The following is a 57,553-nucleotide window of genomic DNA, read 5'->3' on the forward strand; positions in this document are numbered from 1 at the left end:
CACGGCCGCCTCGGCGGCCGGCATGCGCACCCAGGGGTCCTTGCGCAGCAGCCCGGCGATCACCGGGGCCAGCGGCCCCGCCAGCCGCGTGGGCTCAGGCTCGTCGCTCAGCACCGCCGCCATCGTGGGCACCGGCGCACCACGGTCGAAGGGCGGGCGGCCCTCCACGGCGGCGTACAGCGTCGCGCCGAGGGACCACAGATCGGACTCGGGCACGGCCGGGTGGCCCTGCAGCCGCTCTGGGGGGATGAACGCCGGCGTGCCCGACAGGTTGCCCGTGGTGGTCAGCGCGGTCTCTTCGGGCATCGTGGCGATGCCGAAGTCGGTCAGCACCACCCTGCCACCCTCGGTGAGCAGGACGTTCTCCGGCTTGACGTCCCGGTGGAGCACCCCTGCGGCGTGCGCGGCGCGCAGCGCGTCCAGGATCTGCCCGCCGATCTCGGCGACCGCCCGCGCCTCCAGCGGCCCTGCGGCCCTGACGACCTCGCCCAGCGACCGGGACCGCACCAGCTGCATGACGATCCAGGGCCGGCCGTCCTCCTCGATGACGTCGTGGACGACGACCACCGACGGATGGTCCAGGCGGCCGGCGGTGCGCGCCTCGCGGATCGTGCGCCGGTTGAACGCGGCGCGGTCGGCCTCGCTCATCGCGCGGTAGAGGACCTCCTTGACCGCGACCGTGCGGTCGAGGAGCTCGTCGTGGGCCCGCCAGACCACGCCCATGCCGCCGCGGCCGATCGCCTCGATCAGGCGGTATCGGCCGGCGACCCGGCGCTGCGTCTCAGCGGTCACCTCGGCTCCGCCCTCCTTCCCGCCCCGCATCGTCCCATAACCGGACGCCGGCGGGCACACGATCTCCGTCCGGGACGGCCGCCCCCCCGTCAGGCGGGGGCGGGCGGCCGCTACTTGGCGGGCTTGAAGGTCGCGGCGAAGGTCTCGAACAACTTCTTCTTGGCCTTCCAGTCCTTGTCCTCGGTCTTGAACAGCAGCGCGTAGCCGTTGTTCTTGCCGGTGACGAAGCCGCGGTCGATGACGCGCGACCGGAACCGGCTGTCGCCGAAGGTGAACTCCCAGTCGGCCGCGGTCTTCCAGTACCCCTTGACCTCCCTGATGGCGATCAGCTTGTAGCCGGGGAAGTTCCCGCTCATGCCCGGCACGTCGCGCCGCCAGACCTTCAGGGCGTCGGACTCGGGACTGGAGGTGTGGTGGACCTCCAGGTAGGAGTGCGAGTCGCCGCGGAAGCGGACCTCGCCGTTGCCCCTGCCGTCCACGTGCCAGCCCTTCGGCAGCGCGATGGAGAACCCGCTCGAGTGCTTGTACTTGTGCCACCCGTCGGGGACGCCGGCCGGGCTGGAGGAGCTCGGCTTGGGGGTGGGCGAGGGCTTCGCCGTCTCGCTCGGCGAGGCGGGGGGCGAGGACGGCGCGGCGGACGGCGCGCCCGAGTCGCCGGCGCCGGACGGGCCGGTCGCCGGGGCCGAGGAGTGCCCGCCGGACGCCGACGTGCCGCCGGCGGGGGTGTCCGAGGCCTCGCGGGCGCCGAGCCACAGGGCGATGCCCGCCACCAGGATCAGCGCGGGGACCGCGACCAGGGCGACGCGCAGGAGCGGAAGCGGGCGGCGAGGACCGCCGTCGTCGTCTCCGTCCGGTGACATCGGGATCATCGGCGGGGCGACCGAGGTGCGGAAGCCGCCGTCGTAGGAGTCCGGTGGGGGGCCTTCGTAGGAGGCGGCGGGGCTGTCGTGGTCGTCCCCGCGGTTCGCGGCGTACGAGCCGCCGCCCGGCGCGCCGCCGTAGGGGCGCTTGCGCGTCTCGGGCCGCGTCCGGCCCTCGGTGCCGCGCTCGGCCTGCTGCCGGGGGACGTGCGTCGGCCGCTGGGCCTCGCCCCGCCCGGCGGGGGCGGCCGGTCCGGCGGACCGCTCCACAGGATCGACGGGCCTGACCGGCTGGACCGGCGCCTTGATCGGCCGGCTCGCGGGCCTGGCGGGCGCGTCCGGCCCGGTGCCCGCGGAGACGTCCGCCTGCTCGCGGGCCGCCGCGCGCGCGTCCGTCCGGTGCCCGTCCGCCTGGGAGGTGCCGGCGGCCGGCGGGTCCGTCTCGGGCGCGGGCCGCTCACCCGCCGGTTCCCGGCGCCCGGCTTCCTCCTGCGCGGCCTCGTGGGGGGCCGCCTGCGCCTCGGCCTGGCGGACGGGCGGGGACGCCTCCGGCGCTCCGGGGCGGGCGGCCTCGGCCTGCGCGCCTTCCTGAGCCGCCGCGGGGGACGGCTCTTCCACGGGAGGGGCCTGGCCGGGCGTCTCGCCGGCCGGCCGCCTCGCGGCGGGGGCCTGCTTGAGCGACTGGACCTTGTCCATCGCCTCGGCCCGGCCGCGCGGCTGCGCCTCGGCGGCCTGCGGCGCCGCCCCGGGCTGCCGCCCGGCCTCCTCCGGCCGCCGTGCCGGCTTGGGCTGCTTGCGCGGCGGGCTGGTGGGAGGCGTGGGAAGCGGCGTCGCCGGAAGCGTCCGCTGGGCGGTCGTCGGGACGCTGCTGCGGTCCTCCGCGATGCTGCGCAGCATGCGCTCGGCCTGGTCGGGGCTGAGACGCTTGCCGGGGTCCTTCTCCAGCAGCCCGGACAGCACGGCCCCGAGCCGCCCCGCGCGCAGGGCGGGCTCGGGCTCGTCGTTCAGCACGGCGTGCATCGTGGCCATGGCCATGCCCTTGTCGTGCGGCGGGCGGCCCTCGACCGCGGCGTACAGCGTCGCGCCGAGCGACCAGAAGTCGGACTCGCGCTGGGCCGGATAGCCGCGCAGGCGCTCGGGGGCGATGAACGCGGGCGTGCCGACCAGACCCGTGCGGGTCATCGTCGTGTCGGTCTCCATGCGGGCGATGCCGAAGTCGGTCAGCACCACCCGGCCGTCGTCGGTGAGCAGCACGTTCTCGGGCTTGACGTCCCGGTGCAGCACCCCGGACGCGTGCGCGCTGCGCAGGGCCTCGAGGATCTGCAGCCCGATCTCGGCCACCATGCGCACCGGCATCGGCCCGTCGTCGCGCAGCACCTGGCCGAGCGAGCGCGCGTCGACGAGCTGCATGACGATCCAGGGGCGGCCGTTCTCCTCGATGACGTCGTGGACCACCACGACGTTGGGATGGGCCAGCCGGCCCGCGGCCCGCGCCTCCCTCAGCGTGCGCCGGTTGAGCTCGGCGACCTCGTCGTCCTCTGGATCGCCTGGATAGCGGACCTCCTTGACGGCGACGGCCCGGTCGAGCAGCTCGTCGTGCGCCCGCCATACGATGCCCATGCCGCCACGGCCGATCGGCTCCAGTAGCTGGTAGCGGTCGGCCACGCGGCGTCCCTGACGCCGTCCATCCGGCCGTGCTTCCGACATCACCCGCCGCTACCCCCTTCCAGGCGAATGAATCGTCCCATAGAGGTGCGCACGTGCAAACGCGGCGACGCTCGAACCGTCCGGAATGTGAGACGCGACGTCCAGCAGGTGGAGGATTTCTGTTATTCTCAGTGCCATGACTTGCTATTTCGTGGTCAGAGGCCAGGTTCCAGGAGAACCGGTCGCCGCCACGATCTAGCGCCAACCGGAGCCGGCAGAGGCGGAGACGACCTGTCTTCGCCTTTCGTCATGCAACGACCCCGCCGGCTCGCGGGTGACGCGGCCGGCGCCCACCGAGGGAGCCGACATGTCATCGACCGGGCGACCGGGCGCGCAGGCCGTACAGATCGGGAGCCTCGCCGTGGGCGCGGGCCCGGTAGTGGTGCTGGGCGGCGCCCCCGCGTGCAGGCAGGGCGCCGACGGACGGTGGCTGCGCCCGCGCGCCGGCCGCGCGGCCGAGGAACTGGCGGCGGCCAGATCCGGCTGGGACGGGCCGCTGCTCGCCGAACCGGCCTCCCCGGGCGACGCGCCGGCCGTCGCCGCGCACGCCGACGGGGTGGTGCTCGCCGCGTCGGCATGGTCAGGCGCCCCCGCGCTGGCCCGGGCGGCGTGCGCGCTCGCGCTGCCGGTCGTCGTGACCCGGGGCGCGGGAACCTCACTGGACGAGTGGCTCACGGCCGCCGCCCGCTGCGCGGACGAAGGCGCCCGCGGCGTGGTGCTGTGCGAGGACGGGGGCGCGCCGGGCGGCGGCCTCGCCGTGGACCTGGGCGCGGCGCGCGCCGCCAGAGCACTCTCCGGACGGCCGGTGCTCGCGGCGCCCGGCGACGGCGCGGAACTGGCGGCCGCCGTGGTGGCCGCCGGCGCGGACGGGCTGTGGCTCGGGGCCGAGGCCGGCGAGGAGGCGGTCGCGGCGGCCCGCGAGGCGGTGACCGTGGTCGGCGCCCTGGTCCGCGACGAGCACCCGGCGACGCTGACGGCGGCGCGGGAGGCCATCGACCGGGTCGACGCGGCGCTGGCCGTCCTGCTGGAACGCCGGGCCGGCCTCGCGGGCACCGTGCAGCGGCTCAAGCCGGTCGGCGGCTTCGCCGGCCGCGACATGGAGCGCGAGCGACGCCTGGTCGCCGCGATGGCCCGCCGCGCCCCGCTGCTGGGGGAGGAACGGCTCGCGCCGGTGATGAACGCGGTCATCGAGGCCGGCCTGCACCTGGCCGAGCAGACGCGGGCCGCCGCGCGGCGGGCCCACGAGAGCGGCCCGCGGGCGACGGACCCGGATGAGACACAGGGAACAGGCTCGGTCGGCACGCGGAAGGCGGGCCGTGACGACACGCGGGCGACGGGCGGGGGCGACACGCGGGAGGCGGGCGGGGGCGACACGCGGGAGAATGGGGCCGAGCGCTCGCCGGGCGGCACCGAGGGCGGCCCCCACCAGGGCGACCTGCGCCGTCGCGCGGCCGTGGACGCGTTCGCCGCCGACGGGCCGGATCACGATTGAGACCGGCGGGCCGCGTGTGCCGCGAGTGGCCTCCGGCACGGCGTAGGCTCTCATCCGCCGCACCGGATCGAGGGGAGAGGGACGGCCCGCATGGCTGAATCGTTTGTGCATCTGCACGTTCACACCGAGTACTCCATGCTCGACGGAGCGGCGCGGCTGAAGCAGATGTTCAAGCAGGTCGGAGACCTCGGGATGCCCGCCATCGCGATCACCGACCACGGCAACATGCACGGCGCCTACGACTTCTACAAGCAGGCGACCGGGGCCGGCATCAAGCCGATCATCGGCATCGAGGCCTACGTCGCCCCGGCCTCCCGCCACCAGAAGAAGCCCGTGCTGTGGGGCGAGCCGCACCAGAAGCGCGACGACGTCTCCGCCGGCGGCTACTACACCCACATGACCATCTGGGCGCGCAACGCCACAGGCCTGGGCAACCTGATGAAGCTCTCCTCGCGCGCCTACACCGAGGGTTTCGTGCGCAAGTGGGCGCGCATGGACGCCGAGCTGCTCGCCGAGCATTCCGAGGGCCTGATGGCCACGACCGGCTGCCCCTCGGGCGAGGTGCAGACCCGCCTGCGCCTCGGCCAGTACGACGAGGCGCTCGCGGCGGCGGCCAGGTCCCAGGAGCTCTTCGGCAAGGAGAACTACTACCTGGAGATCATGGATCACGGGCTCGACATCGAGCGCAGGGTCCGCGACGGCCTCACCAAGATCTCCGCCGAGCTGGGCATCCCGCCGCTGGTGACCAACGACTCCCACTACACCTACGAGTCCGACGCCACCTCCCACGACGCGCTGCTGTGCATCCAGACGGGCAAGCAGCTGTCCGACCCCGACCGGTTCCGCTTCGACGGCAGCGGCTACTACATCAAGACCGCCGACGAGATGCGCGCGGTCGACTCCTCCGACCTGTGGGCCGAGGGCTGCCGCAACACGCTGCTCGTCGCCGAGAAGGTCGACCCGTCCGGCATGTTCGGCTTCAAGAACCTCATGCCGACCTTCCCGATCCCCGAGGGCGAGACCGAAGAGAGCTGGTTCCGCCAGGAGATCGAGCGGGGCATGCGCCGCCGGTTCCCCGAGGGGGTGGACGAGGAGCACCAGCAGCAGATCGAGTTCGAGATGAACGTCATCCTGCAGATGGGGTTCCCCTCCTACTTCCTCGTGGTCGCCGACTTCATCATGTGGGCCAAGAACAACGGCATCCGGGTCGGTCCCGGCCGCGGCTCGGCCGCCGGCTCGCTGGCGGCGTACGCGCTCGGCATCACCGACCTCGACCCGCTGCCGCACGGCCTGATCTTCGAACGGTTCCTCAACCCCGACCGCGTCTCCATGCCCGACGTCGACATCGACTTCGACGAACGCCGGCGGGCCGACGTGATCCGGTACGTCACCGAGAAGTACGGCGCCGACAAGGTCGCGATGATCGCCACCTTCGGCACCATCAAGGCGAAAGCGGCCATCAAGGACGCCGCCCGCGTCCTCGGCTATCCCTACGCGCTCGGCGACAAGGTGTCCAAGGCCTTCCCGCCGGCGGTGATGGGCAAGGACATCCCGCTGTCGGGCATCTTCGAAAAGGACCACCCGCGCTACAACGAGGCCGGAGAACTGCGCAAGCTGTACGAGGAGGACGTCGACGTCAAGGCGGCGATGGACCTCGGCAAGGGCCTCGAAGGGCTGATCCGGCAGACCGGCGTGCACGCCGCGGGCGTCATCATGTCCCGCGAGGTCCTCACCGACTACATCCCGATCATGCGCCGCGACTCCGACGGCGCGATCATCACGCAGTTCGACTACCCGACCTGCGAGACGCTCGGCCTGCTCAAGATGGACTTCCTGGGCCTGCGCAACCTCACGATCATCGACGACTGCCTGAAGATGATCGAGGCCAACACCGGCAACATGATCGACCTGCTGAAGCTGCCGCTGGACGATCCGCGGACCTACGAGCTGCTCGGCCGGGGCGACACTCTCGGGGTGTTCCAGCTCGACGGCGGCGGCATGCGCTCGCTGCTGCGGCTGATGAAGCCCGACAACTTCGAGGACATCTCCGCCGTCGGCGCGCTCTACCGGCCCGGCCCGATGGGCGCCAACTCCCACACCAACTACGCGCTGCGCAAGAACGGCCAGCAGGAGATCACCCCCATCCACGAGGAGTTCCGCGAGTCGCTGGCGGAGATCCTCGGCACGACCCACGGCCTGATCGTCTATCAGGAGCAGGTCATGGCCATCGCGCAGAAGGTCGCCGGGTTCTCGCTCGGCAAGGCCGACCTGCTGCGCCGCGCGATGGGCAAGAAGAAGAAGTCCGAGCTGGACAAGCAGTTCGAGTCCTTCGAACAGGGCATGAAGGACAACGGCTACTCCGCCGCGGCCGTCAAGACCCTGTGGGACATCCTGCTCCCGTTCTCCGACTACGCCTTCAACAAGGCCCACAGCGCCGCCTACGGGCTGGTCTCCTACTGGACCGCCTACCTCAAGGCCAACTACCCGGCCGAGTACATGGCCGCGCTGCTCACCTCGGTGAAGGACGACAAGGACAAGTCGGCGCTCTACCTCAACGAGTGCCGCCGCATGGGCATCAAGGTGCTGCCGCCGGACGTCAACGACTCCGACTTCGACTTCACCCCGCGCGGCACCGACATCCGCTTCGGCCTGTCGGCCATCCGCAACGTCGGCGGGAACGTCGTCGACGGGATCATCTCCTCGCGTAAGGAGAAGGGCCGCTTCGCCGACTTCAAGGACTTCCTGCGCAAGGTGCCCGCCCTGGTCTGCAACAAGCGGGTCATCGAGTCGCTGATCAAGGCGGGCGCGTTCGACTCGCTCGGCCACGTGCGCAAGGGCCTGGTCATGGTGCACGAGCAGGCCGTCGACGGCATCATCGACATCAAGAAGAACGAGGCCATCGGCCAGGACTCCCTGTTCGGGGCGATCGACGGGGCCGAGGACCAGACCTTCGACGTGCAGGTCCCGCCGGGTGAGTGGGACAAGTCCACGCTGCTGGTCTTCGAGCGCGAGATGCTCGGCCTGTACGTCTCCGACCACCCGCTGTTCGGCGTCGAGCACATCCTGTCGGCGGGCGCCGACTGCTCGATCGCGGCGCTGCAGTCCGACGACCGTCCCGACGGGCAGGTAATCACGGTGGGCGGCATCCTGACCGGCCTGCAGCGCAAGGTCACCAAGAAGGGCGACACCTGGGTGCTCACCACCCTGGAGGACCTCGAAGGCGCCATCGAGGTGATGATCTTCCCGTCGGCCTACCAGCTGTGCGCCACCGTGCTCGCCGAGGACGCCATCGTCTTCGTCAAGGGCAGGCTGGACAAGCGCGAGGACGTCGCCAAGATCGTGGCGATGGAGGTCACCGCGCCCGACCTGTCCCAGGAGGCGGGCGGCCCGCTCGTGGTCAGCATGCCGCTCACGCGCTGCACGCCGCCGGTGATCGGCCGCCTCAAAGAGGTGCTGACCACCCATCGCGGCACGACCGAGGTCCACCTGCAACTGCACAACGGCTCCAAGACCACGATCGTGCAACTGGACGACCGCCTCAGGGTGGCTCCCTCGCCCGCGCTGATGGGTGACCTCAAACAGCTCCTCGGCCCCGCCTGCCTGGGAGTCTGACGCCCGCCGGCGGTCGTCCGCGCGTCAGGCCCTCAGGCCGCGTCCTGCGACTCGCCGGCGGACCCGGAGCCGGTGGAAGAACCGCGCGCCCTGATCGGCGCGCCCACGGCGTGCATGTGGCGCAAGGCCTGGGCGTAGGAGTCGACCAGGCCGGTCTCGTGGTAGGCGACGCCGAGCTCCGCGCAGTAGGCGCGCACCAGCGGCTGGGCCAGACGCAGGTTGGGCGTCGGCATGCTGGGGAACAGGTGGTGCTCGATCTGGTAGTTGAGGCCCCCCAGGGCGATGTCCACCACCAGGCCGCCGCGCACGTCGCGGGAGGTGAGCACCTGACGCCGCAGGAAGTCCAGGCGGTCCTCGGCCGTCAGCGTGGGCATGCCCTTGTGGTTGGGCGCGAACGTGCAGCCGAGGTACACCCCGAAGATCGCCTGGTGGACGGCGACGAACAACAGTCCCTTGCCCAGGGGCAGCACGGCGAAGACCACTCCGAGGTACGCCGCGACATGGGCGACCAGCAGCGCGGCCTCCACCCACCGGTGCTTGAGGTGGGGACGCCGCAGCGCCCGGAAGCTCGCCACGTGCAGGTTCCATCCCTCCAGCGTCAGCAGGGGGAAGAACAGGAACGCCTGCCACCGGCCGAGGAACCTCGGCAGGCCCCGGCTCGCCTCGGCCTGCCTGCGCGACCAGATCAGCACCTCGGGGGAGACGTCGGGGTCGTGCTCCTCGTGGTTGGGGTTGGCGTGGTGGCGGGTGTGCTTGTCCATCCACCAGCCGTAGCTCATGCCGACGAGCAGATTTCCCGCCAGCCATCCGGCCGCCTGGCTGAGCCGCCTTGACCGGAAGACCTGCCGGTGGGCCAGGTCGTGGGCGACGAGCGCCACCTGGGTGATGACCACCGCGAGGTAGACCGCCACCAGGAGCTGGGCCCAGGAATCGCCCAGCGCGAGGAACGCCGCCCAGCCGCCCGCGAGCAGGACGGCGACGAGGCCGAGGCGCAGAGTGTAGTAACCGGGGCGCCTGTCCAGCAGGCCGGCCTCGGCCACCCGCCGCGAGAGCCTGGCGAAGTCGCTGCCGCGCGCTTCGCGCTCGGTGGCTTCGATGGTCGAAGGGGTGATCACGCGTCTCCTGACGTGGTGGCGGATCGTCCGCCCGTCCCTGTGCCGAGAGGTCACCGCATGCGGCATCGGACGGATCGGACAGGACCCTTCAACACTGTCCGGATCACCATGTCTCGCGACATCCGGCTACCCGGCGGGTAAAAGGTAGGGCTAGCCCCACCATGGACCTGGCCGGGCCCCTGCCACGCCAGGGGCGACTGGGCGGCGTTCCCCGAGGTCAGGTGAACTCCGGGGTGGTGGCGCGGGAGCCTGTGGTCAGGTAGGTGGTGAGGCGGGCGCCTTCGGCGCGCTCGGCGGAGGGGTTCGTGGGGAGGGGCCAGCGGGCGGCTTCGTAGAGAAGGCGGCGGTGAAGGTCGAAGGAGGCTTCGAACAGGTCGCCGAGTGCGACCGCGGCCGGGAGGGCGCGGCGCAGGGAGGCGAACGCCACCACGAGTGAGATCGGAAGCGCCCACCATGTCCAGACTGTCCAGACGGCGAAGAGGGCGGCGGTGACGAGGGTCTGGACGGTCAGCATCAGGGTGGTGCGGGCGGCGGTGATCTCCTGGCGGGTGGTGTCCGGCAGGAGCAGCCACAGGCGGGGCCAGCAGACGATCGGGTCGAGCCCGTAGCGGGAGCGGATGCGGGACTCCGAGGCGCGCAGCACGTTGCCGAGGCGGGTCGGCATGCGCTGCGCGCGCGGGACGGGGACACGACGGTGACGTCTCTGCAGCCGGGCTCGCTCGGCGAGTTGCTCGGCGGTCAGCGACGCGGGCGGCAGGGCCGCGAGGTCGCGCAGGCGGGCGCTTCGGGCGTCGGCGCGGCCGGAGAGACGGCGGCGCATCAAGGACGCCAGCGGGGCGAACGGCCGCGGCCAGTAACCCTGGAGGAGCCGCAGGACCGGCGGGGCGAGCTGCTGGAGGGCCAGCCCGGACAGCGTGACCAGCACGAGCGGCGCGACCACGTACAGGCCCTGGACGATCGGCGACAGGCCCTGGACGTGGCGGCTCAGCTCGCGCAGCCGCTCTTGGGCGCCCGAGGGGCCCGGGCGCAGCAGCCACGCCGCCAGGCCGCCGCACCAGAACGCGAACGCCGGGGAGAACAGCGCCGCCGCCCACCGGTCGGAGAGCTTTCCGCCGACCCCCTTCCAGAAGTCGCCGAACACGTCACGCCCCGTCGAGGATGATCAGGGAGGTGCCGTCGTCCGGGCAGTGCCCAGGTGGCTGCTCCTCGTCGTCGGCGTCCAGCACCACCCAGACCCGGCCGCACAGCGGGCAGGCGTGCCGCTCGTAGACGATCAGGGCGTCGCCGCCGAGATGCCCGTAACGCTCCCTCGGGACGGCCGGGTCCAGCAGCACGTTCAGGCGGTCACGCGTCGGCGCGGCCGAGGCGATCAGCGCGAGGAGCTCGTCCAGGATCTCCTCGCCGTCCTCGCCGTCCTCGCCGTCCTCGCCGTCCTCGCGCGCCGGACGCCAACGAGCCGCCAGCGCCTCGATCCGCGCGCGCGGCGGCTCCCCGCCGGGCAGCAGCGAAGGCAGCTCGGAGATGACACGTTCGACGGCCGCCGCGAAAACGCCCTTGCCCGCCTGGGCGTCCAACTCGTGAGAGGGCACCTCCCCATTCTTCCGTCCGGACGGCCGAGAGGGTACAGAACATGAAGGATCAGCTCGAAGAGGCGAAGCGCGTCCTGTTCGACGCGTCGACCATGGCCGACCGCCTCGCCGTCTTCGACGCGCGTCCCTGGCTCTTGGACGAGCCGGCCGGCGCCGTCCTGGACGCCCTGATCGCCGAGGGCGGCGAAGACCTGGAACACCTGGCGGCCTTCCGCGGCCGGCTCCTCGCGTTGCGCGCCCATGGCGACGACGCCCCCTACCTGCCCGAAGAGGCCGCGTACACCCTCAAGTCCGAACCGCAGGACGTCTCGGACGCCGTGGAGGCCCTCATGCTCGGCCCCCGCGACCCCACGCGCCTGCTGGACGAACACCCCGCGCTCCTGGGCGAGGAGGCGGCGGCGCTCGCCGCCGACGTGGCCGAACAGGCCCGCTTCTTCGGCGACCACGACATGGCCGACGAACTGGACGGGCGGATGGAAGCGCTGCGGGAGATCGCCCGTTCCGGCGCCGTCCTGCCTCGCGCCGAGGTCGTCGACCTCTACAACGACCTGGCCCTTGCCCGCGGCGAGCACCGGGCGATGGACCGGTGGTTCGCCGAGCACCCGGAGGCGCTGTCGACGCACTTCCTGACGTTCGTGTGGTACCAGTTCGTCGTCATCCGCGATGACGACGACGCCGAGCGCATCCTCATGGGCGAACCGGGCCGCTATCTCCACCGGGTGGAGCAGCTGTGCCGGCGCGTCGGCGAGGAGGAGGCGCTCGCCCGTCTCGGCCGGGCGCCCGATCTGGAGGACGACTTCGCGGCGCTCGCCGCGGCCCTCGACGAGCTCGCGGAGCGCTCGGAGTCCGCAGGGGGCGGGAAGGGCGCGGAGCCCGCGAAGAGGCTGGAGCGCACGGAGAGCGGCGCCACGGGTCTGCGGAGCGTGGTGGCTGACGCGGATCCGGACCTCGCGGAGGAACTCTCCGCGAGGCTCCTCGATCACCCGTGCCTGCCCGGCCTCGCCGGTGACACGCACGCCCGCGTGCTCGGCCAGGCCGGCGTGACGCTGTCGCACGTCTACGACACGCGCCCGTCCCGCCGGCTCGCCGAACTGCGCGTCGCGCTCGCGGAGACCGCGACGACGCCCCCGGTGTTCGACGACGAGGTCCAGGCCGTCCTGCTCGATCAACTCGGCGACGCGCTGACGGCGCTCGGCACGCACACCGGATCTCCCGACGACTTCCGCGCCGCGCTCACCGCGTACGGCCAGGCGGGGTATCTCACCGACGCGGACGCCCCGGAGGCTGTCGGCCGGCTGGAGTCGTTCGGCTCCGCCTATTGGAACCTGTACCAGCACGTCAGGGAACCCGAGCTGCTCGACGGCGCCGTCGCCGCGTTCGAGGAGGCCGGGCTCCGGGGCGCGAACGTGGCCGACCGGCTCGCGCTCGTCCGCGCCGGGGCCGCCGGCGAGCCCCCCGCACCCCAGGCCGGGGCGGTCACCGCTCTCTTCGCGGTCCGGGGAGGGGCGGCCGCCGCGTCCTCCACGATTCAGTCCGGGGCGGCCGCCGAGTCTCTCGCGACCGATGCCGAGGCCCGGTGCGTGCGGTTCGCCGAGACCCTCGACCCCGGCGACCTCGCGGCCGCGCTCGACGCGATCGGGAACCTCGCGGACGCCGGGAGCGGGCGGCTGGACTGGACCGAGCTCGCCGAAGGGCTCGCGGGACTCGTCAGGCGCGGCCTGTTACTCACCGACGGCCGTGACATCGTCGATCTCGCGCTCTTCCGGCTGCGGGACGCGCCCGGCGCGACACGAGCGGCTCTGCTGAGCATGCTGCTCGCCGCGCGCCACACTCGCACCGGCGACGCCGGTGACATCGTCGCCGCCACCGACCTGCTGGAGGACCGGATCGCGGCCGCCCCGCCCGGGAGCCAGGATCACCGGAACCTGCTGTCGCTGGCCGGAGGCCTGTGGCGCGAGCGATACGCGGCGACCGGCGACCCCGCCGCCTTCGCCAAGGCCAAGGAGCGGCTGGACTCCGTGCTCGCGGACGCGGAACCCGATGACGCCCTGTTCCCCGTCGCGACCACGAACCTCGGGGCTCTGTGGCGTGCCCGCTACAACGCCACGGGTGACCTTACCTTCCTGGACGAGGCGATCGGCACCTACGAACGCGCGTTGAAGGGCTGGTCGGACGGGTCGGTGCTGTGGGCGAGGGCGGTCGGCAACCTCGCCAACGCGGTGCGCGCCTCCTATGAGCCGACCGGTGACCTGACCCGTCTCGACCGGGCCATCGCCCTGCAGGAGCGCAGCCTGCAGGCCTTTCCCGTCGACCATCCGGCCAGGCCCCAGCGCCTCATCAACCTGGCGAACGCCCTGCTGACCCGTCAGGCCGCGACCGTTCAGTCCCCGGCCGTTCAGTCCCCGGCCGTTCAGTCCCCGGCCGTTCAAGCTCCGGCCGTTCAAGCTCCGGCCGTTCAAGTGGTGACCGGGCAGGCCGCGATGGTGGAGGCTGCGACCGTCGAAGCCGCGACCGGCCGGTCCGCGGACGGCCGAGCCGCCGACCTGGCCCGCGCCCGGGCGCTGTACACCGAGGTGCTCGGCCGGCTGCCCGAGGGGGCGCCCTGGCGTGCCGACGTGCTGTCGGCGCTCGGCATGGCCGCCGGGAGGGCGTTCGACCTGACCGGTGACCCCGGCGAGCTCGAAACGGCGGTCCGGCTCTGCCGCGAGGCCGTCTCGACGGCGCCGCCGGGGACGCCTCAGGCGCGGGTGGCGCTGTGGCGGCTGGCCGAAGCCCTCGAACGCCGCCGGGTGTCCGCCACCGGCGCGCAGGACGACTCCGAGGGAGTGGAGATCTTCCGAGAACTGTGCGCCGGCGCGGACGGGGACGAACTGCGCCTGGTCGCGGCCGTCACCTGGTCGTCGTACGCGGCGCGCCGCGAGGCGTGGGAGGAGGCCGCGGAGGCGGCCAGGGCCGGGCTCGGCGCGATGGACGCGCTGGCGCACCTCCAGGTGCGCCGGGATCTGCGTGCCGGGATCACGGCCCGATATCCCGGCTTCCTCGCCACCGGGGTCTGCGCGCTCGCCCGTACCGGTGACGTCGAGGGCGCGGTCCTCGCGGTGGAGCGGGCACGGGCCGTGACGCTCAGCGAGACCCTCGACCTTGGTGCGCGCGAGACGCTGACGCTCTCCGACGAGGGGCACCCCGAACTGGCCGGCCGGTTCGGCGCGGCGGTGCGACGCTGGCGCGCCGTCTCCGGGCGAGACCTCGGGCGGGTGCTCGCGGGCGGATTCGCCGAGCCCGCGCCGCCCGCGGACAACGAGGCCGTGCGCGCCGCCCGCGCCGGCCTCGACGCGCTGATCGGCGAAATCAGGGCGCTCCCCGGCCGGGAAGGCTTCCTCCGGCCGCCGGCCTTCGCCGACCTTCCGCGCTCGCGCGACCCGCTGGTCTATCTCGTGGCGAGCCCGCACGGCGGCGTCGCCCTGGTCGTCCGGGACGGCCGGACGCACGCGCTCGACCTGCCCGGCCTGACCCCCGACCAGGCGCTGACCTGGCTGGACGGACTCGCCTCTGGGGTGCCGGACCTCGCCACCGCCTCCCTGTGGGAGACGGTCGTCGGCCCCCTTCTGGAGGTGATCGGAGACGGGCCGGTCACGCTGATCCCGGCCGGACTGCTCGACCTGCTGCCGTTCACCGCCGCCTGGACGCCCGACATCGGCCGTCCCACGGGCCGCCGCCACGCCGACGACCACCTGACGATCACCACCGCCCCGAACGCCCGCGTCCACGCCGCCGCCCGCGCCCGCGCCGAGGCGCACGGGTCCCTCGCCCGGCTCCTCGCGGTCCACGACCCCCGGCCCACGGCCCTCGCTCCGCTTCCTGCCGCCTCCGCTGAGGCGGAGGCGGCGATGACCCACTTCTCCGGCGGGCTCGTCGTGTCGGGGGAGGGGGCGACCCGCGACCTTGTGCTGTCCCACCTCGCCGAGGCCGACGCCGTCCACTTCGCCTGCCACGGCCGCGCCGACGTCCTCGATCCCCTGGGCAGTGCCCTCTTCCTCGCCCACGACGAGCCGGTGACCCTCGCCGACCTTCTGCGCGTACACGTCCCGGTCCGCCTCGCCGTCCTGTCGGCCTGCGAGACCGGACTGCCGGGCCTGCGCGCCCTCGACGAGATCATCAGTCTCCCGGCGGGTCTGCTGGAGGCCGGCAGCGCCGGGGTGATCGCCTCCCGCTGGCCCGTCCCCGACCTCTCCACGGCCTTGCTCATGATCCGCTTCTACGACGCGTGGCGTCGCGACGGCGTCCCGCCCGCCGAGGCCCTGCGGATCGCCCAGCGCTGGCTGCGCGACACCACCAACGCCGAGAAGACCGCCTACCTCGCTCCGGACGGTCCGAGCGGCCTCCCGCGCGACGTCGCCCGCCCGCTGTGGCGCTCACTCGTCCACCTCACCCCCGACGCCCGATCCTTCACCTCCCCTCTCCAGTGGGCCGCCTTCACCTACGTCGGCGCGTGACCGGCCCAGGGCCCGACCGCCCCGCGACGCCCCGCGGAGACGGGATCCAGTGGTGCGGAGAGGGTGGGAGACTCCGGTTATGGAGTCAGAGACGATCACGGCTGCGGCCGCGGGCACGTGGAGGCTCGGTGACCTGACGGTCAACCGTCTGGGGTTCGGCGCGATGCGGCTGACGGGCACCGCCGCGTTCGACCTGGGGACGACGCGCGACCGGGAGCGGTCGATCGGCGTACTGCGGCGGGCGGTGGAACTGGGCGTGAACCACATCGACACCGCCGCGTTCTACTTCTCGGCGCTGCGCTCCGCCAACGAGCTGATCAACAGCGCCCTGGCGCCGTACCCGGAGGATCTGGTCATCGTCACCAAGGTGGGGCCGGGGCGCGACCCGTCGGGCGAGTGGCTTCCCTGGGCCCGGCCCGAGCAGTTGCGCGGTCAGGTGGAGGAGAACCTGCGCCAGCTCGGCCGCGACCACCTCGACGTCGTGAACCTGCGCGTCAACGGGCCGGGGCCGGTCGCCGAGCACTTCGGCGCTCTGGCCGACCTGCGGAAGGCCGGCCTGATCCGCCATCTGGGAATCTCCAACGTCAGCCCCGCGCAGTTCTCCGAGGCCCAGGCGGTGGCGCCCGTGGTCTGCGTGCAGAACCGCTACGGCCTCGACGGCCGGCGTCCCAACTCCGAGGCACTCGTGCGGATCTGCGGCGAACAGGGCATCGCCTTCGTGCCGTTCTTCGCCATCGCCGGTGAGGGACGCGAGACCGGCGCCGGCGGAGGGGAGGACGGCGCGGTGACCGCCGTCGCCCGCGCGCGCGGTGCGACGCCCGCGCAGGTCCGGCTGGCCTGGACGCTGCACCAGGGCCCGCACATCCTGGCCATTCCGGGCACCGGCGATCCGGACCACCTCGCCGAGAACGTCGCCGCCGGCGCGCTGCGCCTCTCGGCCGACGATCTGGCTCTCCTGGAGACCTCATGACGCCGGCCCGCCCGTTCCCGCTGGAGGCGGCGCCGATCCACGTGCCCGACGAGGTGCTCGCCGACCTGCGGCGGCGCCTCGCGCTGACCCGCCTCCCCGATGACGTGGGCAACGACGACCGGTACTACGGCGTCGACCGCGGCTACCTGCAAGAGCTGGTCGGCTACTGGCGCACCGGCTACGACTGGCGCGCCGCCGAGGCCGCGATCAACGCCTACGAGCACTACCGCGTCGAGGTCGAGGGCGTGCCGGTGCACTTCATGCGCAAGGCCGGGGTCGGCCCGAACCCGACGCCGCTGATCCTCTCGCACGGCTGGCCGTGGACGTTCTGGCACTGGTCCAAGGTCATCGGCCCGCTGGCCGACCCGGGCGCGCACGGCGGCGACCCCGCCGAGGCGTTCGACGTGATCGTCCCGTCCCTCCCCGGCTTCGGGTTCTCCACGCCGCTGCCGGACAACCCGGACATGAACTTCTGGAAGATCGCCGACCTCTGGCACACCCTCATGACGCGGACCCTCGGCCACGCCAAGTACGCCGCCGCCGGCTGCGACGTCGGGGCGCTGATCACCGGCCAGCTCGGGCACAAGTACGCCGGCGAGCTGCACGCCGTCCACATCGGATCCGGGCTGAAGCTCACCTTGTTCAACGGCGACCGGGCCTGGGACCTCAGCGGCGGCCGGCCCATCCCCGAAGGCCTGCCCGCCGATGTTCACGCGCGGGTCGTCGAGCTGGACAGGCGGTTCGCCGTCCACCTCGCCGCGCACATGCTCGCCCCGAGCACGCTGGCCCACGGGCTGTCCGACTCGCCCGCGGGCATGCTCGCCTGGCTACTCGAACGCTGGATGAAATGGAGCGACAACGGCGGCGACATCGAGACCGTCTTCACCAAGGACGACCTGCTCACCCACGCCATGATCTTCTGGGTGACCAACTCGATCGGCACCTCGATACGCACCTACGCCAACAACAACCGCTACCCCTGGACGCCGTCCCACGACCGGTGGCCGGTCGTCGAGGCGCCGACCGGAATCACCTTCGTCGGCCACGAGAACCCGCCCGGCGTCACCACCGGACAGCGCGTCCAGAACTTCCTCGACGGCGACCGCGCCGCCTGGTACAACCACGTCAACCTCACCGCCCACGACCACGGCGGCCACTTCATCCCCTGGGAGATCCCCGGCGAATGGGTCGCCGACCTGCGCCGGACCTTCCACGGCCGCCGATAGCCGGGGTGGCCGGGCTCACTCCTGTTCGGACTCGTCCTCGAAGACGACGCCTTCGGTGGGGCCGGCCACCCCGCCGAGCGAGGTGGCCGGCCCGTTCCGCGTCAGGCCGGGATCTGCTTGTCGTTCCAGGTGTAGTAGATGTAGGTGCTGCCGGGTCCGGTCATCGTGCCGTAGACCTGCCAGAAGCTGTTGGGGCCGGGCGAGTAGCGGAAGACCTTGTCCCCGGGCCGATCGTCCACGAACACCCTGGTGGACCCGTCGGCGGACCGCATCTGCACCTCGATCGTGAACGTCGAGGTGTCGGGGATGTCGAGGCACACCTCTAACGTGTACGCCGGCGAACCGGCGATGTTGTAGATATGACCGTCTACCGCCCCCCGCTGCATGTTTGTGGGGATGTAGCTGGTCAGAACCCGGGTGTACCCGCCCGTGGAGCAGTCGACGGCGGCCGCGGCCGCGGGACTGACGCCGGTGAGCGTGGCGCCGAGGACACCGGCGGCGACGGCGAGAGCGGGGATGGTGCGCTTCATGCCTCTCCTCATCCGTGAAGTGACCCTCCAACCGAGTAGTTGAAGAATTAACTGATCCTGACTCGGTTGCCCTACGGGGATCAAGTCCGGAGCAAGAATCCGTGTACGTGCGCCGGCAAGCGGGTCACGTCCGGCCCTTCATCGATGAATCCGGCCCACCTGTGCGTCCACCAGACGACCCGCCGCCTCGCCCGGACCTGACCGTCAGGTCACGGCCGCGAGAACCCGGCGGTTCGGTCAGGCCAAGGCGGTGGTCGTCAGGACATGGGGAGCGGTCAGGGCGATCTTGCCCTGCCGTGGCCCTCGCGCGGCGAGCGCGTGAGCTCGGGCCGCCTCCGCCATGGGGAACACCTCCCGCAACGGAAGGCGGAAGCGTCCTTCCTCTGAGAGCGCGGCCGCGACGGCGAGACCGTGGCGTCCGTTCGGCTCGCCGCCGAAGTCGCCGAGCGAGAGCCGGACCCCGAGTCCCGGCCCGGTGAAGTCCGCGATCGTGACGACCGACGCCGCCGAGCCGGTGATCGCGATGAGTTCGGGAAGCGAGCCGGCGCCGGCGACGTCGAGCGCGAGGCCCACCCGGCCGTCGTGGAGCGCGCGGACCCGCTCGGGCAGCCCCGGGCCGTAGGGGACGGGGATCGCGGCGAGCCGGGAGATGAAGTCCTGGCTCTCCGGGCCGCCCGTCCCGATCACCCGGGCGCCGCGCGCGATCGCCAGCTGCACGGCGACGCCGCCGACGCCGCCCGCCGCGCCGTCGATCAGCAGCGTCGTCCCTTCGCGCACGCCGAGCAGGTCGAGCGCCCGGGTCGCCGTCTCGATGCTCGTACCGCCCGCGCCGGCCTCCTCCCACGACATCGACGACGGTTTCGCCGTCCAGAACGCCAGAACGGCGAACTCGGCGCTCGCTCCGCCCAGCCGCGCGACGTCGACCGCGCCGAACACCTCGTCCCCGACCGCGACACCGGTGACACCCGGCCCCACCTCGTCGACGACTCCCGCGGCGTCGACACCCGGAATGTGCGGCAGAGCGATTTTCTCGCTCGATGGAGACCCTCCCGCGCGAAGCGCGAGATCGACCGGCGAGATCCCGGCGGCTTCGACCCTGACCCGTACTTCTCCCGGTCCCGCGTGCGGCTCGGGGAACGGGCCGACGGAGAGCACTTCGGGAGGACCGAACCGGTCGAACTGGACTGCGAACACGAGCACCTCTTCGACCTGGGGCAACATGACGCGCACTACAGTAGGAGCGGAAATGGAGCGGCTGTTTCGGATAGCGGGAAAGTGAGAGGTGCGCGGAGCACATTGACTCGGAAACGCCGGACGGACGCCGAGCACAACCGGGCGCGCATCGTGGAGGTCGCGCGGGCCGCGTTCGCCGCGGACGGGCTTGACCTGCCGGTGCGTGAGATCGCCCGGCGCTCGGGCATGGGCGTCGCCACGGTCTACCGGCACTTTTTGTCGCGTCAGGATCTCATCTGCGCCGTGCTCGCCGAGCAGGTCGAACGTTGCGAAGAGGACATGCGGGCCGCTCTCGCCGACCCGGACTCCCGGCGTGCGCTGCGCGGCGTCATCGTCCGCTTCGGTGAACGGCAGATGCACGATCGAGGTCTCAACGAAGCACTGCTCGGTTCGCACCCCGCGGGAGCGGCGTTCGCCGAACAGCGGCGCGCCCACGCCGAGGCGTTCGCGCGGCTGGTGGAGCGTGCCAGAGACGACGGCGCCGTCCGCGGGCGGGTGTCGGTCGAGGACGCGCGCGTCGCCCTGATGGCGATCACCTCTTTCCGGGCCCTCCCGGCCGAGCGGGCGGCCTCGGCCATCCGGAGGCTGACGGACCTGCTGCTCATCGGTGTGCTGAACGAGGAACCCCCGGTTCCCCTCCACGCCGCCGAGCCGCCCACCCCGGCCCGCCAGGCCCGCGGTCCTCGAGTCGACGCCCGTTAGACCATCGGCCATTGCGGATCTCTTTCCCCTTGGGAGGATGCTCGCCGGTCACAGCATGATCGAGGGCTCGGCGTCCGCCCGCTGACGTGAAGAGCTCCGGGCGGGCGATCGACCTGATCGACGTCCGGCCTCTCGTTCTTGGCCGGGACGGACCTCGGCGGTCACCGAGCGCGGGCGTCGTGTGGTGGATGATCCGATTCCTTACGAGGTGCGAACGCCTCTTCTCCGGATGTGGTCGTCGGCTTTCCCGGTTGTTATGTTGCCGGAACAAGATCAATTCACGCCGGCCACGGGGAGACCACATGATGCGACTCAGGCGATGTTCACGGCTGGTCCAGACCGCAGTGATCACCGCACCTCTGGTCCTCGTCGGCGCCTTACCGGCAGCGGCCACGGCTCCTTCGATCACTCTGAAGCTCGGAAGCGTCTCACCGTCCACGATCACCGGAGGAGACGGAGGCGTCCAGACCATCGTGCTGTCGCGCCCGGCGCCTCTGGGCGGGACGTATGTCAGCCTTTACGGTGACCTCGTATACCAAGCGACCGCAGGAAACGACGTCCGCGTGCCGGAAGGCGCCAGGAGCGTCAGCTTCCCGTTCCGCATCGCGGCTCCCAGGGAGACGGTGACCTACGAGATGAAGGCTCAGGTCGCCGGTTCCGGCCTGACCACGGTCGCCAAGCTGACCATCCTGGCCGCGGACCCCGCCGTCCGGGCCGTGACCGAGTTCCGCTCGAGTGCCGACGTGGCACTCGACGGAACCGCGCTCACCGGGACCGTCGTGCTGAAGACCCCGGCCCCGGCCGGTGGGATCACCGTCAGCCTGTCGAACAATGCTCCCTACGCGGGGGCCGGGGTGAGCATTCCGCTCTACGTGACGATTCCGGGAGGAAGCACCAGCGCCTCCTTCCCCATGCGTGTCTTCGCGTCCTACCCCGATGTCGCCAGACCGTCGGCCGACATCGGCACGTCCATCGCCATCGGCGACATCGTGGTCGTTCCGAAGGAGTTCGCCCTGTCCGCCGGAGGCCTGAGGAGAGGGACGGCGAAGGGGGCGGTCGGCATCGGCGAAGCGCCCAACCCCTCCGGCGCCACTGTCACCCTCACCAGTGACACTCCCGGCTTCACCGTTCCCCCCACGGTCACCATTCCCCCCGGAAAGCCGGGCGCGTCCTTCCCGATCACGGTGAGCGACTCGATCCCGTACGGCAAACGCGTCGTGCTCACCGCCACGTGGAACGGAAGGACCATCACCTCCGACTACTGGGTCTAGTCCCGTCGGCTTCGGGCCTGCGGCTCACTCCGGTCCGGGATCGCCTTCGAAGACGAAGTAGATGCTCAGGGGGATCGGTTCCGGTTCGCCGCTGTCGTACTCCCACTGAAGGCGCACCCCGGCCCGGCCCCGCCGCCGGGTAGGATCTCCGAAGCCGCCATGATGTCGATCATGAAATTGGGTGCGTCATGCCCGAGCCATCCGCGGGCGCGCCGGACATGTCGCGTGTCATCCGTCTGGCCCGGCATGGCGTGGTCTCCAGCGCCCTGGCGCCGCTCGGCGACCGGCGGCTCGCCGAACTCGTGGAGGCCGCGCCGTGCCTCGGGTCCGGCGTCGGCGGCGCGACCGCGCTGCTGGAGGTCGAGGGCCGGCCGGTCTTCGTCAAGCGGGTCCCGCTCACCGACCTGGAGAGGCGACCGGAGAACATCCGATCAACGGCGAACCTGTTCGGGCTGCCCGCCTTCTGCCACTACGGGCTTGGGCTCGGGTCGGGCTTCGGTGCGTGGCGTGAGCTGGCCGCGCACGTCCTGACGACGGGCTGGGTGCTCGGCGGGCACTATGAGGGCTTCCCGCTGCTGCATCACTGGCGGGTGCTACCGGGCCCGGCGGCCGGAGAGGGGGCGGAGCTGGAGGAGGCCGTGGCGTACTGGGAGTCCTCTCCGGCGGTGCGCGCGCGGCTTGAGTCCGTCGCATCGGCGTCGGCCGCCGTCGTGCTGTTCCTGGAGTACATTCCCCACGACGTCAGCCGGTGGCTGGAGGCGCAGGCCGCCCTCGGCGACGACGCCGCCGGAGCGGCGTGTTCCCTGCTCGATCGGGAACTGGCCGCCGGGGTCCGCTTCATGAACGCGAACGGGCTGCTCCACTTCGACGCGCATTTCGGCAATATCCTCACCGACGGCCGCCGCCTGTACTTCACCGACTTCGGCCTGGCCGCCGCCCCGGGCTTCGAGTGCTCCGCCGCCGAGCGCGCCTTCCTCCGCCTGAACGCCGGCCACGACGAGTCCTACGCCGCCAGGGAGCTGGTCAACCGGGTGCTCGTCACCCTGAGCCGCCCGCCCGGCCGAGCGGAACTCCTCGAACTCGTACGACAGGGGGCCTGCGGCGGCGACCTCCCGGGTGTCCCGGAGCCGGTCGCGGAGGTCGTCAGGCGCCACGCCCCGGTCGCCGCCGTCATGAACGACTTCTACGGCAAACTGTTCGACGAGACCAGAACAGCCCCCTACCCCGCCGCCGCCATCCACCACGCTCGCTCTTTCTTGTCCCTCTAACAGGTGCGATCACGTGGTCCGCCCGCTCAGGGAAATGGTGCCTTCTGCGCGTTTTTCTGCGGCGGGCGCCGTCTCACTGGCTGCTCGCCGTCGCGCGGGCAGCGCGCCGTGCCAGGGGATGCCCCGCGTTGCGTCACCGGCCGTTTGGTCGGGATGCCCGACGATCACCGTCAGGGAGCGATCTGGAACCAACATTCAACTCGTGCCCGGGGAAGCTTGTTGCACGGCGGGTCTGTCGTCGGGATTCGTGCTCGCGCAGCTGCCGGACGGAGGCGTCGTCGTGTCGGTTGAGTCGGCAGGCCGAGGGGAGGTAAGCACCGAGCATGAACTTGTGACCCATATATGGGGGGCTTATGACCAGATACGTGCCGAGGCATATCCCACCGGCATCTCCGTCAAGATGATCAAGGATGCGCGAGATCAATGGAATCTCACCAGCTGACCCCGGACCTGTCGGCGGCCGAATGGCGCAAGGCGCGCCGCTCTGGTTCAGAGGGTGGAAACTGCGTCGAGGTGGCACGTAACTTGCCAGGTCTGGTGGCGGTCCGTGACAGCAAGCACCCCACGGCCCCGCTCTCATCTTCACCCCCGGAAGAATGGCGCCTCTTCGTTCTAGAAACGAAGGCCGGAAGGGTCTGACGGCCTGGCTTGATGTAGTACGTCCGCATCTTCAGGGGACACCGGCGGTTCGTTGCGGCGCGGTTAGAGTGCGGTGAAGTGAGGGTCGCCTGAAATAAGGCGTCCCGAAGGCACCATTTTGTGGTCGGTCGTTGCGTCTTGCGTCGGTGCACTGGTCGGTCGTTGCGTGCGTGGGTCAGCCGTGGTGGCGGTACCGGCGGGGGCCGTAGGGGTGCTGGGGGTGTTCCCAGGTGGGGCGGTAGCGGTGGGGGCGGGAGTGGTGCCAGTCGGGCCAGGGGATCCAGGCGTCCTCCTCGGGGCGGGTCCAGAAGCGGTGCCAGTGGCGCTGGTCGGCGGGGCGGTGCCAGTGGCGGCGCAGGCGCCGCTCTCCGGGCCGGGTCTCGTCGCGCTCGTCGTCCTGTTCGCCCCGTTCGCGGCCGTCGCGTTCGCCGGGTGCGAGGCGGGGGTCGGCGAGCTGGTCCTCGGGCGCGAGGCCCGGCGTCGAGCCGCCGCCGAAGCGGTTCAGGTCGGGATGGTGGAACGAGGTGGCGGGGCGGTGCGCGAGGGCCAGCTCCATCGAGCGCACCCAGATGGGGCCGGGGAGCGTGGCGCCCTGGACGCCGCCATAGTGCTGTCCGCCGATCTCCACATCGGTCAGCGGGTACTTGTAGGCGCCCCTGATGTCGCCGAGGCTGACCGCGGCCGCGAGGTCGGGGGTGTACCCGGCGAACCACGCCGAGGTGTACCCGTTGTTGGTGCCGGTCTTGCCCGCCGCGTCCCTGCCGATGCCCTGGCCCTTCATCGTGCCCCTGGTGAACACCCCGGTCAGGATGTGGTTGACGGCGTCGGCGACGTCCTTCTCGACGGCCTGGGTGCAGCTCGGCGCGATGCCGGTGCGGCGGCCGTGCCGTTCGGCGATCTCCAGGATGGCCATCGGCCGGCAGTACCGTCCTCGTGCGCCGAACGCCGCGACGCCGGCGGCGACGGTCAGCGGGTCCATCTCGTTGACGCCGAGGGTGAAGGTCGGCACCTCCTTGAGCGGTTGCCCGTCGGCTCGCGCGATGCCCACCGACCGGGCGGTGCGCACGACGTCGCACAGTCCCACATCGCGTTCGAGCATCATGTAGAAGATGTTGACCGACTGCCACGTGCCGGTGGCCAGGCTGTACGGGCCGCCCTTGCCCTCGCCGCCGGCGTTGTGCACGACGGTGCCCGGGGCGTTGACCTTCCTGCCCGAGCAGTCCTTGTACCCCGAGGACGGCGAGAAGCCGCCAGGAGTGTTGAAGCCCTGGTCGAACCGCCATCCCTTGGCCAGGGCGGTGGCCAGGGTGAAGATCTTGAACGTCGACCCGGCCTGGAAGCCCTGTCCGCCGCCGTGCGCCATGTCCGCGGGCAGGTTGTAGGTCGTCCGCGGCCCGTCCTTGCTCTCGTCCGGATTGGCCCCGTACCGCTTGCTGGCGGCCAGGGCGCGGATGCGGCCGGTGCCCGGCTCGACCATCGCCTCGGCGGCCACCTGGTCGTCCTTGGGGTGCACATGCGCGGCGATGGCCTTGTCGGCGGCCGCCTGCGCGGTGCGGTCCAGGGTCGTCCTGATGGTCAGCCCGTCGCGGAACAGGCGGCGCTCCCGCTCGGCCAGCGTCCGGCCGAACGCCGGGTTGCCGATGACCTCCTTCTGGACGTAGAGGCAGAAGAAGGGGTGGTCGCTCTCGCTGCACCCGCCGGGCTCGGGGCGCAGGTGCAGCGCCAGCGGGGTGGCCTTGGCGGCGTCGGCGCGCACCTGGGGGATCATCTTGAGCTGGGCCATGCGGTCGAGGACGAGATCGCGGCGTTCCATGAGCCGCTCCTTGTGCTCGGCGCCCAAGGTGGGGTCGGTGAAGTACGGCGTGCGCACGGCGCCGGCCAGGGTCGCGGCCTGCTCCAGGGTCAGCTTCGCCGCCGGGGTGCCGAAGAAGCGATGCGCGGCGGCCTGGACGCCGAACGCGCCCCCGCCGAAGTAGGCGATGTTCAGGTAGCGGACCAGGATCTGGTCCTTGGTGTACTTGCGTTCCAGGCTCATGGCGTACCGGAGCTCCTGGAGCTTCCTGCGGACGCTCGGCGCCCGCGCCTGGTCGCGCTCGTTCTCCGAGCGGGCGTTCTGCAGCAGCACGTTCTTCACCAGCTGCTGGGTCAGCGACGACCCGCCCTGCTGGATGCTGCCCGCCCGGGTGTTGGTGATGATCGCCCGGAGCGTGCCCTTGACGTCCAGGCCGCCGTGCTCGTAGAAGCGGGCGTCCTCGATGGCGACGATCGCCTTGAGCATGACGGGGGCGATCTTGCCGATGTCGACCGACTGCCGGTTCTGCACGTAGAACTGGGCGAACTGCCGGCCGTCCTTGTCCAGCAGCCGGCTGCGCTCGGGCAGCGGCGCCTCGCGCAGCATCGCCGGCACCTCGAACAGGTCGTGGGCGGCGCTGCGCGTCAGGATGCCCGCCCCGCCGACCGCCGGCAGGGCGAGCGCGGCGACCAGCAGCCCGCCGGCCACGCCCGCCCCGCACAGCACCGCGACGCCCACCAGCACCGGATGCTCCCGGCACGCTGAGGACTCGCCGCCGGGCACGCGGCGGCCGCCTGGTCGCAAGGTCACGCAATAGACGTGCGACCGAGAGAACCCCGGCAAACGCCTCCCCGCGGAGTCTTTACGCTTCCCGGTTGATCTTCAGGCCAAGTGAGGTGAACTGGTCGAAAACGCGGTGGTACCCGCGCTCGATGTGGTTGACGCCCCGCAGAGTCGAGGTGCCCTCGGCGACCGCCGCCGCGAGCACCGCCGAGAACCCGGCGCGGATGTCGGGCAGCGTGACGTCGGCCCCGCGCAGCTGGGACACGCCCCTGACCACGGCCGAGTGCTTGGCGTTGGTGTCGTGGTAGCGGCACGCGGGCCCGCCCAGGCACACGTCGAAGATCTCGATCTCGCAGCCCATCTTCTGCAGGGCGGGCACGTACACCAGACGGTTCTCGAAGACGGTCTCGTGCAGCACCGACATGCCCTCGGCCTGGGTGAACAGGACCATCAGCGGCGTCTGCCAGTCGGTCATGAACCCCGGGTGGGTGTCGGTCTGGACGGCGGCGGCGCGCAGGCCGTTCGGCGCCGAGGCGGTCAGCCAGTCGTCGGTGATGTCGAACTGCGCGCCCATGCGGGCCAGGGTGGTGATGGCGGTGACCAGGCGGTCCTGCGGGCAGCCGTGCACGCGCACCTCGCCGCCGGTGATGAGCCCGGCCACCAGGTAGGAGAACGCCTCGATGCGGTCGCCGGCGAGCCAGGTGGAGGCGCCGCGCAGCCGGTCGACGCCCTCGATGACGATGCGGCGGTCGGGGCTCAGCTCGATGCGCGCCCCCATGCGCTGCAGGAACAGCGCCAGCTCGACGACCTCGGGCTCGGTGGCCGCGCCCTTGATGACGGTCTTGCCCTCGGCGAGGACGGCCGACAGCAGGATCGTCTCGGTGGCGCCGACGCTCGGGTAGGGCAGCTCGATGCGGGCGCCGCGCAGCCGGGTGGCCTTCGCGGTGATGCCGTCGTCGCCGACCTCGACCTCCGCGCCCATCGCGCGCAGCGCCTCGACGTGGAAGTTGACCGGCCGGCGGCCGATCGGGTCTCCGCCCACCAGGGGCACGAACGCCTCGCCGGCCAGGTGGAGCAGCGGGCCCAGCATCAGGATCGGGATGCGGTTGAGCCCGGTGAAGGCGGCGGGGACCCGGGGGCGGATCTCAGGGCCGCGCTCCAGCGTGATCTCACGCTGGTTGATCGCCACCTCGATGCCCAGCGCTTCGAGCATGGCGGCGGTGATGCCGACCTCGCCCACCTCGGGGGCATTGTGCAGCGTGCTCGGGCCGCTGCCGAGCATCGCCGCGACCATGTGCTTGGACACCGCGTTCTTGGAACCGCGTACCTCGACGTCCCCCCGCAGAGGCCCGGAAGGTTCGATCAGCCATACCTCGTCGCTCACGGGGGACAGCCTAACCGGGCCGCCGCTCACGACCTAAGGCGCCGCCGGGCGGCTCGGCTCGGTACCATATGCGGCTCGGCTCGGTACCATATGGGGTCCGCACGCGGGTGCAGGAAGACGACAGGCGGGGTGATCGGGTGCGGCAGCTGCGAGATTTCGGGCTCACCGTCGTCGTGCTGGCGCTCCTCGGGGTCGCCGCCGGGTTCCTGTGGTCGGCTCTGGCCCCTCGCACCCCGTACGTCGTCACCAAGACGGGCCCCCAGCTCGCCGACCCCACGACGCAGTCGCTGATCGCCGCCGACGGCTGGTTCGCCCTGATCACGGGCGTGGCGGGGCTGGCGTGCGGCATCGTGGCCTACCTTCTCGGCCGCAAGGGACGCCCGCTCGCCCTGCTGGCCGGCCTCGCGGTCGGCGGCCTGGTGGCCGGGTGGCTCGCGCTCAGCGTCGGCACCTCGATCGGCGGCTCGATCATCCAGGCCGCGGCCCCGGGCGCCGGCTCGGCCGGCCTCGGCGCCACGGTGAACGTGCTCTCGATCACGGCGCACGGGGTGTTGCTGGCCTGGGCGGTGGTGGCCGTGGCGATCTTCGGCATCGTCGAGTCGGTCGACGGCTACCGCGAGTCGCCGCTGCGCCAGCCGTTCGCGGGAGAGCCGTTCGCGGGACAACCGTTCGCGGGGGAGCCGTTCGCGGGGCGACCGTACGCAGGGGGGTCCTACGAGGCCGCGTCGGACGAGGCCCGGGCACCACGGGGCGAGCGGCGTCCCGGCGAACCCGCTCCCGGCGGCGAGCTCGGCCAGAGGCGGCCAGGTCCCGATGCCGGTGAGCCGCCGGGTGCGCCGCAGGGCGGCGACTCCGGCAGGTGAGCGGCCGGCCGGGCCGCGGCCGTCAGGGGCCGAGCGGCGGCCGGCGGTTCCCGTGCCCGGTGGCCTGCTCGAACGCGTGGGCGGTGCGCAGCACCGTGAGGTCCTCCCACGGCCGCCCGACGATCTGCACGCCCACCGGCAGCCCGCCGGAGGTGAACCCGCATGGCACCGAGGCCGCGGGCGCGTGCAGCACGCTGATCCAGTACGCCGAGCGCATCCACGCCAGGTAGTCCGGCATCGGCGTGCCGTCGATCTCGGTGACGTAAGGCTGCTCGACGGGGAAGGGCGGCACCTGGCTGACGGGGCAGATCAGGACGTCGTAGGTCTCGAAGAAGGCGTTCATGCGCTGGAACAGGCGGCTGCGCAGCCGCTCGGCGCGGGCGAGGTCGGCTCCGGTGACCTTGAGCCCCTGCTCGACGTTCCAGGCGACGTTCGGGCCGAGCAGGTCGCGCGGCAGGTCGCCGAAGGTGCTCGCGTAGTGCCAGGCGCGGTAGATGCGGAAGGCGTCCTCGGCGTCGGACAGGTCGAGGCCGACCTGCTCGACCTTGGCGCCGAGACCGGACAGCACGCCCGGCGCCCGCGCGGTCACGGCGGCGGTGCGCGGGTCCACCGGCAGGCCGCCGAGGTCGGGGCTCCAGGCGACCCGCAGGCCCTCGACGCCGGTGTCCAGCCGCTGGGCGAACACCGAGCCGTCCTCGCGGACCGCGAACGGAGAGGTGGGCGCGAAGCCCGCGATGACGCTCATCAGCAGGGCGGCGTCGCCGACCGTCCTCGCCATCGGGCCGGGAACGCTGAGGGTGAACCACGCGGCGGTGGGGGAGGCATCGGGGACCCGTCCCGGGGTCGGCCGCAGCCCGACGACGTTGCAGAAGGAGGCCGGGTTGCGCAGGGAGCCGCCCATGTCGGAGCCGTCGGCCAGCGCCACCAGGCCCGAGGCGAGCGCGGCGGCGGCCCCGCCGCTGCTGCCGCCCGCGCTCCTGCCGGTGTCGTAGGGGTTGCGGGTGGCGCCGAAGATCTCGTTGACGGTGTGGGAGCCTGTGCCGAACTCGGGGGTGTTGGTCTTGCCGATCGTCACCGCGCCGGCCGCGCGTGCCCTGCGGACGACCAGGGCGTCGGCCGCCGGCACATGGTCGGCGAACAGTCGCGAGCCGTAGGTGGTGCGGATGCCCGCGGTGTCGGTGAGGTCCTTGAACGCGATGGGCAGCCCGTGCAGGGGGCCCTGCCAGTGGCCGCGGGCCAGGCCCTCGTCCAGCCGGCGGGCCTGCGCGAGCGCCTGGTCGGCGGCGAGCGTGACGATCGCGTTGACCTCGCCGCCCACCTCCTCGACGCGCCGCAGGTGGGCCTCGGTCAACTCGGCCGCGCTGACCTGCCGCTCGCGCAGCAGCGCCAGCATTTCCACAGCGGACAAGTAGTACAGCTCGCTCAACCTTCGCTCCTCCGGCCTTCGCGCCCCCGCCGCCCCGCCGCGCCGGTCTCACCAGCCCAGTCTGGACGGTCGTGTGCCCGGCTGCGACGGCAAGCCTTGCCAACACACCCGCCCCGCCGGCGCACCGGGCCGAGTCGCCCGCCGTACGGCGGCGCCGTGTTCGCCGTCCATCGTCCCGCCGACCCGGCGCCGATGAGAGTGCCGGGGGCGGGGAGTGGGTGGTTCGGAGATACGTCGTCGTCGGGGGGCGGGTGGTCCTGGGGTCGGGTGGGCGTTGCGCCGTACGGCGGTGCCGTGTTCGCCGTCTGCCGTCCCGCTGACCCGGCGCCGGTGAGGGTGCCGAGACGAGGGGGGAGCGGGGCTGGGGGGTGCTGTTCCAAGTCGGGTACGTGGGTGGGCGTTGCGCCGTACGGCGGCGCCGTGTTCGCCGTCTGCCGTCCCGCCGATCCGGCGCCGGTGAGGGTGCCGAGACGAGGGGGGAGGTGGGAGGTGGGAAGGGCGACGGGGCGGGGGTGCTGTTCGGGGGCGTGTCGATTGGATGGGGGGTCAGGGGGCCTTGGCTATGGGTGCGGTGGTGGCTTTGGTCAGGCGGATCAGTTCGGCGGGGGAGGTCTCGATCTGCAGGCCGCGGCGGCCGGCGGAGAAGTAGATCGTCTCGAAGTCCAGCGCGGAGGAGTCGATCACCGTGGGCAGGGCCTTGCGCTGGCCGAGCGGGCTGATGCCGCCGACGACGTAGCCGGTGACCCGTTCGACCTTGGCGGCGTCGGCCATCGCCGCCCGCTTGCCGCCCAGGGCGGAGGCGAACGCCTTCAGGTCGAGCTTGCCGGCGACCGGCACGACGGCGACGGCGAGCCCGGTCTCGACCTCGGCCACGAGCGTCTTGAAGATGCGCTCGTGCGGCAGGCCGAGCGCGTCGGCGGCCTCCTCGCCGTACGCCTGGGCGTTCGGGTCGTGGTCGTAGGGGTGGAGGGTGAACTCGGCCCCGGCCTTGGCCAGGGCCACGGTGGCGGGAGTGCCTTGGCCTCCCTTGCTCTTGGTCTTGCTCACGCCACCAGCCTAACGGCACTTCAAAATCTACAATGTAAAGGCTTCGTCCCGAATGGCGGACGTGCGCCGGAATGGACCGCCACCCTCCGTAGACTGGTCCGGTGATATCCCGTATCGACATGCGCGGGTCCCTTCCGGAGAACCTGCGCGACGTGCTGCCCCGCGCCGAGCTCGACGTCGAGGCCGCCCTGTCGAAGGTGCGGCCCCTGTGCGACGACGTGCGCCATAGGGGCGTGGCGGCCGTACGGGAGTGGACCGCCCGCTTCGACGGTGTGGAGCTCGGCTCGACGCGCGTGCCGCCGGCGGCGCTCACCGAGGCGCTCGCCGCCCTCGATCCCGCAGTCCGCGCCGCGCTGGAGGAGTCCATCCGCCGCGCGCGCCTGGTGCACCGCGACCAGCGCCGCACCGACACCACCACCCAGGTCGTGCCCGGCGGCACGGTCACCGAGCGCTGGGTCCCGGTCGACCGGGTGGGCCTGTACGTCCCTGGCGGCCGTGCCGTGTACCCCTCCAGCGTCGTCATGAACGTCGTGCCCGCCCAGGAGGCCGGTGTGGCGTCCCTGGCGGTCACCTCGCCGCCGCAGGCCGACTTCGGCGGGCTGCCGCACCCGACGATCCTGGCGGCGTGCGCGCTGCTCGGCGTCGACGAGGTGTACGCCGTTGGCGGCGCCCAGGCCGTGGCGATGTTCGCCTACGGCACCGAAGAGTGCAAGCCGGTCACCATGGTCACCGGGCCGGGCAACATCTGGGTCGCGGCCGCCAAGCGGCTGCTCAAGGGCCGCATCGGCATCGACTCCGAGGCCGGCCCCACCGAGATCGCCGTGCTCGCCGACGACACCGCCGACCCCGCCCACGTGGCCGCCGACCTGATCAGCCAGGCCGAGCACGACGTGATCGCCGCCGCGGTGCTGGTGACCACCAGCGAGGCCCTGGCCGACGCCGTCGAGCGCGAGCTCGCGCCGCAGGTGGCCGCCACCAAGCACTCCGAGCGCATCACCGAGGCGCTGTCGGGCCGGCAGTCGGGCATCGTGCTGGTGTCGTCCCTGGACGACGGCCTGCGGGTGGTCGACGCCTACGCCGCCGAGCACCTGGAGATCCAGACCGCCGACGCCCACGCGGTCGCCGCGCGGGTGCGCAACGCCGGGGCGGTCTTCATCGGCGCCTACGCCCCGGTCTCCCTGGGCGACTACCTGGCCGGGTCCAACCACGTGCTGCCGACCGGCGGCTGCGCCTGCCATTCCTCGGGCCTGTCGGTGCAGACGTTCCTGCGCGGCATCCACGTGGTCGACTACAGCCGCGAGGCGCTGGCCGGCGCCGCCTCCCACGTGTACGCGCTGTCGGAGGCCGAGGACCTCCCCGCCCACGGCGCCGCCGTACGGGTGCGGTTCGAGGGCGGTGCGCGATGACGGCGCCCACGGGCCCCGCCGCCACGGGATCCGCCGCGACGGGGCCGGCGGCCGGGAGGCCGGTGCGGCTCTCCGACCTGCCGATCCGTGACGACCTGCGCGGCCGCTCGCCGTACGGGGCGCCGCAGATCGACGTGCCGGTGCGGCTGAACACCAACGAGAACCCCTACGGGCCTCCCGCCGGGCTGGTCGCCGACCTCGCCGAGGCGGTCCGCCGCGACGCCGCCGACCTCAACCGCTACCCCGACCGCGACGCCGTCGCCCTGCGCGAGGACCTCGCGGCCTATCTCGGGCACGGGCTCCACGCGGCGCAGGTGTGGGCGGCGAACGGCTCCAACGAGGTGCTGCAGCAGATCCTGCAGGCGTTCGGCGGGCCGGGCAGGTCGGCCATGGGGTTCGAGCCGTCGTACTCCATGCACCCGATCATCACGACCGGCGCCTCCACCCGCTGGATCACCGGGGCCCGCGAGGACGATTTCGGCCTGGACCCCGAGAAGGCCGTGGCCGCGATCGAGGAGCACCGGCCCGACATCGTCTTCCTGACCAGCCCCAACAACCCGACGGGCACGGCGCTGCCGCTGGAGGCCGTCCAGCGGGTGGTCCAGGCCGCGCCGGGCATGGTCGTGGTCGACGAGGCCTACTTCGAGTTCGCCCGCACGGGCACGCCGAGCGCGCTCACCCTGCTGCCCGGCAACCCGCGGCTGATCGTCACCCGCACCATGTCCAAGGCGTTCGCCATGGCGGGCACGCGCCTCGGCTATCTCGCCGCCGACCCGGCGGTGATCGAGGCTCTGCTGCTGGTGCGCCTGCCCTATCACCTCTCCACGCTGACCCAGGCGGCGGCGCGGGTCGCCCTCGCCCATCAGGGCGAGCTGCTCGGCACCGTCGACCGGCTGCGCGCCGAGCGCGACGCGTGCGTGCTGCGCCTGCGCGAGCAGGGGTTGTCGGTGGCCGACTCCGACGCCAACTTCGTGCTGTTCGGCCGGTTCCCCGACCGCCACGCGGTCTGGGAGGCGCTGCTCGCGCGCGGCGTGCTGATCCGTGAGGTGGGCCCGCCGCAGTGGCTGCGGGTCTCCATCGGCACGGCCGGCGAGACCGCCGCCTTCCACGAGGCGCTGACGGCCGTGCTGGCCTTCTCAGACGTCATCCCCGCGTCCGGCAGGCCCGGACACGAAGACCCGGAGGAAATCGCGTGACCAGTCCCGCCGTAGGCGCGCCGAGGCCGAGGTCCGGCCGCGTCGAGCGTACGACCAAGGAGACCTCGGTGCTGGTGGAGGTCGACCTGGACGGCACCGGCAAGGTCGAGGTGTCCACCGGCGTCGGCTTCTTCGACCACATGCTCGCCCAGCTCGGCAAGCACGGCCTGTTCGACCTGACCGTGAAGACCGACGGCGACCTGCACATCGACTCCCACCACACCATCGAGGACACCGCCCTGGCCCTGGGCGCCGCGTTCCGCGAGGCGCTGGGCGACAAGTCGGGCATCAGGCGGTTCGGCAATGCCTCGTGCCCGCTGGACGAGGCGCTCGCCGAGGTCACCGTCGACCTGTCCGGCCGCCCCTATCTGGTGCACGCCGAGCCCGAGGGCATGGCGCCGATGATCGGGCCCGACTACGACACCACGCTCACCCGGCACATCCTGGAGTCCTTCGTGGCCCAGGCGGCGATCTGCCTGCACGTGCGCGTGCCCTACGGGCGCAACGCCCACCACATCGTCGAGGCGCAGTTCAAGGCGCTGGCCCGGGCGCTGCGCGCGGCCAGCGAGCGCGACCCGCGCGCCACCGGGGTGCCGAGCACCAAGGGGGTCCTGTGAGCTCCAACTGGACCGCCGTCGCCATGGTCTTCCTCGGCCTCTTCCTGATCGGCGGCGTCGTCTCGTTCGTCAGGCAGGGCATGAAGGCCGGCGCCGTCGTCTGCGGCGTCGGGGCCGCGCTGTCGATCACCGCGGGGGTGCTGTGGTGGTGAACGTCGTCGTCCTGGACTACGGCTCGGGCAACCTGCGCTCGGCCGAGCGGGCGCTGGCCCGCACCGGGGCCGAGGTGACGGTGACCGCCGACTTCGACGCGGCGATGGCGGCCGACGGCCTGGTCGTCCCGGGGGTCGGCGCCTTCTCGGCCTGCATGGGCGGGCTGAAGGCCGTGCGCGGCGAGCAGATCATCGGACGCCGTCTCGCCGGAGGCCGCCCGGTCCTCGGCATCTGCGTCGGCATGCAGATCCTCTTCGCCGAGGGCGTCGAGCACGGCGAGCACACCGAGGGGTGCGGCGAGTGGCCCGGCGTGGTCGAGAGGCTGGACGCGCCGGTCCTGCCCCACATGGGGTGGAACACCGTCCAGGCGCCCGAGGGGTCGGTGCTGTTCGCCGGGCTGGACGCCGCGACGCGCTTCTACTTCGTGCACTCCTACGGGGTGCGCAAGTTCGACTTGGAGGCCGGGCCCGGCTTCGAGCAGCCGCTGGTCACCTGGGCCGAGCACGGCGTGCCGTTCGTCGCGGCGGTGGAGAACGGCCCGCTCATGGCCACGCAGTTCCACCCCGAGAAGTCCGGCGACGCGGGTGCGGTCCTGCTGCGCAACTGGGTGGGCACACTGTGATGTCCCGGCAGGCGCCCGTCTCGTCCCGCCCGCCGGCGTTACGCCCGGCGGCGACGTGCTCCAAGGGCTGAAGGCGGCCGGGTGAGCAAGGAACGCGCGCGCCGCCGCGCCGAGCGGGAGGCCGAGAACGCCCGTCAGGCCGCCCTGCGCGCAGAAAGAGAGGCGCGGAAGGCCAGGCGGCGCAGGTTGCGCGCCCGGCTGGCAGCGGCGGTGCCCCGCCCGGTGCGCGTCGCCCGCCAGGGCGGCCTGATCGCCCGGCGCCACCGCGCGCAGAACACCGTCGTCGCGGTGCTGTTCGTGCTCGTCCAGGTGATCGCCTGGCTGCTGCTCGATGGCTGGGCGGCCAGGGTAGGCGTCCTGGTGCTGTCCATTTTGATGCTGCCGGTGCTCGTCACCGTCATATTCGACCGGAGGTCCTAGAACAATGTCGCTGGTGCTGTTGCCCGCAGTGGACGTCGCGGACGGGAAGGCCGTGCGCCTCGTGCAGGGCGAGGCGGGTACGGAGACCTCCTACGGCGACCCGCTCGCCGCGGCCCTGGCCTGGCAGAGCGCCGGCGCCGAGTGGATCCATCTGGTCGACCTGGACGCCGCGTTCGGCCGGGGCTCCAACCGCGAGCTGCTGGCCTCGGTCGTCGGGACGCTGGACGTCGAGGTGGAGCTGTCGGGCGGCATCCGCGACGACGCGTCGCTGGCCGCCGCGCTCGCCACCGGCTGCCGGCGGGTGAACATCGGCACCGCCGCGCTGGAGGATCCGGCCTGGTGCTCGAAGATCATCGCCGAGTACGGCGACCGCGTCGCCGTCGGCCTGGACGTGCGCGGCACCACGCTGGCCGCGCGCGGATGGACGCAGGAGGGCGGCGACCTGTGGGAGGTGCTCGACCGGCTGGAGGCCGACGGCTGCCCCCGCTACGTCGTCACCGACGTCACCAAGGACGGCACGCTGCGCGGCCCCAACCTCGACCTGCTGCGCAAGGTGTGCGCGCGCACCGACAAGCCGGTGATCGCCAGCGGCGGCGTGTCGTCGCTGGACGACCTGCGCGCGCTGGCGACGCTGGTCCCCGAGGGCGTGGAGGGCGCGATCGTCGGCAAGGCGCTGTACGCGCAGGCGTTCACGCTGGAGGAGGCCCTGTCGGCGGTGCGGGCATGAGCGTCGCCGTACGGGTGATCCCCTGTCTGGACGTGGACGCCGGGCGGGTCGTCAAGGGCGTCAACTTCGAGAACCTCAGGGACGCCGGAGACCCCGTCGAGCTGGCGCGTCGCTACGACGCCGAAGGCGCCGACGAGCTCACCTTCCTGGACATCACCGCCTCCTCGGGCGACAGAGAGACCATGATCGACGTGGTCCGCCGCACCGCCGAGCAGGTGTTCATCCCGCTGACCGTCGGCGGGGGAGTGCGGGCGGTCGAGGACGTCGACCGGCTGCTGCGCGCCGGGGCCGACAAGGTCGCGCTCAACACCGCGGCCATCGCCCGCCCCGAGCTGCTGACCGAGACCTCGCGCAGGTTCGGCGCCCAGTGCATCGTGCTGTCGGTGGACGCCCGGCGGGTCGTCGGCGGCGAGCCGACGCCGTCGGGGTTCGAGGTGACCACGCACGGCGGCCGCCGCGGCACGGGCATCGACGCCGTCGAGTGGGCGCGGCGCGGGCAGGAGCTGGGCGTGGGCGAGATCCTGCTCAACTCCATGGACGGGGACGGCACCAAGGACGGCTACGACCTTGAGATGATCACGGCGGTGCGGGCGGCGGTCACGGTGCCGGTCATCGCCAGCGGCGGCGCGGGCGCGCTCGGCGACTTCCCGCCGGCGGTGGCCGCGGGGGCGGACGCGGTGCTCGCCGCGAGCGTCTTCCACTTCGGCCAGCTCAAGATCTCCGAGGTGAAGGACACCTTGCGCGCCGCGGGTCATCCGGTGCGCTAGCAATCGCGTGGGGTGCGGTGGCGCCCATTACCCCCTTGGGAGCGGTCCAAACCTCTCGAATGCTGGAATGTCTTCGCATGTCGCGTGGTGATCCGCTACGGTCATGCGGGTCCTTCTACGGTGCCGCAGACACAAGGATCTCCCGTGACCTCTCCCTCCAGTCCTCAGCAGCCGGATTCGCCTTACGAGCAGGGCTCACCTTATCCGGGAGCGCACCAGCAGGGGTCCTACCCGCAGCAGTCCTCGTCGCCGTACGGCGCCGCCGCGCCGCAGGACCCGAACCAGGCCGCGCCCGCCGGGCAGACCTATCCGGGCCAGGACCCGCTGAGCCAGGATCCCCTCGGCCTGGGCTACGGCACCCGGCAGCAGAGCGCGCACCAGCAGCGGTCCCCGTACGGCGAGACGGCGCAGGACGGCTACCAGCAGGCGGCGTACGGCGCCCAGGGGAACGCCTACGCCTCCGGTCAGGGCGCCTACACGGGACCGCAGGACGCGTACCCGGGCGGCCAGAGCGCCTACCCGGGCGGCCAGAGCGCCTACCCGGGCGGCCAGAGCGCCTACACGGGCGGTGAGGGTGCCTACGCGGGCGGTGGGAGCGCGCACACGGGCGCTCATGGCGCGCACGCGGGTCAGCAGGGCGCGTATACGTCACAGCAGGGCGGATACGCCGACCGGCAGGACCCTTACGCCGCCCAGCAGGGCGGGTACACCGCGCAGCAGGAGCAGCAGGGCTACGCCGCCCAGCAGGCGTACGGCTCGCAGCAGGGCTACGGCTCCCAGCCCGGTTACGGCTCCCAGCAGGGTTACGGCTCCGAGCAGGGTTACGGCGCGCAGCAGGGTTATGGCACGCAGCCCGGCCACGGCGCCCAGCAGCCCGGTTACGGCGAGCCCGCTTACGGTGCCCAGCCCGCTTACGGTGCCCAGCCCGGTTACGGCGAGGCCGGTCAGGGCGCCCAGCAGGGGCAGGCGGTCAACGGCGCCACCGGTCACACCGGCGGTCAGGGCGGGTACGGCGGTCAGCAGGGTGCGGACGGCTACGGCGGCCACCAGCAGGCCCATGCCCAGGCGCAGTCCCCGTACCAGCAGACCCAGGTCCAGGAGCGTCACGCGCAGGACCCCTACCAGCAGGGGGCGCAGGCCGGGCAGGAGTCCGCCCGGCAGCAGTACGCCGCCGGGTACGGCCAGGGCCTGCCGCAAGGTCAGGACCCCTACGCGCAGCAGGGCGGTGGCGGCCAGTGGCAGCCCGAGGAGACCCCGGCCCCGGCCAAGAAGAAGACCGGCAAGCTGCTGGGCGCGCTCGGCGCGGTGGCCATCTTCGTCGTCATCGCGGTCGTGAAGATCGGCGGCGTCTTCGCCGTGCGGGAAGGCGCCGGGGCGATCGGCGACCAGGTGACCGGCGCTCCGCGAATCGCCCACGCGGGCGACTGCATGTCCGGGCAGAGCGAGAACACCCTCAAGGTCGTCGACTGCAAGGACGCCACCGTCGAGTGGAAGATCTCCCAGAAGGTCGACGGCAAGACCGAGGCGCAGTTCAACGCCGACAAGAGGTTCACCATGTGCCGCGACAAGAAGGTCACCTCGGCCTACTGGGAAGGCCCCAAGTCGGGCGGCGTCGGCTGGGTCCTCTGCCTGATCCCGATGAACAAGAAGAGCTGAGCACGTTCGCGGGGCCGGCCGCCGGCCCGCCGCGCGACGCCCTCACCCCGCCGCCCCACCGCCCGCGGGCCCCGCGCCGATCGAAGATCGCCCGCTGATCGAAAGGCCGGCTCGGGCAACGGCGGCGGGGAACGCCGGGTCTCGCCGGGGCGCGGACGTGGTCAGGCGGGCAGCGGGCGCTCGCGCGCGAGGGTCTCGTGGAGGCGGGCGGCGAAGGCGCGGGGACGCAGGACGCCCGCGTTGTGGCCGCCGGGGAACTCCACGCAGGGCGCGCCCAGCGCCTCGGCGAGCAGGCGCGCGCAGCGGTGCGGCCAGATGCGCGCCGAGGTCGCGCCGGCGGCGGCGACCACGCGGGTGGAGGCGGCCTTGAGTGCGGGTATGTCGAGCTCGTGGCGGCGGACCGCCGGGGCGTCGTTGGAGAGGAAGAACTCGAGGTTCGCGAGGCGGTCCATCCCCGGGGCCTTGATCGGAGCGTCGGGCTCGCGGTCGGTGAGGTCCAGGCCCGCGAGGACCACGAACTTGCGCAGGGCCGGTATCACGCCCTCGTTCCGGTGGGTGTCCTCGATGTCGCGCTGCGCCTGCCTGGCCTCCGAGCGCTCGGGCTCGGGGAGCAACTGGAAGGCGGGCGGTTCGTGGGCGACCAGGACGCTCACCTGACCGGGGTGCCGGGACACCAGTTCCAGGCCGACCATGGCGCCGAGGCTGCTGCCGTAGACCTGGACGGGCTCGGAGGTCAGCGCGGCGAGCAGGCGGTGGACGTCGTCGGCGTGCGTGGTGAGGGTCAGGGGCCGCTCCTGGCCGGTGATCGCGCTGCCGGACAGGCCGCGGCGGTCGTAGGTGAGGACCGTGTACCTGTCGTCGAGCTGGGACGCCAGGCCTGCGCTGGTGGTGGCGTCCCCGTCGCCGCCCGCGATGAGCAGCAGGAGAGGGCCGGTGCCCCGCAGGGCGTACCGCAACCGGGCGCCGGGAACCTCGATCGTCTTCCAGCCGGTGGTCATGAGTGGTGATCCGCCGAGAGGGACGCTCAGCCGGTGAGGCTGGAGAAGAACAGGGCGAGGCGGCTCGCGCCGGTCGTGATGCCGTCGAAGACGCCCCTGACCGCGCCGGCGGCCTCGGCGGGGCGGGAGTAGAGATAAAAGACGACAAAGGCGATGGCCAGGTACATGAGCACCTTCTTGGTCTGCATCGGACTCCCTCCCGCGAACCTGTGGCGTGGTCCTGCCCGGAGGGCGGGACGCCCGATCCGGGGACCGGTCAGGTCCCCGGATTGATCATAGCCAGGCGTGCCCCGCCCGACGCGGTGGCCGTCGCCGGGCCTGCCATGCCGGCATCAACGAAAACTCGCCCCGACCGGTTCCGCCCTTGACGCAGGGGGCGCCGCGGTGGGTCAGAGGCCTAGGGCGGCGGTGCGGAGGCGGTCGACGGAGGGCTGGTCGCCCTCGTAGGTGACGCGGGCGTGCTCCTGGCGGCCGAAGGCGAACATGAGCAGTTCGACGGGCTCGCCGGTCACGATGACGTGCGGTTCGGCCTTCTTGCCGCCCGCCTTGCGGCCGTCGGGCAGGCGCAGCACCACGCCCACCGGTGCCTTGCGGAGCATGAGGCGGGCGCCGGCCGACACCCGCTTCCAGAGCGCTTCTGTGAGGTCGGCCGGCAGCTCGCGCGGCTGCCAGCCGGGCTGGGCCCGGCGCACGTCCTCATGGTGGACGAGGAACTCCAGCGTGTTGACGAGATCGTCCATCCCTGGCAGGAAGCCGTACGGAGACCACCGGGGCGGTCCCTGGCGGACGGCGTCCACCAGCTCGGGGTAGCTCCTGCCGGTTTTGATCTTGTTCTGCACGGACGCGGTGTAGCCGGCGAGCGGCTTGATCGCGATGCCGCCGGCGGCGTCCGGCCGGCGCTCGCGCAGGACGAGGTGGGCGGTCAGGTCGGCGGTCGTCCACCCGGCGCACAGCGTGGGGGCGTCGGGTCCGAGACGGTCGAGGAGGTCGGTCAGTGCTGCGCGCTCAGCGCGTGCGTGCGTCACCCTGATCACCCTAACAAGAGCTTCGATCATCTCCGGCAGAGGCCCCGCTCGCTTGATCGCCGCAGGCTCTGCGCACGGCGCGGTCGCGTCGCGATGCGCATGACGGCCGCGGTGCCGGTGCCCGGTGGCGGCCGTGCTGCGGTGCTCATGGTGGGGGAGGAGGCGAGTGCCCGAGGTGGGACGTAGGGGTGGGAATAAATGAGTTGTCCCGGATGATAGGGATTGAGGCGGACCGGTTCCCCGGCGAGCTCCGGCGGCCCGCCAGGCCTCGTCCCCCATCGAGAGGATCCCCCGCGTGCCGAGCGAGCGCGATCACAGTCCGACCGTCATGCGCCAGGGGTTCGGTGTCATCGGCCATGCCATCCGCGGCGAGCCGCGCGTCTTCATCGGTGCGGTGCTGTCCAGCTCGGTGTACGGCCTGATGACCGTCGGCTCGTCCTGGGCGCTGGGCTGGGCCACCGAGAACGCCGTCCTGCCCGCCTTCAGCGCGGGGCACGCGGTCACGGGCACGCTGGTCACGGCCGCGCTGCTGATCGTCGGCGTCGCGGTGCTGAAGGCCGCGGGGGTGATCGGCCGCCGGGTGCTCGCCGGCATCATGCAGTACCGCATGCAGGCGCGGTCGCGCCGCGAGGTGACCCGCCAGTATCTGCGGCTGCCCCTCGCCTGGCACCACCGCCACCCGACCGGCCAGCTGTTGTCGAACGCCGGCTCTGACATCGAGGCGGCCTGGGCGCCGCTCGCCCCGCTGCCGATGGCCGTCGGCGTCGTCGTCATGCTCGTCGCCGCGGCCGTCGCCATCTTGGTCGTCGACCCGGTGCTGGCCCTCGTCGGCTTCCTGATCTTCCCGGCCATCGCGGTGCTGAACCTCGTCTACCAGCGCAGGCTCTCCCCGCTGGCGATGCGGGCTCAGCAACTGCGCGCCGAGGTCAGCGAGATCGCGCACGAGAGCTTCGAGGGGGCGCTCGTCGTCAAGACCCTCGGCCGTGAGGAGACCGAGGCGGCGCGCTTCCAGGCCAAGGCCGACCGGCTGCGCGACGCCAACATCGCCGTGGGCCGCATCCGCGGCATGTTCGACCCGCTTCTGGAGGCCCTGCCCACGCTCGGCGTGCTGGCGGTGCTGCTGTTCGGGTCGGTGCGCCTGGCCGCGGGGGACGTCTCCTCCGGTGAGCTCATCCAGGTCTCCTACCTGTTCACGCTGCTGGCCTTCCCCGTGCGCGCGCTCGGCTGGGTGCTGGCCGAACTGCCGCGCAGCGTCGTCGGATGGCGGCGGGTGCAGGACGTGCTGAACGCCTCCGGCTCGATGGAGTTCGGCGCCGCCCGCCTGGCGGCGGACGGCCCGGCGCGCGTCGAGGTGCACGACCTGGCCTTCGGGTACCTGCCGGGCGCCCCCGTGCTGTCCGGCGTCGGCTTCGACGTCCGGCCCGGCCGCACGGTCGCGCTCGTCGGGCCCACGGGCGCGGGCAAGTCGACGCTGACCCAGCTCCTGGTCCGCCTCGTCGACCCCGACGAGGGCCGGGTGCTCATCGACGGAGTCGACCTGCGGCAGGTGGCCCGGGGCGAGGTGAGCTCCGTCGCGGCCCTGGTGCCGCAGCAGACGTTCCTGTTCGACGACACGGTGCGCGGCAACCTGACGCTGGGGACCGGCGCTGACGACGTGCCCGACGAGAAGGTGTGGGCGGCGCTGCGACTGGCGCAGGCCGAGGGCTTCGTGAGCGCCCTGCCCAAGAACCTGGACACCCGCATCGGCGAGCGCGGCGCGACGCTGTCCGGCGGCCAGCGGCAGCGCCTGGCGCTCGCCCGCGCGCTGGTGCGCGATCCCCGGCTGCTCATCTTGGACGACGCCACCTCAAGCGTGGACGCGCAGGTGGAGAGCCGCATCCTCTTCGGCCTGCGGGACGGCTCGCCCGACTCCACGGTGATCGTCGTCGCCTACCGCATGGCGACGATCGCGCTGGCCGACGAGGTGGTCTACCTGGAGCAGGGACGGGTCGTCGACCACGGCGCCCATGACGAGTTGCTGGCCCGCTGCGAGGGCTACCGCAATCTCGTCACCGCATACGAACGCGAAGAGGCCGAGCGGGCGGCGCTGGACGCCGACGAGGAGATCGTGGCATGACGACGCGAGTGGAGGAACGCGGCGCCGCCGTGCAGGCAGGCGGCTCGCTGCGCGTGGAGGAGCGCTCGGCCCTGGGGACGCTGCGGCGCGGGCTCGCCCTGTCGCCGGAGTTCCGCATGGGGCTGCCGGTCACGCTGCTGCTGGCGGTTCTCGCCACGCTCGGCAAGGTGATCGTCCCCTTTGCGGTTCAGCAGGTCATCGACCGTGGTCTGAAGAACACCGCGACACCGGACATGGCCTTCATCACGAAGGCCGTCCTCGTCTGCGCGGCCGCGGTGCTGCTCACCGCGGTGTGCGGCTACCTGATGAACGTGCGGCTCTACCGCTCGACCGAGTCGGGGCTCGCCTCGCTACGCGGCAAGGCGTTCCGGCACGTCCACGACCTGTCGGTGCTGACACAGAACACCGAACGACGGGGTGCGCTGGTCTCCCGGGTCACCAGCGACGTGGACCAGATCAGCACGTTCATGCAGTGGGGTGGCCTCATGGTCATCATCTCGGTTGGTCAGCTGCTCATCGCGAGCGTCATGATGGCGTTCTACTCCTGGCAGCTGGCGCTGGTCGTCTGGGCGTGCTTCCTGCCGATGGTCATCGCGCTGCCGAGATTCCAGCGGTTGGTGGCCCGCGCCTACACCCAGGTCCGCGAGCGCACCGGCGACATGCTGGCGGCGGTCAGCGAGTCGGTGGTGGGCAGCGCGGTGATCCGGGCGTACGGGTCGGAGGACCGCACCGCGCGGCGCATCGACGCGGCCGTCGACGCCCACCAGAGGGCGCAGACCCGCGCCCAGAAGATCATCGCGTTCACGTTCCCTGCCACCGAGCTGGTGGGCGCGGTGGCGATCGCCGGCGTCGTCCTGCTCGGCGTCGAGCTGGGCGTGGGCGGCACGATCTCCGCCGGGCGGCTGATCGCGTTCCTGTTCCTGATCACGCTGTTCATCAGCCCTCTGCAGACGGCGACCGAGGTGCTGAACGACGCGCAGAACGCCGTCGCCGGGTGGCGGCGGGTGCTCGGCGTCCTCGACACCCCCGCGGACGTGGCGGACCCCGGCGAGAAGGGCGCGGTGCTGCCGCGCGGCCCGATCACGGTGTCCTTCAAGGACGTCGGCTTCCACTACCCCGACGGGCCGCAGGTGCTGCACGAGGTGTCGGTGGAGATAGCGCCCCGCACGCGCGTCGCCGTCGTGGGGGAGACCGGCTCGGGCAAGACGACCTTCGCCAAGCTGCTCACCCGGCTCATGGACCCGACCTCAGGGCGCATCCTGGTCGACGGAGTGGACCTGCGCAAGGTGCGGTTCTCCTCGCTGCGCGAGCGCATCGTCATGGTGCCGCAGGACGGGTTCCTGTTCGACGGCACCCTCGCCGACAACATCCGCTACGGCCGCCCTTCGGCGAACGACGCCGACATCACCCTGGCCATGACCGAGTTGGGCCTGACCGACTGGCTGGACGGCCTGCCCGCGGGCCTTTCGACCTCCGTCGGCCAGCGCGGCGAGTCGCTGTCGGCCGGCGAGCGCCAGCTCGTCGCGCTGGCACGGGCCTACCTCGCCGACCCCGACCTGCTGCTGCTGGACGAGGCCACCTCCGCGGTGGACCCTGCGACGGAGGTGCGGCTGGCGCGGGCGCTCGACGGCGTCACCCGCGGCCGGACGGCCGTCTCGATCGCCCACCGCCTGTCCACCGCGGAGGCGGCGGACGAGGTGCTGGTGTTCGAGCACGGCCGCATCGTCCAGCGAGGCCCGCACGCCGAACTGGTGCGCCAGGACGGCGTCTACGCCGACCTGTACGCCTCCTGGACCTCCGCCGCCCGCACCTCTTAAGAGGTACTTCCGCCCGTCTCCGGCAGTGATTCACGACAGCTTGGGGACGTTCACGTCAGGCCTCCGCAACACGCTCTCGATGGTGATGTCACGCTTGCGGGTGGGGACGTAGGGGCCATCACGGAGCTCCTGGAACGCCGTGACGAGCATCCCGCCCACCCCTCCTGTGATCGCTCCCACGACCGCGCCGAAAGGCTTCGGCAGGGCGTCGGTGTCGATGTAGCTCCCTAGAGCGGCGCCCACGGCGCTGCCGAGCAGTTCGACACCCGGACGGGCCATGGTCGTCATGGCGCCGATCATCGTGGACCTCCGTGGCCCCCGGGCCGCCTCGCGCAACGCCGCCGCGTAGTCGAAGATCGCTTTTCTGAGGTTGTCCGCACGGTCGGGCGAGGGGTTCACCGCCCAAGCGGCGCGCATGTCGAAGTATTGCTGGGCGGGGTCGCCGTTCCTGATCGCGAAGAGCTCCGCGCTGTCCGCGAGGGACAGGGTGGCGAGGGAAGGTAGTTGGACCTCGACCTGGAAAGTCACGGGCGTCAGCCCGGCCGTGCGACGCCCCAGCTCAGGATGGAGCGGAACCGCGTTGCGCGCCAGCACACCGGGGATGTTGTGCCCGCAGCCGAACTGGTCGGCCTGGCTCTGCTGATAGCACAAGTTGACCGTGTCGACCAGGAGCTCGATCTCGTCGTAGACGGGCAGCGGTCGCAGATGGTCGGTCCGCTTGACGGCGTCCAGAAGGTCTCGAGGCTTGCTGAAGCCGGTGTCGCCCGAAAGGAGACCCAGCTTCTTGCCCACGGCGTTGAAGATCTCGGCTCGCCTGACACCGGTGCCTTCGCGGGCGGACGTCAGCCGCTCGGCCTCCTCCAGGCAGCCGACCCTGAACGGCTCGATCCTCCGCCACATTATGGCGAGTCGTTCATCGTCGGTTCGCAGTTCCGCTTGCTCCGCCAGCACTCGGCGGGCCAGTTCGCCGAAGGACGCCCCCATGTTGTCCGGCCAGACGATCAAATTCGTCTCGGACGCGGTGAAGGCGCCGTCCAGGCGTTCGGCCAGATCCTGCGGGCTCTGCTGGAACTGGTCCCGCTCTATGCCGAAGATGCCGTGCAGGCCGATGTCGTCGAGGCTCTGGGCGAAGGTCTCGGTGCCTTGCGACCGGAAGGCTGGAATGACCAGGCCGGCTTTGAGCGCGCGCAGGAACAGGGGATACCTGGAGCCTTCGAGATGCTCGATCAGATATCGGCAGTTGAAGAAGAAGACGTCCGTGACGATCAGGGGAGAGGGCTCGAACAGGAGGTGGAAGACGAGGCTGTCGCGGAAGTGATCTGGCCTGATCACGTGTTCGATGCCGCCGTCGGAGGGTGAGAAGTACCAGCCGCGGAGATTGGCGTCGGTCCGCCGGTTCGGTGACTCGGTCATGTTTCCCCTCTTCTCCGTCCGTATCTGGTTCGCGACGAACCCGCCGACACCCGCGGACGATCGCCATGGAACCCCTGGGACCTTGCAGCCGTCTTTCAGGTCGGTTGCGGTACGGCTGTTCGTCGGCCGCGTCGTGCTGGCGAGGCGTGGCGACTCAGTCCTGGGGAATCGGAGTACGACCACGACAAGTACCGCCGGTTGGTCCGTGAGTTGCAGATCCGGCCGCTGATCGCCCGCCGCGGCACCCCTCACGACTCCGGCCTGGGCAAACACCGCTACGTCGTCGAGCAGACCTCCGCTTTGTTGCACGCCTTCCGCCGCCTGCGCATCCGCAGGGAGATCAGAGACGACATCCACCAAGCCTTCCTCGGCCTGGCCTGTGCCCTCATCTGCTGGCGCCGCCTCACTTCATTGCGTTAGGACCTCTTAGAGGGCACCTGAGACGCGGCCTGACGATGGCGAAACGGAACCGGTGACCCCTGGTCCGTGGCCGTGCAAGGACGGTGTGCCGAGCGACCGGTGTCCGGCCGCCGGCTGCGTCGTCGACCGCGGCGTGGAGCTTGCTGCTCAGCCCGCTGCGGGATCGCCCGAGCCAGGCAGCCTTCGCCCGGGCTTTGCGGCGTCGCCGTGCGGCGCCACGATCCTGCCGCGACGACGCGTCGGTGTCATCGGTGCCGTCGGTGTCGGGGGTTACCTGCGGCGCATCACCCGCAGCACCGGCGGCTGCTCCGGCAGTCGAGCCCCCTTTTCCTCGGTCAGCGCCTGTTCCAGCGCATCCAGGGTCTCCCCGGCGACCGCCAGCCCGGCCGACTCCTGATGCGCCCGCACGATCGTGGAATCCACACTGACCGACTCCAGCCCCACCTGCCCACGCGATGCGGCCTCGGCGATCAACGCGTCCATCAGCCCCTGGAACACCCCGGCCTTGGCCCAGCCGCTGAACCGGGAGTACAGCGTGGACCAAGGCCCGTAGCGTTCCGGAACATCACGCCAGCCAGACCCGGTACGAAAACGCAACAAGATCCCGTTGAACTGATCACGTGCCCGCCGTGGCAGCGCCCGGTAGCCGCCACCGGCAGACACGGCTCGATCAACGCCCACTCGGCATCCGTCACATCAAAGCGCGCCACATCCGAGTTCTACCAGCCTCAGGGCCTCACCTAGATCCGAACCCGAACAGCTCCTAGCTAGTGCGTTGACCTGGAATGTTCGGTGAACCTTACAAGCCAGCGCACTACCTCGCTGTTTCGGTGAGCAGGTCGTGAGTGCTTTGGGCGGTGGCCGCGCGGGTCAGCCAAGTTTCCAGCCGGGCGAGGTCGGTGCAGGCGGTGATGCGGGCGCGGATGTCGTCCGGGACGTCAAGGCCGCGGGCGGTCAGCACCAGCAGGACCGCTCTGGCCGCCTCTTCAGCCTGGCCTTGCGCCTGGCCTTGCGCCTGGCCTTTGGCCTGGCCTTCTTCCAGCCCGCGGCCGTAGTGCTCGCGGGCGAACGGGCTGTAGACGGGCCAGGTGGTGGACCTCATGATCTCCTCCAAGAGACGCCGCACCTCGGGCGCGGCCATGCTGTAAGCGTATTCATAATACTTCGGAGCGTGATCGCTGGGCAGGTCCTTAATCGCTGCGATGAACGCCTCGGCGATCTTGCGGTCCCGTCCGTGGACCATGACCGCCATGGCTGCCAGTTCGGGATGGGCGGCGGCCTGCCGGGGGTCGGTGACGGCGGGAATGTCGCCGGGGCCCAGCACGTGGGCCTGGAACCGGTAGCCGGTCAGCCCGGAGTCGACCGGCCGGGCATAGTGGGCGGCGGCCTTGGCGTCGGGGCAGATGACCAGGACGCTGACGTCGCAGTTCAGCATCAGCCACAGCACGGCCGCGTAGCGAGCCAGCTGTCTGGGGTCCTTGGACCTGTCCTGCTGGATTTCCACGATGACGGCGTGCGCTGGGCCTTGCGGTGGCCCGAGCACCATGACCAGGTCGGCTTCGATGTCGTCGGACCGGCGGGTGTTGAAGGTGGTGCTCTCCAGTTGGACCAGCGGTGTGGCGGGCAACTCCACGCCCATCAGGTCGCGCAGGATTTCCACCGCGAGTTGGGGGCGGTCTTTGAAGATTTGCACGAGGGCGTCATGTCGGGGAGACGGCATGGTGCCTGAGTGTAATGGAATCAATGCATGGAGTTATCACCTCCATTGCAGCCGCCGTTCGTGGTTGCTTGCGCCTCGTGGCAGCGGTCGGGGCGGCGGGGGGAGGGGGTCATGGCGTGGCAGATGCGCGCCGCGGTGGCGTGCGGGTCTTCGACGGGGGCGATGCGCTCGGCCCACGACCACCAGTACCACCACTGATCACCGCCCCGGGCCGCGAAGATGACCTCCGAGACGGTGGGCACCGTGGTGCTCACCACGATGAGCTGGGGCACCCCGCCGTCGGTCACCCCGACGCGCACATGCAGGCCGCGCGCCCGCAGCAGTTCGCCGAGCCGCCGCAGATGGTCGGTGGCGGTGGCCGCGCTCGCCACCTTGTCCGCGGTCGCCATCGTCGTCTCCGTCCGCCAAGGGTGGCCGTGCGAGACGGGCCGCGGCCCGTGTCACCACGGAGTGCGTCGCCCGCGACGCTAGGCGACCGCCGGCCGGCGGATCAACGATGTTGCTTCATGTTCCTCGCAGGCGTTCGCCCGCGGCCTTGATGAGCTCGCGCGCGGCCTGCCCGTAGACGGCCGCTTCGGAGAGCCGGGCGAAGGCCTTCTCGTACAGGGCGACGTCGCTGGGGATCTTGATGCGGTACTGGCCGGGGATCGTGTCCACCCTGACCTGCGTGTCGTCGTAGATCCAGAAGTTCTCCGGCGGCATGATCCGCGGGCGCGCGGTGGCGGGGATCACGCCGAAGCTGAGCCGCGGCGTGTTGGCCGTGAGGCCCGCCAGCCGGTCGAGCTGCTCCAGCATGCCGTCCGGCTCGCACACCTGGGTGCGCAGCGCCTGCTCGCCGACGATGAACATGAACCGCCTGCCGCCGGCCGACAGCACTTCCTGCTGCGCCAGCCGTGCCGCCACGGCCACGTCCAGGTCGTCGGGGATGCCGCGGAAGTCGATGACGGCGCGCAGGTGTGCACGGGCGTAGCCGGGGGTCTGCAGCAGGCCGGGCACCGCGGAGTGCTGGAAGACCCGGAACTGCTGGGTGCCGCGGTAGAGGGACTGGAAGGACTCCTGGACGTGGCGCAGCCCGGTGGACTCAAGGCGCCGCCAGTCGGTGTACATGGAGTCGATGTTGCGGACGGCGGCGATCAGGTCCACCACGTACTCCTCGGCGTCGCATACCTGGCACCAGACCCGGATGTCGTTCTCGTTCGGCATCTGCGCCGCGTTCTCGATCTTGGACACCTTGGAGTAGTGCCAGCCCGCCTGCGAGGCCAGGGCCCGTCCGGTGATGCTCGCCTCGCTGCGGATCTCGCGCAGCCGGGCGGCCAGGATTCCCTTGGCTTCGGTGATGCGCGGGGGAGGCATGCAAGGCCACCTCTACGGGGCGTGGACCAGGTGACGTCGCCGACGTCCCGACCGTAACCGAAGGATCCTGGCAATTCCCGCATGTTGCGCGATGTTGCTCGGCCGGGCCGGCCTCAGCCGCTGCGCGCCGCTCGCGCCGGCCGTCAGTGCGTGCCGGCGGTGCCGGACAGGCGCTGGGCCAGGTAGATGGGGACCACTGACACGACGATGAGCGCAGCGGCCACGACGTTGACGACCGGCGCCTGATTCGGGCGGAACAGGTTCTCGAAGATCCAGATGGGCAGCGTCCTCACTCCGGCCCCGGCGGTGAACGTGGTCACGATGATCTCGTCGAACGACAGCGCGAACGCCAGCAACCCGCCCGCCAGCAGCGCCGAACGCATCATCGGGAAGGTGACCAGGCGGAAGGTCGTGAAGGTGTCCGCGCCCAGGTCGGCCGACGCCTCCTCGACGCTTCGGCCCGTGCGGCGCAGCCGCGCCAGCACGTTGTTGTGCACGGTGACGACGCAGAACGTCGCATGTCCGACGATCACCGTGAACAGTCCGAGCCCGATGCCGAAGGGCTCGAAGACCGTGCGGAAGGCATTGTTGAGCGCGATGCCGGTCACGATGCCGGGCAGCGCGATCGGCAGCACGATGAGCAGCGAGACGGCGTCCCGGCCGAAGAACCGGTGGCGCTGCACGGCGAAGGCCGCCATCGTGCCGAGCACCAGGGCGATCGCCGTCGCCCCCAGCCCCGCCTGCACCGAGGTCCACAGCGCGTCGCGCACGCCCGAGGAGTTCCAGGCCGCGCTCCACCAGCGCGTGGTGAACCCGGCCGGTGGCCAGGCGAAGGTCCGGTCGGAGTTGAAGGAGTTCAGCAGCACGATCGCCAGGGGCACGTAGATGACGCCGAGCCCGAGCGTCAGCGCCAGGCGCAGCGCCAGCCGTGTCGTGCGGGACAGGTTCACCGGGGCCTCCTGGCCGTGGGGTCCGCGGGGTCCGCGGGCGTCGGGTCCGTGGGGTCCGCGGGCGTGTCCGTGGGGCGGGGCGGGGTCGCGGGTCTTCCGGGGGCGGGACGGGAGCACGGGTCTCCCACGGGCCGGGGGCGCCGGTCACAGGTTCTCCAGCGCCCCGGTGCGGCGGACGGCCGCGAGGTACACCAGCATGATCACCACTGGGATCGTGGCGACGGCGGCGGCGAACGGCAGGTTGCCGGCCGCGCCGATGTTGTCGTAGACGACGTTGCCGATGAGCTGGCTCCGGCCTCCGACGATCTTCACCGCGATGTAGTCGCCGAGCGACAGCGAGAAGGTGAACACCGACCCGGCCACGATCGCGGGGAAGGTGAGCGGCCACACGACCGTCCGGAAGGCGCGCGGCCCTCGCGCGCCGAGGTCGCCCGCCGCCTCCAGCAGCGAGTTCGGCAGCCGCTCCAGCCCCGCGTAGATCGGCAGGATCATGTAAGGCAGCCACAGGTACGCGAGGGTCGCGATGGTGGCCGTCAGCCCGTACCCCCAGCCGAGCAGGCCGTCCCCGGACAGCATGACGCGCCAGGCGTACGCCTTGACCAGGTACGACGCCCATAGTGGCGTCAGCACGGCGATGACCAGCCAGCGCTGGGCGCGCGGCGAGGCGAGCTTGGCCATCGCGAACGCCATCGGGAAGGCGATCACGATGTCGATCAGCGTCACCGCCACCGCCACGCCGAGCGACCGCAGCGCGACGGTCCTGTACACCTCGATCGTCAGCACGTCGCGGAAGTTGGCCCACGTGAAGGTCCTGACCAGGTCGCCGGTGAAGGTGTCGGTGCTCCAGAACGCGGTGACGAGCAGCGCGGCGAGCGCGCCGAGGTAGGCGACGCCGAGCCAGGCCAGAGGCGCCGACAGCAGCAGCGACAGCCGCACGCCCGCGTGCCGGTGGAGCGCGGCGGCGAGCCGCCGGCGCGGGCCGGGCCGCCGCCGCGCCGGCCCGGGCTCCGCGCGCCCGGACGGGGGCGCCGGCGCGGCCGGCGCCCCCGAGGCCGAGGTCGTCACCCCTTGATCTCCGTCCAGGCCCGGGTCCACTCCGAGTAGTCCTTGCACTTCACGTCCGTGCGGCCGTCGAGGCACTGGGCGATCGGCGTGGTCCAGTAGTGGACCTTGGAGAAGTACGACTCGTCGGTGGCGTGGTAGGTCTCGCAGAAGGTCTTGTCGGAGGTCTGCTCGCACGCCTTCGCGTTGGAGGGCGCCTCGCCGAACCACTCGGCCACCTGCGCGTTGGCCTTGGGCGAGATGATCCAGTCGAGCCACTTGTAGGCGCAGTTCGGGTGCCGGGCCTTGGCGGCGACCATCCAGGTGTCCGACCAGCCGGTGGCGCCCTCCTTGGGAAGGATCGCCTCGACCGGGGCCTTGTCGGCCTTGACCAGGTTGGCGATGACCTGCCAGGTCGTGCCCGCCACGGTGTCGCCGCTCTTGAACGCCTGCACGGCCTTGGTGTAGTCGGACCAGTACTCGCCGATGTTCTGCTTCTGCTGCTTGAGCAGGTCGACGGCGGCCTGGAACTGCTCGTCGTCCAGGGCGTAGGGGTCCTTGATGCCGAGGCCGGGCTTGGTGGCCATCAAGTAGAGGGCGGCGTCGGCGATGTAGATGGGGGAGTCGTAGGCCGTCAGCGCGCCCTTGTAGGGGGAGGCGGGGTCGAACACCACGCTCCAGGAGTCCGGCGCCGGGTTCACCTTGTCGGTGCGCCACATCAGCAGGTTGGCGCCCCGGCCGTGCGGCACGCCGTAGGCGACCCCGTTGACGGAGTTCCACGGCTTCAGCTTCAGCCCGTCGAACACGTCCTTGTAGTTCGGCACCAGATCGGTGGTGACGGGGGCGACGGTGCCGGAGGCGATCAGGCGCAGCGAGGCGTCGCCCGAGGCCGACACGGCGTCGTACTCGCCGGTCTTCATCAGGTTCACCATCTCGTCGGAGGTGCCGGCGGTCTTGGTGCCGACCTTGCAGCCGGTGGCCTGCTCGAAAGGGTGCACCCAGTCGACCTTGGGATCGTTGGAGCCGTCCTCGGCGTACCCCGCCCAGGCGACCAGGTTGACCTGCCCCTCGCCGGCTCCGAGGCTCTTCAGCGCCTCGACCTTGGGCGGGGTGAACCCGGTCCGTCCTGGGGCGGCGGCCGTGCCACCGCCCGCGGAACCTCCGGTGGAGCCGCCGCCACACGCGGCGGCGGCCAGCGCGAGCGCGGCGGTGGCGATCGCGAGTCTGGTGGACCGCATGGTGTCCCTCCTAAGGGTGGAGCGCAGTGCCTGAACGGATGGGCCGGAGCGGAACGGACGGGGTCAGGAGACGACGGCGAACTCGTGGCGGCGGTTCCAGACCAGCCGCACGCGGCCGCCGCGCAGGCCGGTGACCTCCATGGAGGAGACCTCGAGGTTCTGCTGCAGGACGATGAGCCGGCCGCCGGCGTCGAGGTCGACGACGAACCTGGTCGACGCCCCGGCGTACACGACCTCGGCGATCGTGCCGGTGGCGCTGTGCTCCTCGCCGCCGACGGGGGCGTCCACGTCGAGCACCAGACGCAGCTTCTCCGGGCGGACGCTGTAGGTGCCCTCCTTGCCCAGCACCGCCTTCGCGGCCTCGCCGGCGATGAGGTTGGAGGTGCCGACGAACTCGGCCACGAACGGCGTCGCGGGCCGCTCGTACACCTCGGCGGGGGTGCCGACCTGCTCGATCGCGCCCCGGTCGAACACCGCGACGCGGTCGCTCATGGTGAGGGCCTCCTCCTGGTCGTGGGTGACGAACAGGAAGGTGACGCCGACCTGGCGCTGGATCTGCTTCAGCTCGACCTGCATCTCCTCGCGCAGCTTGAGGTCCAGGGCGCCGAGGGGCTCGTCGAGCAGCAGCACGCGCGGCCGGTTGACCAGTGCCCTGGCCAGGGCGACCCGCTGGCGCTGCCCGCCGGACAGCTGGGAGGGCCGCCGCGCCTCGAACCCCGGCAGGCGGACCGCGGTCAGGGCCTCCACGGCGCGCTCGCGCCGCTCGGCCTTCGGGACCTTCTTCACCCGCAGGCCGTATTCGACGTTCTGCAGCACGCTCATGTGCGGGAAGAGCGCGTAGTCCTGGAAGACGGTGTTGACGTCCCGCTCGAAGGGGGCCAGGCGGGTCACGTCGCGCCCGCCCAGCTCGACCGTGCCGGCCGTGGGCGACTCGAAGCCCGCGATCATGCGCAGCACGGTGGTCTTGCCCGACCCCGAGGGCCCGAGCATCGCGAAGAACTCGCCGTCGGTGATCTCCAGGTCGACGCCCGCCACCGCCTCCACCGCGCCGAAGCTCTTGCGAAGGCCGCGCAGCCGCACCGCCACGTTCCGATCTGGCATGTCGCGAACATACGGTCGCACGCACGTCCCGGCGAAGCACGATCAGGTATCACTGTGCCGGCCTCACCGGCCGGGGACGCCGGACTCTCCCCGCGCCGCCGCGGGCGTCGCCGCTTCTCCCCGCGCCGCTTCTCCCCGCGCCGCTCCTCCATCGCGGGTCCCGAGCCGCCGTGCCCGGGATCGGGGATCGCCGCCCGGCCGGGCTCAGGTGAGTGCGGTGACCTGCCCCGGCGCCTCGTTGCGGCAGAATTGCCCCATGCCTCTCGATCAGAAGATCGCGGACCGCCTCAAGCGCACTGCGGACGGGCTGGTGCCCGCGGTCGTCCAGCAGCACGACACCGGCGAGGTGCTGATGCTGGCCTGGATGGACGACGAGGCGCTGCACCGCACGCTCACCACCGGCCGGGCGACCTACTGGTCGCGCAGCCGCCGCTCCTACTGGGTCAAGGGCGAGACCTCCGGCCACGTCCAGCACGTCAGGCACGTGGCGCTCGACTGCGACGGCGACACCATCCTGCTCAAGGTCGACCAGGTCGGCGCGGCCTGCCACACCGGCGACCGCACCTGCTTCGACGCCGACGTGCTGCCGGTCGGGGAACCCCTATGACGGCGGCCGGCGCCCCGGCCCGCACGGGAGTGTCCCGCGGCGGCACGCGCCGCGGGCTCCTGGCGTGGGTGGCGGCCGGCGCGGCGGGAGCCGGGATGCTCCTGCTGGCCACCGGGCGCACCTGGGCCGAGGTCTCCTACCCTGCCGCTCCCGGCGGCGGGGCCCGCGGCGGCGTGGTCGCGCTGTCCGGCGGCGATCTGGCGCCGGTGCTCGGCCCGCTCGCGATGGCCTGCCTGGCCGCGGTGGTGGCCGTGCTCGCCACCCGCGGCCTGTGGCGCAGGGTCGTCGGCGCCCTCATCGCGCTGCTCGGCGCGGCGGCCGCCGTGGCCGCCTGGCAGGGCTCCTCGGCCGCGCACGCGGCCGAGGTCGCCGGGGCGCGCGGCACGCTGACCGGCCTGGCCGGCCTGGTGGCGTCCCCAGAGTGGGCCTGGCCCTCGCTCGCCGTCGCGGGGGGCCTGGTGCTCGTCGCCGCGGGCGTGATCGCGGTGGCGCGCGGCGGCCGCTGGGCCGGCATGTCCGACCGGTACGAGCGGCGGGGCGCCCGGCCCGGCGGCCCGGGGGCAGGCGGCGAGCGTCCCGGCGGGTCCGAGCGGTCGTTGTGGGACGCGCTCGACCAGGGCGTCGACCCCACCGAGGGCGACGGCCCCGGCGCGCGGCAGGGCTGAGCGCATGACGACGTACATGACAAGTTGCGCACAAAGCGGGCCACAACGCATATACGCGTCGCCGGTCGTCGCTAAGCTGCCGCAGCGCAAGACGCGCATTGATCTCACAGGAGCTTTCCATGAGCTACGGGAATCAGCCGGGCAACCCTGAGGATTACGACCCTCAGCAGCCCGGTGGCCAGCCCTCCGGGGGGTACGGTCAGCAGGGCGGCGGCTATGGCCAGCAGCCGGGGTACGGCCAGCAGGGCGGGGGATACGGGCAGCAGCAAGGGGGCTACGGCCAGCAGCAGGGGGGCTACGGCCAGCAGGGCGGCTACCCGCCGCCCCAGGGCGGCTACGGCTACGGGCAGCCCGGCGGCTACGGGCCGGCCGCGCCGGACAACCACCTGGTGCCGGCGATTCTCACCACGCTGTTCTGCTGCCTGCCCTTCGGCATCGTCTCGATCGTCAAGTCGTCGCAGGTCAACTCCAAGTGGTCGGTCGGCGACTACCAGGGGGCCGTCGCCGCGGCCGAAGAGGCCAAGACCTGGTGGAAGCGCGCGCTCATCTGGGGCATCGTGGTCGACGTCGTGGTGATCGTCGGATACCTGCTGCTGATCGCCCTGGTCTTCAGCACCGCCGGCAGCAACTACAACTACTGATGACGACGCACGCGGAACACACCGGGAGGCGCGGCACGGGCCGTCTGCGGTCCATGCTCGCGCCCTTCGGCGCCGCGGCGCTGACGGGGGCCGTGTTCACCTACGTCGGCATGGTCGATCCCAACGGGCCGGGCCACTACCCGCCCTGCCCCTTCCTGTTCGTCACAGGGCTCTACTGCCCCGGCTGCGGCACGCTGCGCACCATCCACGCCCTCGCGCACGGCGACGTGACGGCGGCGCTCGGCCTCAACCCTCTCGCGGTGGCCACCATCCCGTTCCTGCTGTTCTGGTGGGGGCGGTGGGCCCTGCGCACCTGGCAGAGGCGGCCGGTACGCACGACGCTCGCCCATCCGGCCTACATCTGGGCGTTCCTCGGGTTGGTGATCGTCTACTGGATCGTGCGAAACCTGCCTTTCGGCAGGTTCCTCGCGCCATGACGTTCCACGATCGCCACCCTGTGGCGAGGCGACGGCGGTAAGCCCGATACCATCGGCAGGGCAAGGTCGGGAGAGGAAGCGGACCTCCGAGCCGATCACCGATCGGGGGAGGCGTCCTCGACCCGGAGACGGCGACGGAGGGACCCTGTACGGGTGAGCAAGCCAAGCGAGGAGATCAAGTGAGCGTGCTCGACGAGATCCTGGACGGCGTACGGGCCGACCTCGCCGACCGGCAGCAGGCCGTGTCGCTGGCGGAGCTCAAGGAACGCGCCCAGCGCGCGCCTGCCACCAGGGACGCCTACGCCGCGCTGGGCGGGGACAAGGTCTCGGTCATCGCCGAGGTCAAGCGGTCCAGCCCTTCCAAGGGCGCCCTGGCCGCGATCGCCGATCCCGCGGCGCTGGCCGGCGACTACGAGGCGGGCGGCGCGCACGTCATCAGCGTGCTGACCGAGCGGCGCCGCTTCGGCGGCAGCCTGGAGGACCTGGCCGCCGTGCGCGCGGCGGTCGACATCCCGGTCCTGCGCAAGGACTTCGTGGTCACCTCGTACCAGCTGTGGGAGGCCCGGGCGCACGGCGCCGACCTCGCGCTGCTGATCGTGGCGGCCCTCGACCAGAACGCGCTGGTCTCCTTGATCGAAAGAGCCGAGTCGATCGGCCTGGCTCCGCTCGTCGAGGTGCATACTGAGGAAGAGCTCGACCGGGCGCTGGAAGCCGGCGCCAAGATCGTCGGTGTGAACGCGCGGAACCTCAAGACCCTGGAGGTCGACCGCGACGTCTTCGCCCGGATCGCGCCCAAGATTCCGGACGGCGTCATCAAGATCGCCGAGTCCGGCGTGCGCGGCCCGCACGACCTGCTGGCCTACGCCCGCGCCGGCGCCGACGCCGTGCTCGTCGGCGAGAGCCTGGTCACCGGCAAGGACCCTCGGGCCGCCGTCATCGACCTGGTCACCGCCGGAGCGCACCCCGCATCGCGACTCGACAACGGACCCGAGAGGCAGCAGTGACCATCGCAGAAGGCCCCCTCATCACCGCGGCCGACCTCGTGGGCGGCGGCGTGGCAGGCGACGATCCCGACGCCCAGGGGCGCTTCGGCGTCTTCGGCGGCAGGTTCGTGCCCGAGGCGCTGATCCCCGCTCTGGACGAGGTCGCCAAGGTCTACGCCGACGCCAAGATCGACCCCGAGTTCGTGAGCGAGTTCGACCACCTGCTGCGCACCTACGCGGGGCGGCCGACCACGATCACCGAGGTCAAGCGGTTCAGCGAGGTGGCGGGCGGCGCCCGCGTGCTGCTCAAGCGCGAGGACCTCACGCACACCGGCGCCCACAAGATCAACAACGTGCTCGGCCAGGCCCTGCTGACCAAGCGCCTCGGCAAGACCCGCGTCATCGCCGAGACCGGAGCCGGTCAGCACGGCGTCGCCACCGCGACCGCCTGCGCCCTGCTCGGCCTCGAGTGCGTCATCTACATGGGCGAGGTCGACTGCGAGCGCCAGGCGCTCAACGTCGCCCGCATGAAACTCCTCGGCGCGCGGGTCGTCCCGGTGGGCAACGGCAGCCGCACCCTCAAGGACGCCATCAACGAGGCGTTCCGCGACTGGGTCACCAACGTCGACACCACGCACTACCTGTTCGGCACGGTCGCCGGTCCCCACCC

The 57,553-nt window shown here is 71.9% G+C and carries 52 protein-coding genes (1 of these 52 cut by a window edge); 29 read left to right on the top strand and 23 right to left on the bottom strand.

Annotation, left to right across the window (positions count from 1 at the left end; all coding sequences use genetic code 11):
- Both ACFO60_RS18825 and ACFO60_RS18830 read right to left on the bottom strand, forming a co-directional pair.
- On the bottom strand, positions 1-792 hold a 792-nt coding region (locus tag ACFO60_RS18825; RefSeq protein WP_380841739.1), incomplete at its 3' end, for a serine/threonine-protein kinase.
- 110 nt (positions 793-902) lie between these two features.
- Positions 903-3,317 carry a serine/threonine-protein kinase gene (locus tag ACFO60_RS18830; protein ID WP_380841740.1) on the bottom strand — a complete coding sequence of 805 codons (2,415 nt, stop codon included), beginning with the start codon at positions 3,315-3,317 and terminating at the stop codon, positions 903-905.
- 349 nt (positions 3,318-3,666) lie between these two features.
- Here ACFO60_RS18830 and ACFO60_RS18835 point away from each other — a divergent pair, with 349 nt between their 5' ends.
- Positions 3,667-4,851 carry a chorismate mutase gene (locus ACFO60_RS18835; RefSeq protein WP_380841742.1) on the top strand — a complete coding sequence of 395 codons (1,185 nt, stop codon included), beginning with the start codon at positions 3,667-3,669 and terminating at the stop codon, positions 4,849-4,851.
- Positions 4,852-4,941: 90 nt separating this feature from the next.
- Positions 4,942-8,463: a DNA polymerase III subunit alpha gene (gene dnaE, locus ACFO60_RS18840; RefSeq protein ID WP_380841743.1), complete on the top strand. Its 3,522-nt coding sequence runs from the start codon at positions 4,942-4,944 to the stop codon at positions 8,461-8,463.
- 32 nt (positions 8,464-8,495) lie between these two features.
- On the opposite strand, the gene ACFO60_RS18845 is transcribed toward dnaE, so the two are convergent.
- From ACFO60_RS18845 to ACFO60_RS18855, 3 genes are all read right to left on the bottom strand, one after another.
- On the bottom strand, positions 8,496-9,578 hold the full coding sequence (locus tag ACFO60_RS18845) for a fatty acid desaturase family protein (protein WP_465269883.1): 1,083 nt from the start codon (positions 9,576-9,578) through the stop codon (positions 8,496-8,498).
- A 217-nt stretch (positions 9,579-9,795) separates the two neighbouring features.
- Complete coding sequence (locus tag ACFO60_RS18850) at positions 9,796-10,719, bottom strand: hypothetical protein (RefSeq protein WP_380841745.1); 924 nt, start codon at positions 10,717-10,719, stop codon at positions 9,796-9,798.
- Position 10,720: 1 nt separating this feature from the next.
- The gene (locus tag ACFO60_RS18855) at positions 10,721-11,167 is read right to left on the bottom strand and encodes a hypothetical protein (RefSeq protein ID WP_380841746.1); all 447 of its coding nucleotides are present in this window, start codon (positions 11,165-11,167) and stop codon (positions 10,721-10,723) included.
- Positions 11,168-11,208: 41 nt separating this feature from the next.
- Here ACFO60_RS18855 and ACFO60_RS18860 point away from each other — a divergent pair, with 41 nt between their 5' ends.
- The 3 genes from ACFO60_RS18860 (at position 11,209) to ACFO60_RS18870 (ending at position 17,856) form a co-directional block, all read left to right on the top strand.
- A complete protein-coding gene (locus tag ACFO60_RS18860) occupies positions 11,209-15,660 on the top strand; it encodes a CHAT domain-containing protein (protein ID WP_380841747.1) in 4,452 nt (1,483 codons plus the stop codon).
- A 79-nt stretch (positions 15,661-15,739) separates the two neighbouring features.
- Positions 15,740-16,630: an oxidoreductase gene (locus ACFO60_RS18865; protein WP_380841748.1), complete on the top strand. Its 891-nt coding sequence runs from the start codon at positions 15,740-15,742 to the stop codon at positions 16,628-16,630.
- Positions 16,627-17,856, top strand: a complete 1,230-nt coding sequence (locus ACFO60_RS18870) for an epoxide hydrolase family protein (RefSeq protein ID WP_380841749.1) — start codon at positions 16,627-16,629, stop codon at positions 17,854-17,856. Before ACFO60_RS18865 ends, ACFO60_RS18870 begins: the two co-directional genes overlap by 4 nt.
- A gap of 101 nt (positions 17,857-17,957) precedes the next feature.
- Here the strand turns inward: ACFO60_RS18870 and ACFO60_RS18875 are convergent, their stop codons facing one another.
- Positions 17,958-18,386, bottom strand: a complete 429-nt coding sequence (locus ACFO60_RS18875) for a hypothetical protein (RefSeq protein WP_380841750.1) — start codon at positions 18,384-18,386, stop codon at positions 17,958-17,960.
- 237 nt (positions 18,387-18,623) lie between these two features.
- A complete protein-coding gene (locus tag ACFO60_RS18880; protein WP_380841984.1) occupies positions 18,624-19,580 on the bottom strand; it encodes an NADP-dependent oxidoreductase in 957 nt (318 codons plus the stop codon).
- Positions 19,581-19,682: 102 nt separating this feature from the next.
- On the opposite strand from ACFO60_RS18880, the gene ACFO60_RS18885 reads away from it, so the two are divergent.
- The 5 genes from ACFO60_RS18885 to ACFO60_RS18905 all read left to right on the top strand — a co-directional run bounded on the left by ACFO60_RS18885 (position 19,683) and on the right by ACFO60_RS18905 (position 23,499).
- Positions 19,683-20,321: a TetR/AcrR family transcriptional regulator gene (locus tag ACFO60_RS18885; RefSeq protein WP_380841752.1), complete on the top strand. Its 639-nt coding sequence runs from the start codon at positions 19,683-19,685 to the stop codon at positions 20,319-20,321.
- Between the two features lie 563 nt (positions 20,322-20,884).
- Entirely contained in the window at positions 20,885-21,592 is a 708-nt protein-coding gene (locus tag ACFO60_RS18890) for a hypothetical protein (protein ID WP_380841754.1), read from the top strand.
- 188 nt (positions 21,593-21,780) lie between these two features.
- The gene (locus ACFO60_RS18895) at positions 21,781-22,860 is read left to right on the top strand and encodes a protein kinase family protein (RefSeq protein WP_380841755.1); all 1,080 of its coding nucleotides are present in this window, start codon (positions 21,781-21,783) and stop codon (positions 22,858-22,860) included.
- A gap of 118 nt (positions 22,861-22,978) precedes the next feature.
- Entirely contained in the window at positions 22,979-23,302 is a 324-nt protein-coding gene (locus ACFO60_RS18900; protein WP_380841986.1) for a Scr1 family TA system antitoxin-like transcriptional regulator, read from the top strand.
- On the top strand, positions 23,284-23,499 hold the full coding sequence (locus tag ACFO60_RS18905) for a DUF397 domain-containing protein (protein WP_380841757.1): 216 nt from the start codon (positions 23,284-23,286) through the stop codon (positions 23,497-23,499). Before ACFO60_RS18900 ends, ACFO60_RS18905 begins: the two co-directional genes overlap by 19 nt.
- A 175-nt stretch (positions 23,500-23,674) precedes the next feature.
- Here ACFO60_RS18905 and ACFO60_RS18910 read toward each other — a convergent pair whose 3' ends face one another.
- Together ACFO60_RS18910 and murA are read right to left on the bottom strand one after the other, a co-directional pair.
- The gene (locus tag ACFO60_RS18910; RefSeq protein WP_380841759.1) at positions 23,675-26,101 is read right to left on the bottom strand and encodes a transglycosylase domain-containing protein; all 2,427 of its coding nucleotides are present in this window, start codon (positions 26,099-26,101) and stop codon (positions 23,675-23,677) included.
- 52 nt (positions 26,102-26,153) lie between these two features.
- Positions 26,154-27,458, bottom strand: coding sequence for a UDP-N-acetylglucosamine 1-carboxyvinyltransferase (gene murA, locus ACFO60_RS18915; RefSeq protein ID WP_380841760.1), 1,305 nt, complete (start codon positions 27,456-27,458; stop codon positions 26,154-26,156).
- A 137-nt stretch (positions 27,459-27,595) separates the two neighbouring features.
- Here murA and ACFO60_RS18920 point away from each other — a divergent pair, with 137 nt between their 5' ends.
- Positions 27,596-28,321, top strand: a complete 726-nt coding sequence (locus ACFO60_RS18920) for a hypothetical protein (RefSeq protein ID WP_380841762.1) — start codon at positions 27,596-27,598, stop codon at positions 28,319-28,321.
- A gap of 22 nt (positions 28,322-28,343) precedes the next feature.
- Here the strand turns inward: ACFO60_RS18920 and ACFO60_RS18925 are convergent, their stop codons facing one another.
- Complete coding sequence (locus ACFO60_RS18925; protein WP_380841764.1) at positions 28,344-29,747, bottom strand: amidase; 1,404 nt, start codon at positions 29,745-29,747, stop codon at positions 28,344-28,346.
- Between the two features lie 546 nt (positions 29,748-30,293).
- A complete protein-coding gene (gene ybaK, locus ACFO60_RS18930) occupies positions 30,294-30,794 on the bottom strand; it encodes a Cys-tRNA(Pro) deacylase (protein ID WP_380841765.1) in 501 nt (166 codons plus the stop codon).
- Between the two features lie 101 nt (positions 30,795-30,895).
- Here ybaK and hisD point away from each other — a divergent pair, with 101 nt between their 5' ends.
- The 9 genes from hisD (at position 30,896) to ACFO60_RS18975 (ending at position 38,358) form a co-directional block, all read left to right on the top strand.
- On the top strand, positions 30,896-32,200 hold the full coding sequence (gene hisD, locus ACFO60_RS18935) for a histidinol dehydrogenase (protein ID WP_380841766.1): 1,305 nt from the start codon (positions 30,896-30,898) through the stop codon (positions 32,198-32,200).
- A complete protein-coding gene (locus ACFO60_RS18940) occupies positions 32,197-33,396 on the top strand; it encodes a histidinol-phosphate transaminase (protein WP_380841768.1) in 1,200 nt (399 codons plus the stop codon). Before hisD ends, ACFO60_RS18940 begins: the two co-directional genes overlap by 4 nt.
- The gene (hisB, locus tag ACFO60_RS18945; protein ID WP_380841770.1) at positions 33,393-34,013 is read left to right on the top strand and encodes an imidazoleglycerol-phosphate dehydratase HisB; all 621 of its coding nucleotides are present in this window, start codon (positions 33,393-33,395) and stop codon (positions 34,011-34,013) included. The genes ACFO60_RS18940 and hisB overlap by 4 nt, the downstream gene beginning before the upstream one ends.
- On the top strand, positions 34,010-34,165 hold the full coding sequence (locus tag ACFO60_RS18950; RefSeq protein WP_380841772.1) for a hypothetical protein: 156 nt from the start codon (positions 34,010-34,012) through the stop codon (positions 34,163-34,165). Before hisB ends, ACFO60_RS18950 begins: the two co-directional genes overlap by 4 nt.
- Positions 34,156-34,788 (top strand): imidazole glycerol phosphate synthase subunit HisH, encoded by a 633-nt coding sequence (hisH, locus tag ACFO60_RS18955; RefSeq protein ID WP_380841774.1) that lies wholly within the window; start codon positions 34,156-34,158, stop codon positions 34,786-34,788. The genes ACFO60_RS18950 and hisH overlap by 10 nt, the downstream gene beginning before the upstream one ends.
- Positions 34,789-34,869: 81 nt before the next feature.
- Positions 34,870-35,208: a hypothetical protein gene (locus ACFO60_RS18960; RefSeq protein ID WP_380841776.1), complete on the top strand. Its 339-nt coding sequence runs from the start codon at positions 34,870-34,872 to the stop codon at positions 35,206-35,208.
- Positions 35,209-35,212: 4 nt separating this feature from the next.
- Positions 35,213-35,935, top strand: coding sequence for a bifunctional 1-(5-phosphoribosyl)-5-((5-phosphoribosylamino)methylideneamino)imidazole-4-carboxamide isomerase/phosphoribosylanthranilate isomerase PriA (priA, locus tag ACFO60_RS18965; protein ID WP_380841778.1), 723 nt, complete (start codon positions 35,213-35,215; stop codon positions 35,933-35,935).
- Positions 35,932-36,702 (top strand): imidazole glycerol phosphate synthase subunit HisF, encoded by a 771-nt coding sequence (hisF, locus tag ACFO60_RS18970; RefSeq protein WP_380841780.1) that lies wholly within the window; start codon positions 35,932-35,934, stop codon positions 36,700-36,702. Before priA ends, hisF begins: the two co-directional genes overlap by 4 nt.
- A gap of 144 nt (positions 36,703-36,846) precedes the next feature.
- The gene (locus tag ACFO60_RS18975) at positions 36,847-38,358 is read left to right on the top strand and encodes an LppU/SCO3897 family protein (protein ID WP_380841782.1); all 1,512 of its coding nucleotides are present in this window, start codon (positions 36,847-36,849) and stop codon (positions 38,356-38,358) included.
- A 161-nt stretch (positions 38,359-38,519) separates the two neighbouring features.
- Here ACFO60_RS18975 and ACFO60_RS18980 read toward each other — a convergent pair whose 3' ends face one another.
- The 3 genes from ACFO60_RS18980 to ACFO60_RS18990 form a co-directional block, all read right to left on the bottom strand.
- Positions 38,520-39,356, bottom strand: coding sequence for an alpha/beta fold hydrolase (locus ACFO60_RS18980; protein WP_380841784.1), 837 nt, complete (start codon positions 39,354-39,356; stop codon positions 38,520-38,522).
- 26 nt (positions 39,357-39,382) lie between these two features.
- Positions 39,383-39,544 (bottom strand): hypothetical protein, encoded by a 162-nt coding sequence (locus ACFO60_RS18985; protein ID WP_380841785.1) that lies wholly within the window; start codon positions 39,542-39,544, stop codon positions 39,383-39,385.
- 201 nt (positions 39,545-39,745) lie between these two features.
- The gene (locus ACFO60_RS18990; RefSeq protein WP_380841786.1) at positions 39,746-40,381 is read right to left on the bottom strand and encodes a TIGR03085 family metal-binding protein; all 636 of its coding nucleotides are present in this window, start codon (positions 40,379-40,381) and stop codon (positions 39,746-39,748) included.
- Between the two features lie 328 nt (positions 40,382-40,709).
- Between ACFO60_RS18990 and ACFO60_RS18995 the strand changes: the two genes are divergently transcribed.
- Entirely contained in the window at positions 40,710-42,497 is a 1,788-nt protein-coding gene (locus tag ACFO60_RS18995; protein WP_380841988.1) for an ABC transporter ATP-binding protein, read from the top strand.
- Positions 42,494-44,314: an ABC transporter ATP-binding protein gene (locus ACFO60_RS19000; RefSeq protein WP_380841787.1), complete on the top strand. Its 1,821-nt coding sequence runs from the start codon at positions 42,494-42,496 to the stop codon at positions 44,312-44,314. The genes ACFO60_RS18995 and ACFO60_RS19000 overlap by 4 nt, the downstream gene beginning before the upstream one ends.
- A 30-nt stretch (positions 44,315-44,344) precedes the next feature.
- Here ACFO60_RS19000 and ACFO60_RS19005 read toward each other — a convergent pair whose 3' ends face one another.
- Positions 44,345-45,727, bottom strand: a complete 1,383-nt coding sequence (locus tag ACFO60_RS19005) for a hypothetical protein (RefSeq protein ID WP_380841788.1) — start codon at positions 45,725-45,727, stop codon at positions 44,345-44,347.
- Between the two features lie 198 nt (positions 45,728-45,925).
- Here ACFO60_RS19005 and ACFO60_RS19010 point away from each other — a divergent pair, with 198 nt between their 5' ends.
- Positions 45,926-46,147: a hypothetical protein gene (locus tag ACFO60_RS19010; protein ID WP_380841789.1), complete on the top strand. Its 222-nt coding sequence runs from the start codon at positions 45,926-45,928 to the stop codon at positions 46,145-46,147.
- 270 nt (positions 46,148-46,417) lie between these two features.
- Here ACFO60_RS19010 and ACFO60_RS19015 read toward each other — a convergent pair whose 3' ends face one another.
- The 8 genes from ACFO60_RS19015 to ACFO60_RS19055 form a co-directional block, all read right to left on the bottom strand.
- Positions 46,418-46,828, bottom strand: a complete 411-nt coding sequence (locus ACFO60_RS19015) for a transposase (RefSeq protein ID WP_380841790.1) — start codon at positions 46,826-46,828, stop codon at positions 46,418-46,420.
- 133 nt (positions 46,829-46,961) lie between these two features.
- Positions 46,962-47,867 carry a hypothetical protein gene (locus tag ACFO60_RS19020; RefSeq protein ID WP_380841791.1) on the bottom strand — a complete coding sequence of 302 codons (906 nt, stop codon included), beginning with the start codon at positions 47,865-47,867 and terminating at the stop codon, positions 46,962-46,964.
- Positions 47,868-47,887: 20 nt separating this feature from the next.
- The gene (locus ACFO60_RS19025; protein ID WP_380841792.1) at positions 47,888-48,256 is read right to left on the bottom strand and encodes a hypothetical protein; all 369 of its coding nucleotides are present in this window, start codon (positions 48,254-48,256) and stop codon (positions 47,888-47,890) included.
- Positions 48,257-48,371: 115 nt separating this feature from the next.
- Positions 48,372-49,220, bottom strand: a complete 849-nt coding sequence (locus ACFO60_RS19030; protein WP_380841794.1) for a helix-turn-helix domain-containing protein — start codon at positions 49,218-49,220, stop codon at positions 48,372-48,374.
- A gap of 143 nt (positions 49,221-49,363) precedes the next feature.
- On the bottom strand, positions 49,364-50,170 hold the full coding sequence (locus tag ACFO60_RS19040) for an ABC transporter permease (protein ID WP_380841797.1): 807 nt from the start codon (positions 50,168-50,170) through the stop codon (positions 49,364-49,366).
- Positions 50,171-50,314: 144 nt separating this feature from the next.
- Positions 50,315-51,235: an ABC transporter permease gene (locus ACFO60_RS19045; RefSeq protein ID WP_380841798.1), complete on the bottom strand. Its 921-nt coding sequence runs from the start codon at positions 51,233-51,235 to the stop codon at positions 50,315-50,317.
- The gene (locus ACFO60_RS19050; protein WP_380841799.1) at positions 51,232-52,449 is read right to left on the bottom strand and encodes an ABC transporter substrate-binding protein; all 1,218 of its coding nucleotides are present in this window, start codon (positions 52,447-52,449) and stop codon (positions 51,232-51,234) included. The genes ACFO60_RS19045 and ACFO60_RS19050 overlap by 4 nt, the downstream gene beginning before the upstream one ends.
- Positions 52,450-52,512: 63 nt before the next feature.
- A complete protein-coding gene (locus ACFO60_RS19055; protein WP_380841800.1) occupies positions 52,513-53,550 on the bottom strand; it encodes an ABC transporter ATP-binding protein in 1,038 nt (345 codons plus the stop codon).
- A gap of 256 nt (positions 53,551-53,806) precedes the next feature.
- On the opposite strand from ACFO60_RS19055, the gene hisI reads away from it, so the two are divergent.
- From hisI to trpB, 6 genes are all read left to right on the top strand, one after another.
- Positions 53,807-54,157 (top strand): phosphoribosyl-AMP cyclohydrolase, encoded by a 351-nt coding sequence (hisI, locus tag ACFO60_RS19060; RefSeq protein ID WP_380841802.1) that lies wholly within the window; start codon positions 53,807-53,809, stop codon positions 54,155-54,157.
- A complete protein-coding gene (locus tag ACFO60_RS19065; RefSeq protein WP_380841804.1) occupies positions 54,154-54,822 on the top strand; it encodes a TIGR02234 family membrane protein in 669 nt (222 codons plus the stop codon). Before hisI ends, ACFO60_RS19065 begins: the two co-directional genes overlap by 4 nt.
- A gap of 119 nt (positions 54,823-54,941) precedes the next feature.
- Positions 54,942-55,463, top strand: coding sequence for a CD225/dispanin family protein (locus tag ACFO60_RS19070; RefSeq protein WP_380841805.1), 522 nt, complete (start codon positions 54,942-54,944; stop codon positions 55,461-55,463).
- Complete coding sequence (locus tag ACFO60_RS19075) at positions 55,463-55,900, top strand: DUF2752 domain-containing protein (protein ID WP_380841807.1); 438 nt, start codon at positions 55,463-55,465, stop codon at positions 55,898-55,900. Before ACFO60_RS19070 ends, ACFO60_RS19075 begins: the two co-directional genes overlap by 1 nt.
- Before the next feature lie 179 nt (positions 55,901-56,079).
- Entirely contained in the window at positions 56,080-56,904 is an 825-nt protein-coding gene (gene trpC / locus ACFO60_RS19080) for an indole-3-glycerol phosphate synthase TrpC (protein WP_380841809.1), read from the top strand.
- Positions 56,905-56,954: 50 nt separating this feature from the next.
- Positions 56,955-57,553, top strand: partial view of a tryptophan synthase subunit beta gene (gene trpB / locus ACFO60_RS19085; protein ID WP_465269884.1) — the 5' portion only. Its footprint extends 592 nt past the window's final position; only the first 599 of its 1,191 coding nucleotides appear in the window; the start codon lies at positions 56,955-56,957; the stop codon falls past the right edge of the window.

It is taken from the genome of Sphaerisporangium dianthi (genome assembly GCF_042654065.1).
GTDB lineage: Bacteria > Actinomycetota > Actinomycetes > Streptosporangiales > Streptosporangiaceae > Sphaerisporangium > Sphaerisporangium dianthi.

What these genes read in the sequence shown, in the direction of transcription:
- ACFO60_RS18835 (WP_380841742.1), top strand. Translation starts at nt 3,667, where the DNA reads ATGTCATCGACCGGGCGACCGGGCGCGCAGGCCGTACAGATCGGGAGC.
- dnaE (WP_380841743.1), top strand. Translation starts at nt 4,942, where the DNA reads ATGGCTGAATCGTTTGTGCATCTGCACGTTCACACCGAGTACTCCATG.
- ACFO60_RS18860 (WP_380841747.1), top strand. Translation starts at nt 11,209, where the DNA reads ATGAAGGATCAGCTCGAAGAGGCGAAGCGCGTCCTGTTCGACGCGTCG.
- ACFO60_RS18865 (WP_380841748.1), top strand. Translation starts at nt 15,740, where the DNA reads ATGGAGTCAGAGACGATCACGGCTGCGGCCGCGGGCACGTGGAGGCTC.
- ACFO60_RS18870 (WP_380841749.1), top strand. Translation starts at nt 16,627, where the DNA reads ATGACGCCGGCCCGCCCGTTCCCGCTGGAGGCGGCGCCGATCCACGTG.
- ACFO60_RS18875 (WP_380841750.1), bottom strand. Translation starts at nt 18,386, where the DNA reads ATGAAGCGCACCATCCCCGCTCTCGCCGTCGCCGCCGGTGTCCTCGGC.
- ACFO60_RS18895 (WP_380841755.1), top strand. Translation starts at nt 21,781, where the DNA reads ATGCCCGAGCCATCCGCGGGCGCGCCGGACATGTCGCGTGTCATCCGT.
- ACFO60_RS18900 (WP_380841986.1), top strand. Translation starts at nt 22,979, where the DNA reads ATGCCCCGCGTTGCGTCACCGGCCGTTTGGTCGGGATGCCCGACGATC.
- ACFO60_RS18905 (WP_380841757.1), top strand. Translation starts at nt 23,284, where the DNA reads ATGGAATCTCACCAGCTGACCCCGGACCTGTCGGCGGCCGAATGGCGC.
- ACFO60_RS18940 (WP_380841768.1), top strand. Translation starts at nt 32,197, where the DNA reads ATGACGGCGCCCACGGGCCCCGCCGCCACGGGATCCGCCGCGACGGGG.
- priA (WP_380841778.1), top strand. Translation starts at nt 35,213, where the DNA reads ATGTCGCTGGTGCTGTTGCCCGCAGTGGACGTCGCGGACGGGAAGGCC.
- hisF (WP_380841780.1), top strand. Translation starts at nt 35,932, where the DNA reads ATGAGCGTCGCCGTACGGGTGATCCCCTGTCTGGACGTGGACGCCGGG.
- ACFO60_RS18980 (WP_380841784.1), bottom strand. Translation starts at nt 39,356, where the DNA reads ATGACCACCGGCTGGAAGACGATCGAGGTTCCCGGCGCCCGGTTGCGG.
- ACFO60_RS18985 (WP_380841785.1), bottom strand. Translation starts at nt 39,544, where the DNA reads ATGCAGACCAAGAAGGTGCTCATGTACCTGGCCATCGCCTTTGTCGTC.
- ACFO60_RS18995 (WP_380841988.1), top strand. Translation starts at nt 40,710, where the DNA reads ATGCGCCAGGGGTTCGGTGTCATCGGCCATGCCATCCGCGGCGAGCCG.
- ACFO60_RS19000 (WP_380841787.1), top strand. Translation starts at nt 42,494, where the DNA reads ATGACGACGCGAGTGGAGGAACGCGGCGCCGCCGTGCAGGCAGGCGGC.
- ACFO60_RS19005 (WP_380841788.1), bottom strand. Translation starts at nt 45,727, where the DNA reads ATGACCGAGTCACCGAACCGGCGGACCGACGCCAATCTCCGCGGCTGG.
- ACFO60_RS19020 (WP_380841791.1), bottom strand. Translation starts at nt 47,867, where the DNA reads ATGCCGTCTCCCCGACATGACGCCCTCGTGCAAATCTTCAAAGACCGC.
- ACFO60_RS19025 (WP_380841792.1), bottom strand. Translation starts at nt 48,256, where the DNA reads ATGGCGACCGCGGACAAGGTGGCGAGCGCGGCCACCGCCACCGACCAT.
- ACFO60_RS19030 (WP_380841794.1), bottom strand. Translation starts at nt 49,220, where the DNA reads ATGCCTCCCCCGCGCATCACCGAAGCCAAGGGAATCCTGGCCGCCCGG.
- ACFO60_RS19050 (WP_380841799.1), bottom strand. Translation starts at nt 52,449, where the DNA reads ATGCGGTCCACCAGACTCGCGATCGCCACCGCCGCGCTCGCGCTGGCC.
- ACFO60_RS19055 (WP_380841800.1), bottom strand. Translation starts at nt 53,550, where the DNA reads ATGCCAGATCGGAACGTGGCGGTGCGGCTGCGCGGCCTTCGCAAGAGC.
- hisI (WP_380841802.1), top strand. Translation starts at nt 53,807, where the DNA reads ATGCCTCTCGATCAGAAGATCGCGGACCGCCTCAAGCGCACTGCGGAC.
- ACFO60_RS19065 (WP_380841804.1), top strand. Translation starts at nt 54,154, where the DNA reads ATGACGGCGGCCGGCGCCCCGGCCCGCACGGGAGTGTCCCGCGGCGGC.
- ACFO60_RS19070 (WP_380841805.1), top strand. Translation starts at nt 54,942, where the DNA reads ATGAGCTACGGGAATCAGCCGGGCAACCCTGAGGATTACGACCCTCAG.
- ACFO60_RS19075 (WP_380841807.1), top strand. Translation starts at nt 55,463, where the DNA reads ATGACGACGCACGCGGAACACACCGGGAGGCGCGGCACGGGCCGTCTG.